We start from the raw sequence: 56,498 nt of genomic DNA on the forward strand, positions 1-56,498 counted from the left end.
CGGCAGCCACCGCGGACTCCCCGTCACCGCGATCATCACCATGACCCTCGATCAACTCGAAGAAGCCGCCGGAGTCGCGACCACCGCGACCGGTGGCCGTATCCCCGTTTCCGACGCGTTGAAGATGGCGGAAAAGACGCGACCGTGGTTGGCGATCTTCGACCACGCCGGCCGACCACTGCACCTCGGCAGAACCAGCCGCCTCGCCAGCGGCGAGCAACGCCTGATCCTGATTCCCTTCGATAGGGGGTGCACCAAACCCCGATGCGACAAGCCACCATCGCTGTGCGCGGTTCATCACGTCAAAGACTGGGTGGAAGGTGGAGAAACCGATATCGACGGCGAAACCTTCGCCTGCGACGGCTGCCACGCCCTCATCACCAAAACCGAGACCGGTTGGCAAACCATCAAAGCCGACGACGATCATGAATTCCCCGGGCGAACTCTGTGGATACCACCGAAACACATCGATCCCGAACAAAAGCCGAGAATCAACCACTGCCACCACCCAGAAGAATTGCTCGACCGAGCAATCGAAGCCGCGAATGGCCGAGAACCTCCTGATGACGATGCCGCATAGTCGGTCGCCCTCTTTGACGTTGCGCCAAGCCACTGACAACGTCGATCCCGACGCGCCATATATTCGAGTAATGGACATCACAGGAGTAAGTGCAATCGTCACCGGCGGCGCGTCGGGCATCGGAGCTGCCGCTGCTCGTCAGCTCGCGGCCAAGGGCGCGAAAGTCGTTGTAGCGGACCTCAATGCAGAAAAAGGCCAGGCGCTCGCGGACGAGATCGGCGGCGCATTCGTGACCGTCGACGTCACCAACACAGAGCAGATCAAGGACGCCATCGCCAAGGCAGAGGAACTCGGTCCGCTGCGCGTGCTGGTCAACTCGGCCGGGATCGGTTGGGCCTCACGCACCATCGGGCGCGATGGCTCCTACGACTCTGCCTTCGACCTCGACGCATTCACCAAGGTCATCAAGATCAACCTCATCGGCTCGTTCGATGCCCTCCGCCTGGCGGCAACGGCCATGAGCCGCACCGAACCGCTTGCCGACGGTGAGCGCGGCGCGATCGTCAACATGGCGTCCGCCGCCGCATTCGACGGCCAGATCGGACAGGCCGCCTATTCCGCGTCCAAAGGCGGCATTGTTGGCATGACCTTGCCGGTCGCCCGTGATCTCTCGGCTGTCGGCATCCGTGTGAACACCATCGCACCAGGACTGATCGACACGCCCATTTACGGCACCGGTGAAGCCTCGGAGGCCTTCAAGGCCAAGCTCGGCGAGAGCGTGCTGTTTCCGAAGCGCCTCGGCGACGGCGACCACATCGCGTCGATGGTCGTCGAGCTGGTCACCAACTCGTACATGAATGCCGAGACGATCCGCGTCGACGGTGGAATCCGGATGCCACCCAAGTAGCACTCACTCCCAAGTAACGCAGCTACTGGCGCACCAACCACCGCCACCGCGGGATCTCGAAAACGATTGTGGCGATCACAAGCACCACGCAGAGGACCGCAACGATCGGATTCCACACGATCCACGGTGCAATCGCCGCCGCGGCGAGGGTGAGCGCCAGAATCGCAATCGTCACGACCCCCGGGACCGGAACCAGCACTTGCTTCTTGTCCTGGGGCGTTGCGAACACAGTCGGCAGGCCGATGAGCACGATTACCGAGAGCACGGCGAGAATGGGAGAAACCGACCACAACGCCCAGGGCGTCGCCACCCACGCGATGATCTCTGTCAGAAATCGCAAGGGCGAGAGGCCATGTGGCGGTGCAGGCTGCTGTTCGATGCGTTCAGATTCGCACGAAAGCTGCTCGCCCGGGACGCCCTGGCGCAATTCTTTCGCTAAATACCCGATGATCGGTACTCTTTATCCGTCGGGCTGGACGCAAGGGGCGGTGGGGGCGAAAGTGATCGCTTCGGACGACGTGGCACGGCTTGCCGGTGCCTGGTGGCGTGCGGTCTCGCCCACCGCGTTCTTTCCGGCGTCGAGCGTCGTCATGATCCGCACACTGAGCGCGTTGCTGATCGAGTGTGCAGACGCGATCGAGGCCGAGTCGCTCGATCGCAGGCTCGGCGAGCGCATCGGTGCCGACTTGATTCGCCTCGGCCTCACCAATCCCGACGGACTCGCACACACGATGGACGTGCTGGCCGGTCTCGCCGACATCATGCCCCGCCCAGAATCGACACTGCGGCTCAACCATTTGCTCGGCTCGATCGCCAAGGGGTACGCCGTCGAACTGCGGAACAGAACGCTCGCTCATCAGGAGGCGATTCATCACGCGATGGCATCGACTCGGCAAGCCGCGGCGGACGCACTTCGCCTCAGCGACGCGAGGTTTCGCGTGGTTTTCGAGAACGCCGCCATCGCAATCCTCATCGGTGACAGCAAAGGCATTCTGCTCGACGCGAATCCGACCATCACGCGCATGTTCGGCCGATCCGTCGACGAGCTGCGCGGGACGTCGATGGTCGACTTCGTCCAAGCCTCCGATCGTGCCGACGTTCTCGCGCGAGTCGCGAGCGACCTTGCGGGCCCGGACGGCGGAAGTGTGCGCTTCGACAGTCGCTATCCCACCCGCGACGGCGTCAGCGGTTGGGTGTCGTTGACCCTCACCAGAATCAACGGTGCTGGCGCGGCTGATTCCTACATTCTGGCCGTCGGGCAGGACGTCACCGAACGACGGCAGCTTCAGGACGAGCTACACCATCAGTCCCGGCACGATCCGCTCACCGGCATCCCCAACCGACTCATGTTGCGCGAGCGACTGATCGAACTGATCGACGCGGCGGGCACCGACGATCGGATCGGACTGTGTTTCCTCGATCTCGACGACTTCAAGGACATCAACGACCGCCACGGCCACAGCACCGGCGACCGCTTGCTCGCCGAAGTGGCGAGCCGATTGCACACGCAGGTGACGCGCGATGGCAATCTGGTCGCTCGAATCGGTGGTGACGAATTCGTCGTCCTGATTCCCTCGCCACCCGACGACGACGCCGTAGTCGACGTTGCCGCAAGCCTTTTCGAGGCGTTGAACGAACCGCTCGAAGCCGACGGTCGGCAATTCTCGATCTCGGCGAGCATCGGTATGTCCGCACCGAGGATCGCGGGCACCGACCCGGACGCGTTGCTCGACGACGCCGATACCGGCATGTACCAGGCGAAGGCGCGCGGCCGCGGGCAGTGGGTGATGCACAACGGTCACAACGGCGTCGAAACCTTCGGCGGATCCGTGCGGCCCGAGCGGGTCGCCGACTGACGCCTGCACCGACAGCTCAGCCGACGCTCACCAGCCTTGCGCCACCATCGGTTTCGATGATGGTGCCGGTCGTGTTCGGATTCGTCGCTGCAAGTACGACGACGTCCGCGACATCGTCCGCGGTGGCAATCCTGCGGGCCGGCAACGACGACGACGCCGCTGTGAAGTATGCGGCCTTCGCTTCGTCGGGAAGTCCACTCCACCATGGGGTGTCGACCAGGCCGGGTGAGACACCGTTGACGCGGATCGGCGCCAACTCGACGGCCAGCGGCTTCACCAACGCTTCGACGGCGCCGTTGATCGACGCAATTCCCGCACTTCCCGGCATCCCGGAGCGTGCTGTCGTCGCACCGATCACCGTGATGGAACCGGTGCCGCTGAGGTACGGCAGCGCAGCCTGGACCGTTGTGATGTGTGCCCAGAACTTGGCGTCGAATGCCCGCCGCAGGACATCGAGGTCCAAGTCGGCCAATGGGCCTACGCCATCGCTTCCGCTGACTGTGACGATCAACCAATCGATGGTTCCGATTGTTCTGCAAAGGTTTTCGATGTCCGCGCGGCTTCCGGCATCGGCCTGATGCACGACCAGTTCGGAGTGCGCCGCGGCCACCGTGTCCAGCCGCTCTCTGCTCCGTCCGGCCACGTGGACCTCTGCGCCGTGCGCGCGTTGCAGCTTCAGCGCCGTCGCGAGACCGATGCCCGATGTGCCTCCGACGATCAATGCTGTGGGGTTCGACATGTCATTCTCCTATTTCTAACCGGACCGTCTCGTATTGCAATAGGCTAGCATGAGAGTCGATGACGAGCACCGATGAAAAACGACCCGGCCGTAAGCGCAGCGAAGACACGCGGCGCTCGATTCTCGGCGCCGCGCTCGAGTTGGTGAGCGAAGGCGGATACGCGAGCCTGTCGATCGAAGGGATCGCAGCGCGGGCCGGCGCGAGCAAGCAGACCGTCTACCGATGGTGGCCGTCGAAGGCAGACGTGCTGCTGGACGCGATCGCAACCAAGGCAGAGCTGGCAATCACCACTGACGACACCGGTTCGTTCGCCGGTGATGTGCGCAGCTTCGTCACCGAGAGCATCGCGGTCGGTGCCCACGATCAGGTGCGACGCGTCTTGCGAATCCTGATGGCGCAGGCGCAGATCGACGAAGAATTCGCCGTCCGATTCCGGGAGGGCTTCCTGGACAGGCGTCGAATCGCACTGAAATCCATCATCGACCGTGCGCGCTCACACGGCGACCTGGATTCGGCGTTGAGCCCGGACACCATGTGCGACATCGTGTTCGGCACCTTCTGGTACCAAATACTCGTTACGGATGGAGATTTCGACGACGACCTTGCCGACCAGTTGGCCTTTGCGGTCACCGGCAGACCCTGATGGCCGCTTCCTCAGTCGAGATCGATCCGCACCGTCAGCAAATTCGAACCGATTATCCCGACGACCGCGCTGTTGAGCCTGGGTAGTTCGCGCAATCGCTCGCGCGGATCGTCGCCGTCGACGATCACCGCGGTACCGGTCCGCCAAACCCCCCGGAGTTGGAGACGGACGTTCGAGTCCGCGATCAGATTCTGTACGTACTGCGACTTACGGCCGAATTCCGACACCATCCAGTACGTGGATCCGACCAGCCTGCCGCCGACCGGCGTCTGCCGCGGCAGGCCACTCTTGCGGCCGGTGGTCTCCAAGACGGCCTGGCTGCTCATCAGCCGCGCTACCCGCCGCCCGATCGGGTTCGCGACTCTGCGCTGTACCGGCGTGCTCACACGGTGCCGAATATCCAACGGCGGCAACGACGGAACGCCCGCTCGTCTCGCTCGCACCAACCCGATCCGATCAACTGTGCCCACGCCCGCGCGCCACGCCAGCTTGCTGGCCGGGATCGAATAGCTCTGCCGAGTGTGCGGCGCGTACAACGCTGTGTCGCCGTCGCTCTCGACCCAGCCGGTCATAACGATCTGACTCGCACCGAGGTTGCCCTCGGTGAAGGCGTGGCCGGTGAGACCGGCTCGGCGCGCGCCCGCCGGAAGCAAACCGTTCGGCAGCGCCACGCGGATGCCCGCGGGTGAATCCTCGACTTTGCCCACCGGCGCGACCACCGGATAGCCGTCGGCACCCACCCAACCCAGCAGCCGATGCGGGAGCCCGCTCAGCGTACGAGTCGCTTTGGCCACATCGATTCGCGGGACGACACCTTTTTCGGGTGGCACCTGTGACGGCGTGAGTTCTGTCGGTTCCGGGCGACCGATAACTGTTGGCATGTCGGTGCATTCGCGATCGGCGAACGCCAGGATGCGCTGCACCCGCACGCGGACGACGACGCGGTCCCACCAGAACGGCCCGTCCCACCAGTTCCAGAACGGTCCACCCAGTGTGCCGGGGCCGAGCGCGAGGCCGGGTCGTTCGAAGAGCGGTTCCAGTTCGGAGCGATCGGGGTGCCACGAGAAGGTGGCATCGCCCTGGGCGATCACGAAGTCGTCGCCTTCCGCGGTGCCGTGCTCGCGCGCATGGAAAACCACTGCGACAGAGGGGTTGTCCGCCAACCGTCGCAGTTTCTTGAATGCGGCGAGATTGCTGGTGAACGTCAATGTCCCAGTCTCGCTGTCCCAGCCGAAGTTGTTCACGGCGGACACGACGACGCCTTGGCGGGGCGTCACGTGTGCAAGTGCGACCGTGAGGTCACCGTCGAGAATGTCGTCGAGTTCGCGCGTTGCGGTCGTCACGCTGCACAAGGCTATTGGTAGTCGGCGCCGCGTGCATCGTGCCGAGAGCGGAGCGACGTCTCCACCCACGGTAGGAGAGCACACCGGGTAACGGACAGGCATCGCTTGTGGATTCCCGCTAACACCGACCCGGTTGTGAACGACACTGCTTACTGAAGGTAATCATCTGAGAGAGGAAGGTCGACGACATGTCAGCGATCAATATGAAGAAGGCCGCCGGTGTTCTCGCGGCAGTCGCCGTCGTTCCCGTGTTCGCGGGCGGTTTCGCACACGCCGAAACGCCTGGCACCGTGTATTTCTCGGCTTCAATCTTCAATTGTTCGATCAACGACGCCGGAGATGTCGGGTGTGACGCCTCCTACCCCCGATCGATGTTCATCGACGTGAACGCCGGCAGCGGCGACGCTTCCATCCCGGTGCCGTTCCCGGTCAGCCAGGTCGTCATCGATGTGCCTTGGGCGCCAGCGCATCCCGGCTTCGCGCCAGGAGCTCATACGTTGCCCGGTGGAAATCCCAACATCAGCGTCGTTGGCCACCCGTCCGGCTCGGGAGCAACGTCCGGCTCCGAGGTGACTCACGCAGGCGCCAGCTGCTCGACCGGATTCCACGGCAGCTTCAGTTGCACATCGAAGGGCCACAACTTCAGTTACTACGAATCGATCATGGCAAACTGACGGCACACCGTGATCAGGTTGGGGATCCGACCTGATCACGGCCCGTGTTTCGCCGGGATGATCTTGTCTCCGTTCGCATCTTGACGCGGGTTCGCCGGGAGGGCTAAGTTCAGCCAACCCTATGACCTAGATCACAATTAGCGAGGCAGCAATGGTCGGGACTCTAGTTCGGCCACACGATCCCGATCATCCACTCAGGACAGAACCGCGCGGCATCAGTCGACTGTGGAGGCGGGAGCTCAACAGCTACCCCGACCCGGCTCGCCGATACTTCTACCTCGGCATCACGGTGTTGGCCACGGTGGTGTCCTACTACGAGCTCTACGTTCAGGGCACCGTCGCAACGAAAATCATCGCGGACTACCAGATCACGTTCTTCCAGTTCGTCATGTTCGCGGCGATCGGCAACCTGCTCGGCGCCTTCGCGTCGGTGGCCGCCGGACTCGCAGACCGTTGGGGCCGTGCGAATTTGGTGGTCGGCGGGCTGGTGCTCACCGCACTCCTGACGGCATTCGCGTTGCCGTACGCCCCGAACGGGCTGACCTACCTGTACCTCTTCGCCGTACTGAACATCGTCGAAGGCGTCACTCTCGTCGCGACTCCTGCACTGATCAGGGACTTTTCGCCGCAGCTGGGGCGGGCGTCGGCCATGGGATTCTGGACGTTGGGTCCGGTGCTCGGCAGCCTCGTCGCGGCCGCGGTATCGACCAACACGCTCGACGACCATCCGGACTGGCGTTTCCAGTTCCACGTCGCAGGCATCGTCGGCATCGTGGTGGCAGTGATTGCGCTGCTGGGGATTCGAGAGTTGTCGCCACGCCTGCGCGATCAGCTGATGGTCAGTGTTCGCGACCGTCAGGTCATCGAGGCGCGCGCGGCAGGCATCGACCCGGAGCAAGCGCTGAAGGGCAGCTGGCGGCAGATGATGAAGTTCGACATCATCGGCTCGGCCTTCGCGATCGCCCTGTTCTTGCTCTTCTACTACATCTTCGTCGGCTTCTTCGTCGTCTACTACGGAACCGTGTTCGGCTACTCCGAGGCACGGGCCAACGGCCTCGCCAATTGGTATTGGGTGAGCAACGCGATCACGTTGGTGATCTGCGGCGTGCTCTCCGACAAGCTACGAGTGCGCAAGCCATTCATGTTGGTGGGGGCCATCATTGCGGTGGTCGGGTCGGGCATCTTCGCAAGCCTTGCGACGAAACCCGATACGTCGTACTACACCTTCGCGATCGCTCTGATGATCATCGCCATCGGTGCCGGGTTGGTGTTCTGCGCCTGGATGGCCGGCTTCACCGAGACGGTCGAGAAGTACAACCCGGCGGCGTCGGCGACCGGGCTCGCGGTGTGGGGCGGCACCCTGCGCACGGTGGTGACGATCGCTCTCATCGTGTTCGTGTTGGTGCTGCCCGCAACGTCGACGCTCGCCGATCACGGCCCGCGGTTGCAGCGCGTCGTTGCTGCGAACTCGGAGAACATCGCGACCGCGCAGGCGCTCTCACCCGAGACTCTCGCTGGGCTGCAAAAGGATCCGCCGGATCTGACCGCGGCGACGTCGGCCTTGGATCAGATCGTCAAGGCCGGTCTGGCCCCGAATCAGGACGCGGCGATTCAGCGACTTCTGAAGCTCGGCAGCAACCCGATTCCCGCCAACGATCAGTGGTATCTGAAGACGTACGGTGCTGATGTTCAGCAAGCCCAGAAGGACAATCCCGGGCAGTGGCAGAACTGGTGGTGGGCGTGCTTCGTCGGCCAAATCCTGTTCATACCATTCATTTTCATCATGTCCGGTCGGTGGAGCCCGAAGAAGGCACGCGAAGACGCCGAGGCACATGCGGCGAAGGTGCGGGACGAGCTGGCGAAGCTGGAGGCCCGCGGTTAGGGCCGCTCCTGGTTCTCCACCATGCGAGCACGGACCGGCACGTAGTGATCGCGGATGGCCGTGCGGAATTGCTCCGCGTCGCCACGCTCGATCGCGTCGAGAATGGCGATGTGCGCGCGTGCTGTCTCGTGCAGGTCGGTGTTCGGGCCGAGTGAGTGCGACGCAACCGCGTGCACATCCCAGAAGGCGCCGGTGAGCTCGACGGCCAGCGCGTTCCCTGTCGTCTGCATGAGGATCAGGTGGAACTGACGATCTTCGGCACGAAAGTCTTCGCCCCGGTCGGCCTTCTCCTCCATCGTCGTGGTGAGGCGCCGCATCGTGAGCGCCGCCTGGGGCGAGAGGCTGTCGATGATGGTTTCCGCGAGGCTGGTTTCGATGAGCTGACGAACATCGATCAGGTCCGCGAGCACGTGATGGTCGGAACCTGCGTTGAGCATCCCGCGGAACGCCAACGACTGGACCATCGCCGTCAGACCCATCTGCCCCACGTAGGTGCCGTACCCGTGACGAACTTCGACGATATCGAGCGCCGAGAGAGTCTTCATCGCCTCGCGGATGCCGGAGCGGCTCACGCTCAACTGCTCGCTCAGCTCCTTCTCCGTCGGCAGCGGACTGCCCGGGGCCAGCTGGTTCAGCAGGATGTATTCCTTGATGCGGTCCACCACCGATAGCGGGCGATCCCTACCGGAAACGTCCAGCTCGGGCATTCCTGCCAGTCCTTGCGGCATTTCCCGCACCCTTCCGTCGTAGACATCCGACATCATATGTCGAGAATCATCCCCAGGGCACCGTAAATCGCAGGTAGATCGACTGTTGCCAACATCACATCGAAGAGTTACCGTACTGGAGGACATCAGACGTCCGACATCCTCAGAAAGATTCGAGCACATGACCTCAACCGCACAGCGCACGCCCAACGGTGGTGCTTGGTATCGGGACCTTTCGCCAAGTCAGTGGAAGGCGTTCGTGGCCGCTTGGCTCGGCTATCTGCTCGACGGATTCGACTTCGTCATCATCACGCTCGTGCTCACCGAGGTGATCGACGAGTTCGATCTGTCGAAGACCGCGGGCGCGACCCTGGTGTCGGCCGCGTTCATCTCGAGATGGTTCGGCGGTCTGGCGTTGGGCGCCTTTGCCGATCGTTTCGGCCGCAAGAGCGCGATGGTACTGAGCATCGTCGTCTTCTCGGTGGGTTCGGTGCTCTGCGCCTTGTCGCCGGCATATTGGACGTTGTTCGTGGCACGTCTGATGATCGGCATCGGTATGGCGGGCGAATACGGTTCGAGTTCCACCTACGTGATCGAGTCCTGGCCAGAGCACATGCGCAACAAGGCATCCGGGTTTCTGATCAGTGGCTTCTCCATCGGTGCTGTCATCTCCGCCCAGATCTACGGCTTGATCGTTCCGCATTTCGGTTGGCGCGCCTTGTTCGCCGTCGGTCTGGTCCCGATCGCATTGGCACTCTGGCTGCGCCGCACGTTGCCGGAATCCGAGGATTGGGAGGCGGCGCAGAAAGCCAAGCAGACGACTGCACGGCGCGTTCCCGACATGTTCACCACTCTGTACAAGACCCGACGCTCGCCGATCAACGTTGCCCTCACCGTGGTGACATTCGCTGCGCTGCTTGCGATCTTCACGCAGTCGGTGACCGGTCCGATCGTCCTGGTCCCGCTCGCGCTGTTGTGCGCCGGCGTGTTCGTCTACTTCATGATTCAGTTCGAGGGCCCGCGATGGCCGACGGGCGTCATGTTGATGATTGTGGTGTTCACTGCGTTTCTGTACTCGTGGCCCATCCAGTCGTTGCTCCCGACGTATCTCAAAACCGACTTGGGACTGGACCCCGCCCACGTCGCGCACATCCTGTTCTTCTCCGGCTTCGGTGCTGCGGCGGGGTGCATCCTCGCCGGCTTCACCGGCGATCGGTTCGGTACCCGCAAGGCGTACTGGATGAGCTTGGTCGTATCGGAGATTCTGATCTTTCCCGTGTTCCTGATCGGCGGACACAACCTGTATGTACTTGCGGCGCTGCTGTTTTTGCAGCAGGTCTTCGGCCAGGGCATCGCCGGCCTGCTGCCCAAGTGGATCGGTGGGTACTTCTCCGTCGACAAGCGGGCGGCCGGACTCGGCTTCGCCTACAACGTCGGTGCGCTGGGCGGTGCGGTCGCTCCCGTCCTCGGCACCAGCCTCGCAAGCAACATGTCTCTCGGCACCGCACTCGCCGTGCTGTCGTTCGGTCTGACCGCCGTGGTCATCGTCCTTATCGCGATCAACGCGCCGATGCGGGCGCAGAAACTGCTGCAGTCCAAGCACGTCTGGACATCCGACAGCACCGATCGCATCCCGCAACCCGTTTCCTGACAAGTGTTATCCCAGAAAGGTTTTCCCATGACCAGCACCGCCAAGCTGACCGGCGTCATTCCGCCTGTCGTGACTCCGCTCGACGACGACAGGAGCCTCGACGTCGCATCCTACGAACGAGTGATCAACAGGCTGATCGATGCGGGCGTCGACGGCATCTTCGTTCTCGGCTCCACCAGCGAAGTTGCGTTCTGCACGGACGAGTTGCGCGCTCAGATCATGCGCGAGGCCGTTCGCATAGTCGGTGGCCGTGTTCCCGTTTTGGCCGGTGTGATCGACATGCAGACACCTCGGGTGCTCGCGCACATCGATACCGCTCGGCGGGCAGGCGTGGACGCCGTCGTGGCGACGGCACCGTTCTACGCCATCACGCACGCGGCGCAGATAAAGAAGCATTTCGAGATTCTCGGTGCGCGATCGGAACTTCCGTTGTACGCCTACGACATTCCCGTGTGCGTACACACGAAGCTCGATCCCGACATGTTGGTGGACCTGGGTCTCAGCGGTGCCATCGCCGGTGTCAAGGACTCGTCGAACGACGATGTCGCGTTCCGTCGCCTGGCATTGAAGAATCGCGACGCGGGGGAACCGCTGACGCTGTTCACCGGCCACGAGTTCGTCGTGGACGGCGCCTATCTATCGGGGGCGCACGGCTCCGTACCGGGCTTGAGTAACGTCGATCCCGAGGGATATGTGCGCCTGCACAAGGCATTCCAGCGGGGCGACTGGGCTGGCCTCCAGCTCGAACAGGATCGGCTGGCACAGCTGATGGAGATCTGCCTTTGCCCGCGCGGCGTTACCGGCTGGGGTGCGGGCGTCGGCGCCTTCAAGACAGCCCTCATGCTGCAGGGCGTCATCAGCACCAACCAGGTGCCGGAACCGTTCGATGCGCTCACCGGTGCCGACGTCGATGCGGTCAAGCTGATCCTCGACAAGTTCGGACCGCAGGCGTGACCGTCGACCCTGATGGCACGGTCGTCGGGGTCGACCTCGGCGGCACGAAAATCACTGCTGGGCTGGTTCTTTCCGGCGGACGCGTTGTCGACGAGGTGACCGTCGCAACCCCCGCGAGGCAGGGTGCGGACGCTGTTGTCAGCGCGGTTGTTGCGGTGGTGCAGCAGGTGATCGACATGAACGACCGACACCCGATCGGTATCGGCATCGGTTCGGCAGGGGTCATCGGCGATCGAGGCGAAGTACTTGCCGCGACCGATCACCTCCTCGGCTGGGCCGGAGCACCGTTGGCAGCCTCCGTCGAAAAGGCCACGGGATTAAGAACTCTCGCGATCAACGACGTCCACGCGCATGCACTCGGCGAAGCCCGCCACGGTGCAGGCCGAGGAATGGGCGTTGTTCTCGTCGTCGCCGCGGGCACCGGCCTTGGCGGCGCCGTGGTGGTCGACGGCAAGACGATGATCGGCTCCAGGCATCTCGCCGGGCATCTCGGCCACGTCCCTGCCGCAGAAGCCGGCGATCTCGAGTGCGCCTGCGGTGGACGAGGTCACCTCGAAACCGTCTCGTCCGGGCCGGGATTGGTCACGGTGTATCGGCGTGCGGGCGGAATCGCCGACGATGCTCGGCAGGTGGTTGCCGCAGCCGAGTCGGGCGACGAGACTGCACGTGCTGCTGTGCACGTGTCCGGTCGTGCGCTCGGCCGCGCCATCGGCGGCTGGATCAACATGATCGATCCCGATGTCGTCGTCGTATCCGGTGGTCTCGCCCAAGCCGGGACAATCTGGTGGGATGCGTTGGACCGTGGCGCACGCGGCGAACTGATTCCTCTTGCGTCCGGGTGCCCGATCCTGAAGTCCCAACTGGGCTCGCGCGCTTCGATTCTCGGCGCCGCCTCGCTGTTCGCCGATACGCACCGATACCAGGAGCAGCATTCGTGAACCCCCTCATCGCATCGCTTCGAGGCGGCCTAATCGTCTCCTGTCAGGCCTATCCCGGTGAGCCGCTGCGGCATCCGGAAACCATGGCGCAGATGGCCGAGGCCGTGGTCGCGGGCGGTGCCGTCGCCGTTCGTGCTCAAGGACTGGCCGACTGTGCGCTCATCAAGCAACGCGTATCGGTACCGGTCATCGGTCTCTGGAAAGACGGCAAGGACGGCGTCTTCATCACGCCGACCCTGCAGCACGCCATAGCTGTTCGCAATTGCGGCGTCGACGTGGTCGCACTCGACGGCACCCGGCGGCAGCGACCCGACGGGTTGACGTTCGCCGACACCGTCGAGAGACTCCGCGCGGCCGGACCTGTCGTTGTGATGGCGGACTGCGGATCTCTTGCTGACGCGCGAGCTGCTCGCGACGCCGGGGTCGATGCCATCGGCACCACCCTCGCTGGATATTCCGGCGATCGACCGAAGTCCGACGGGCCGGACCTCGACCTTCTCGCCGATATCGTGAGCGCCGTGCCCGACGTTCCGATCATTGCCGAAGGCCGCGTCCACACGCCGGAACAGGCCCGCCAGGCTCTGGAGGCCGGCGCGCACGCCGTGGTCGTCGGCACGGCCATCACCCACCCGACCACGATCACCGGCTGGTTCGTCGGCAGACTGTAGAGGAGTATTCGACATGGAGGTCGTCATCACCGAGACCGCGGCGAAAGCTGGGGCGCTCGGCGCCGACGCCATCACCGAACTTGTTGCACGCCAACCGAACGCCGTGCTCGGACTCGCAACCGGTTCCAGCCCGCTCGCCGTGTACGACGAACTCGGGCAGCGGGTCCGAGCAGGCACGTTGTCGCTGGCTGCGACGCAGGCGTTCATGCTTGACGAGTACGTCGGCCTACCTGCCGATCACCCCGAGCGCTATCGAAACGTCATCGAGCGTGAGTTCGTCGGGCGCGTCGACATCGATTCCGCGCGGGTACACGGACCGGACGGTCGTGCAGCCGATCTCGCCGCTGCTGCCGCGGACTACGAGGACCAGATCGCCGCAGCGGGCGGCGTCGACCTGCAGATCCTGGGGATCGGCACGGACGGGCACATTGCGTTCAACGAGCCGGGATCGTCGTTGGCGTCGCGGACACGCGTGAAAACCCTGACGCACCAGACGCGTGCCGACAACGCGCGCTTCTTCGGCGGCGACATCGAGGCGGTGCCGCAGCATTGCCTCACGCAAGGCATCGGAACGATCATGAACGCGCGTCACATCATGTTGCTGGCGTCGGGCCGTGGAAAAGCCGAGGCGGTTCATCAGCTGGTCGAGGGACCGATTTCGGCGATGTGGCCCGGGACCATTCTGCAGATGCATCAGCACGTCACGGTGCTGATCGACACCGCCGCCGCGTCGAGGCTGCAGCTCGCCACCTACTTCACCGAGACCTACACCGCCAAGCCGTGCTGGCAGGGGTTTTAGGTCTTTCCGTCACCCCTTGCCTTATATGTATAAACGTACGTATATTGACCTTGTGCCCAACAAGACGATCTATGTGTCCGACGACGATCTACCGCTGTTCCAGCGCGCGCAGGAACTGGTGGGTGGGAACTTGTCGGGCGCCATCGTCACGGCATTGAATCGCTTCATCGAAATCGAAGAGGGTCGCCAAGCCGGGTACGAGGACGTCGTCGTCCGCGTCGGCCTCGACGGCGCGCGCAAGCAACGCTTCTCGGGGCGTCTACTCGCGGACTGGAATCGCAGCAACAACTCCGGCGAAGTGATGGAGCGCTACAAGATCTACCAGGGGCGCACCGGAAAGTTCGTCGTCCACCTGCAGCGATCCGATTGGAACGAGTGGCAGAAATGGCGAAAGGACGAGTCCGGCAATTGGCTGAAAGACCTCACCGGCTTCACCAGTTTGCGATCGATGCTCGGCGTCAGCAACCCCGATTGGGGTGACTACACAGTGCAGGTGGTCGAGACGCTCGACGAACTGCGAGATCTCCTGCCGGGCAAGCTTTATCGCGTGGTGGTCGATGCGGTGGAAAATCCGCACGTCGAGGAACTCGACGTCTGACCACGCGCTGATCTACCCCGTTCTACTCAACCGATAACGCGATAGCCCAACTCACGCGGCTCGTCGCTCGATGACGCATGCCTACATGCGCACAATTCTATGAGAGGAAATTCCAGTCATGAGACCAGACGAACGACCATCTGCAATCTCGATTGCGGGCCTCCACAAGGCATTCGGCGACAAAGTGGTACTAGACGGCATCGACATCGAAGTGCCTGCGGGAACGGTATTTTCGCTGCTCGGCCCGAATGGGGCGGGCAAGACCACCATGGTCGAAATTCTCTCCACGCTGCTCAGCTTGGATTCCGGGACTGTGCGCGTTGCGGGTCATGACGTGGTCGACGAGTCTGATGCTGTACGCGGACTGATCGGCGTCACCGGACAGTTCGCCGCAGTCGACGACTTGCTGACCGGCGAAGAGAACCTGATGCTGATGGGCGATCTGCATCACCTCGGACGACGCGAAAGTCGTCGGCGGGCAACGGAACTGCTGGACCGGTTCGAATTGGGGGACGCCGCGGGAGCAATGGCGAAGACGTATTCGGGCGGCATGACGCGCAGGCTGGACGTCGCGATGACGTTGATCGGCAACCCGCGGATCATCTTCCTCGACGAACCGACCACCGGTCTCGATCCCCGCAGTCGACGTGCGGTGTGGGACATCGTTCGCGGCTTGGTCGGTGACGGTGTGACCGTCTTTCTCACCACGCAGTATCTGGACGAGGCCGATCAGCTCGCGGACCGTGTCGCCGTACTCGACCGCGGCAAGATCGTTGCCGAGGGCACGCCGGGCGAACTCAAGCGGATGGTTCCCGGTGGGCACGTGAGCATGCAATTCTCCACAATCGTCGACTTAGACGCTGCTGCAAGCCTTCTCGACGATGGAACTCGCAACGACGATGTGCTCACCCTGCAGGTTCCCAGCGACGGCGGCTTGCGATCGTTGCGCGCTCTGCTCGGCCGCCTCGACGATGCGGCCGTCGAGCCCGAAGGCCTTTCGGTGCACACCCCCGATCTGGACGACGTGTTTCTGACCCTCACGGGTCGCCCTTCCGTTGACAAGGAGATTGCGTGATGAGTGCTACCTACGCGTTGACCGATTCGGTAACCATGCTGCGGCGCAACCTCGTTCGGTTTCGCAGATACCCAGCGATGTCGACGATGATCATCCTGATTCCGATCATCCTCATGCTGATGTTCGACTTCTTCTTCGGTGGCGCGCTGAAAGGTGCCATCGGCGGCGACGCAGCCTTGGGCGGAAAGTACGTCAACTACCTTGTGCCAGGGCTGATTCTCATGATTCCGGCCTACATGATCGTGTCCGTTGCGGTGTCCGTCTGCAGCGATATGACCAAGGGCATCGTGAAACGGTTTCGCACGATGCAGGTTTCGCCGTCGTCGATCCTGTTCGGCCACGTGATCGGTGCCATGATTCAAGCGATGCTCAGCGTGACCGCCTTGATCGCGGTGGCACTGCTGATCGGCTTTCGTCCTACTGCCGGCGTTGTCGAATGGTGTGCCGCGGCCGGCCTGTTCGCGATGACGGTGTTCGCATTCGTCTGGCTGGCAGCAGGTTTCGGTCTTGCTGCCAAAACGCCGGAAAGTGCGAGCAACATGCCTTTTCCGATCATGATGTTGCCCTACCTGGGTAGCGGGCTGGTGCCCACCGAGGGGATGCCCGCCGGTGTTCGGCAGTTCGCGCAGTATCAGCCGTTCAGCCCGATTGCCGAGACGCTGCGCGGATTGCTGATGGGTACCGCGATCGGCAACAACGGCGTCATTGCGATTGCCTGGTGCGTCGGCATCGGCGTAATCGGCTATGTCTGGTCGACAACCACCTTCCGCAGGAAGACCACCGCCTGAGGTGCCCTCACGCTCTTACGGTGTCGCTTTCGCCGACGACGGCTCCTGCCGAATCGAGCGCTTGGATTCGGTAGGAGCCTGGAGCGTGCCCCGCAGGAATGGTGGTGTCGATGCCTGCCCATTCAGTCACCGACTGCGGCAGCAGATTTCGTTCGTCGTCACCGTGCAGCAAGCGCCATCGGGCAACTCCTGTCGCGCCGTTCCACACCGCGTGTGCGCTGCCGCCGGTGAATGTCAACCGTGGGCGGTCGACCGGATGCCCGGTCCAGGGATCGAAGAAGGCGCGATAGGTACCCAGCGGCAACGACGCGTCGTAGAGCAGATCGCCGCTGGGTGAGACCTCGGAGATGTGCGGTGCGGTACCCCAACTCGCGAAGGTGTCACCCTTCGGCAGCGCCTGCGCGTTCCCTGTGGCGAACGTGACCAGGCCTGCGGGGTGGGTCTGATTGCGGACCAAGGTCGCGGTATGGCGCCGATAGTCCAAGGAGATCCACTGCAGGCTCGACAACCCCTGCGGTACAACACCTTCGACGTTGTTGTCGAACAGACGAATCGTGCTGGAATCGGCAAATTCCGCATCGTGTTGACCCGCAAAGGCGACGCCGGGGCCCATCGTGAAACTCGAATGCTTTCCGCCGAGCTGCCAATCGACAGTGCCGGTATGTGCGTCGACGTCGTAGATCGTCGAGGTGCCGCGGAACGAGATGAGCAGATTGCCTTGGGGATCAAGGGAAATCGCGTTCATGTGGTACGGATCGTACGTGGTGATCGCCGTGGCGAGAGGTCCGTAGTTCATCACGGTGTCGGTCAGCGGGACATGCTGCATCGCGTCCCACGCGAACAGCACCTTCTTGGTGGCAACGTCGACCACCGAGGCGATGCAGTCGAGCATCTCTCCGTTCTTGGGTCCCCCGACCGGACTCAAATCCGCGGTGACCTCCTTGTACGAGGTGATCAGCGCATGGCCGTCCGGCGTGAGGCGGAACTCGTGCACATCGGACGACAAGCCGCCGCCGGGAGTCAGCGTCTCGATGACGCGGTAATGATCGTCTGCGATGTAGTCGACACCTGATCCGTGCCCGCCGTTGGATGTGCCCTGCCACCAGGTGAGCACAGGCTTGCCCTGATACAGCTGGGTGCGGAAATTGCTCACGCCCTGGCCGGGCGGCGGTGTGTAGCGCCAGACTTCGCGCCCTGATTTGTCGACGATGACGTTGGCCGGTGCGGCGGTCGGCAGCGCGGATACCTGTTCGGGAACGGTGACCGCCGCAGACAGTCCCGTCGTGTAGAAGACGTAACCAGGATTTCCGTCGGGCTCGTCGACATTCACGGTGTAGGCGGCCGCGCCGATCGGGAACGTCGGCAGGAGTGGACCTGCCGCGGCTACGTTCGCCGAATTCATCGCGATGGCGAGCGCGATCGCAATCGGCACGATTGGGAGATTCCACCGAAAACGCTTCTGCATCAGTCCCTCTCCTGGCGACGTCGACGCCGTGTGCAGAATAGTGCCAATCTGGTGGCATGACACACAGCAGTGGATTCGGAGCAACCGACCGTGTACTCGAGCTTCAGCAAGCGGGTGAGCTGAACGGCCTCGGCGAGCCGAAGGGCCTCGAGGTGCTGGTCAATCACATCGCCAGCTTCGTGTTGTTCAACGTGAAATCCAAGACCGATCCGACCGACAAGGGGCACGCCTTCTCGTATTCGGAAGCCAAGGCGTACATCCTGGCGCAGCCGGACCGAGGCTGACTGCTGACTCGTGGACATCACCCAGTTGATCCTCGATGACCATCACGAGCAACGTCGTCTGTTCGCCTTGCTCGAGCAGATCGACAGCAGCGACGTTCCGAGTCTCACGGCCGTGTGGGGCAGGCTCGCCACATTCTTGGATCTCCATGCCGAAGCAGAGGAGGGTGGAGCCCGTCGACAAAGGTCCGGAGGAGTACATCGACGAGCACCTTCGCTCCGGCGACTGATTCGGCGGTCTGACACCGCGATCTGTGTTTAGGTTGCGAACGTGCCCGGATCCCATGCTCGGCTCATCCCGTTGTTCCGTCTCGCCGCGGTGTTGGTCGCTGCGGTCTGCGCGGTGGTCGGATCGGGTGCCGTTTCCGCAGCTGCGCCCGGGGACGCGTCCGCTGTCGTATCGATTCGACCGATAGGTGGACGGCAATTGGCCGTCACCGTGTTTTCGGCGGCGATGAATCGGCAGATCCCGTTGTGGGTGTCGCACCCCGCCGGCTCGGCGCCCGCGCTGTATCTACTCAACGGCGTCGACGGCGGCGAGGACGGTGGTGCGTGGACCGGCCGCACCGATGTCGCGTCGTTCTTCGCGGACAAGAACGTGAACGTGGTGGTGCCGCTGGCGGGGCGTGCGAGCTACTACACGGATTGGCAGAACGACGATCCGGTTCTCGGCCGCAACAAGTGGACTACCTTCCTCACCCGGGAATTGCCGCCGCTCCTGAACGCGACGTTCGGCATGACAGGTCGCAATGCGATCGCCGGACTGTCGATGTCGGCGACGTCAGCGTTGAACCTGGCGATTCACGCCCCGGGCCTGTATCAGGCGGTCGGGTCGTACAGCGGCTGCGCGCGCACCAGCGACCCGATGGCGCAGGCCCTGGTGTACTCGCAGTTGGCTGCGTTCGGTGCCAATGCGGCCAACATGTGGGGTGCGCCCGGCAATCCTGCGTGGGTCGACAACGATCCGACCGTTCAGGCCGCTCGGCTGCGTGGCACCCAGCTCTACATTTCGGCGGGCAACGGCATCCCCGGTCCCCATGAGACGCTGAACTCTCCTGGGATCGACGGGAACGTCGGCGCACTCATGGACCGAGCGATGGTCGGCGGCGGCATGGAGGCAGTGGTCAACCAGTGCACGCGACCGCTGATCGACAGGCTGAATGCTCTGAACGTTCCGGCCACGGTGAACATGCGTCCGACCGGCACACACGGCTGGCCGTACTGGCAGGACGATCTCCACACGTCGTGGCCGATGCTCGCCGGCGCGATTGGTGTATAAGCCGATTCGATGTAGTGTCTGAACCGCAGTGTTTGAATTTGTCACTGTTTGGGTAACGCTATAAAAAGTGTAAATTGGAACTTTTACGTGAGAGGTGACAACGGTTTGTCGGTTGCAACATCTGAATCGAAAGTTCGAAACCCGGAAAAAGGCTTTGTCGCCTTGTTGGGTTGGAGTCTGAATGCGATCGAGGCGGTCGATCGCTTCGATAGACGCTATATCGTGGTTGCCCCGGAGTGGGCCGAAGAGTATTGCACCGCGCACAACATTCCTTATGTTCCGTGGAATTTCGAGCGATTGAACGATCGCTCTCTCGAGATTGCCGAGACGTTGAAGGAAAAGGGCGTCGACGTCGCGATTCCGCTGTTCGAAGAGACCGTCGAATGGGCGGGCGCCATCAACTCGGTGCTGCTGGACAATCCGCGCCTGTTCGGTCAAGCCATGCTGCTTCGCGACAAGGCCCTGATGAAGCGCCGCGCGCAGCTCGGCGGGATCCGTGTCGGCATCTTCGAAGAGGCCCACGAGCGCGACGACGTGATCCGTTTCCTCAAGCGCGTCAATCAAACGCTGCTGAAGTTGGACGGCGATCCGAACGACCCGATCCACCTCAAGGCATTCGACAAGGCCGGCTGCCTGGGACATCGGGTCATTCGCACCCCGGACGAGGTGGACACCATCCCGGACGAGGAGTTTCCGGTGCTCATGGAGTCGCACCTGGACGGGTGGGAGTTCGCTGTCGAGGCGTGGGTGCACAACGGCAAGATCGCGTTCCTCAACATCTCCGAGTACGTGACGCTTGGCTACTCCGTTTTCGTTCCCGCAACGCCGGAGCTGGAGAAGTATCGCCCGGAGATCACCCGGCAGATCGAAAAGCTGATCAAGACTTTCGATATCGAATTCGGATTCATTCACCCGGAATACTTCGTGACCAGCGACGGCGAAATGTACTTCGGCGAGGTTGCGTACCGGCCGCCAGGCTTCAAAGTTTTCGAATTGTTGGAGCGCGCCTACGGATTCAATGCATACCAGGGATTGGTGCTGTCGTTCGATCCGAAAACGACGGCGGAAGAAATCGACGCATTCTTTCCGACCGAAGTTGTCGACGCGAAGGGTCACGCGGGGTGCTTCGGTGTGTATCCGCGTCGCCGCGTCGTCAACAAATTGGAAATGCCGGAAGAGACCGAAGATCACGATTACTTCGAGTCGCATGAATTGACTGCGCCCGTCGAAGAAACGGTGACCAAACGCACGGCATTCGGTACTCATTGGGGTTTGCTCTATTTCTTCGGTGATGATCCCTACCAAATGCGCGATCTGTTGAAACGACAGGAAGACCTCGACTTCTACGTCTGATCGACCCAATTGCAGCGGATACGTGAGGATCGTCGGTTGAACTCGACCAGCAGTAGCAGTACGACGCTGGACAAGCGTCTCTCCGGGCTCGACGAGGCGACGAAATCGCTGGCCGCGAGCAGCGACTTCGGTAAACAGGTCAAATTGCGCCCGGTGTTGGACGCGATCCGCCTCGTCCTGCTGCAGCCGGACGGGTGTGCGGCGATTCGGGAACGGTCGGCCGACCTGGAATCGGCAGGCCTGTTTCTTGGCACGGACTGGGCGTCGCCGCAGATCCTGGTCCCTGCACTGAGCAAGGCATCGTTGCGCAGCCCGAACGCCGACGTCGTGGTGCTCGAAGCGGCGAACGAGCTGCGCTTGCTAGCGGTGACCAAGGGCGACTACGTGCACGAGCTGATCTCCGCCGAGGACGCCGGTCACCATCTGTCGCAGGTGCTGGCGATCAACCTGTCGCTGCTGTTCACCGCGCCCAGTGAGGCGGAGCGTGAGCAGCAGGGTCGTATGGCCAAGGTGACGCGCTCGCTGATGCGGTACCTGGGCGAGGGCGTGGGGTACGAGAACATCCTCGACCACCTGGTGGAGGAGATCTGGCGAATCCTGCGGCAGCGCCCCATCCAGGTGGATCAGGTCAAACAAATGATCACGCAGATCGCGGTCTATCGCAGCAACCCGGACATCGATCTCGGAGCGAACAGCGGTGGCGCGGATCGATTGATCAGCAGCTTGTTCGGCACTACCGATGCGTGTCGGGAGGATCCGGGCGTCGACGTCTACCGCAGTCGACTCGACGCGATGGACAGCAGCGCATTGCAATTCGAGGCGGCCGGGTTCGCGCGTGCGATGCACGACACCGGCCTGGTGTCGCCGTATCACGCTGTGCTGCTGCGGTTCCTGCAGGAGAAGGGCGAGTACCTGCTCGGCGAGGCGTTGGGGCTGTCCAGCACCGGTCGCGACTGCTTGCTGTGCTATCACGACCTGGTGCACCGGCTGATCGACGAAGCCGTGCACCCCGAGACGGCGCAGTGCATCTACGGTCTGGCGCTGATGCTCGAACGCGGCATCCTCTACCAGCCGCCGGTGGCTCCCGCGATCTGGCGTCAGCTGGCACAACCACTTTCGGCCAATTCTCGCGAACGATTGGCGCTTGCGTTCGGTCCTGCGCCGGAACCGCGAGCGTGGCTGCTGTCCGGCATGCTGTCGATTCTCGGCCTGCCGTTCGGTGTCGGGCAGGGTGACAATCCCACCTGCCAATCGGCACGTGCACTGTCCATGTGGGCGTACAACGATCCGGACTACCTGCTGCAGACCTTGGTGTGGGCCGCGCGAGACGACGAGATCGTGATGCATTTCGAAGGGCAGTCGATTTCGTCCAACGAGAGCGAATCCGGTGTCGCGACAACTCTTCCCGTCGATCTCGATCCGGTGTCGCTGCTGGTGGTACCGCACCTCGATCGGATCTACGCAGAAATGATGCGTCGTTGTATCGGCCGTGCGGGCGACCCGCACCGCTGGGTCAATCCCGAGTTCCACGGCTGGTGGGCTGGTCGTGGCTTCGCCATCAACGTCGACGTCGAAACCGGGAAACTTGTTGACCTGGAGGACTTTCTGCGGCACTTCTACGCGAACTACCACCCGTTCTACAACGGCAACCAGCCGATCATCCACCCGCAGCCTGCAGGCATCGCTGTCACCGACAGCGCAGCACGCTTCATCGGCTGGCACGCGATCACCATTCTGCGGGTGAGTCTCGACCCGCAGGAGACCATGCGCGTCTACTTCTACAACCCGAACAACGACAGCGGCCAGGATTGGGGCGACGGCGTGGTCGTCAGTACTGCCGGTTGCGGTGAACGCTTCGGTGAGGCATCACTGCCGTTCGAGCAGTTCGCGTCCCGGCTCTACATCTTCCACTTCGACCCGCTAGAGCCTGGCGAATCGGCCAACGTCACGCAGGCCGAGTTGGACAGCGTCGTCGGCTACAACCACCGCAGTTGGGGAGCCGATCGTTTGCCGACCGAAACGATCGAGGCGTAACGCTGCGGACGGTTTAGTGCGGTGCGGGCGAAATTACCTCCGCGCCATGCGAATTTGTCTGCAGCATAGTCGTCAGTCGGGGTGCGTCTCGGCGTAACTCTTCACTGCGGCCATCGTTCGCAGGTTCTCCTTGTCGAAGGCGCTGATGATGAGGCGACGCAAAGGCCGCAGCGCGATGGGCATGTCGATGTCGAGAACCAGCCAGCGGTTCACCAGTGTCGCGCTCTCGTGAGCTTCGAACGAGTAGTGGATATGTACGTCGACGGTGGCTCTGAGCTGGGCGACCTGGATCGTGTGGTGGAAGTCGAGCGAGCCGGGCGGCGCGAAACCGGTGACGGTTCCCCACCACTCCTTGCCGCGCTCGTCGGGTTTGCCGTCGTGGTAGCGGCTACCGAGCCGCACGGGATACGGGTCGACCTCGGTGGTGGCAGCGTACTGATCGGAGCCAGGCAGCCAGCGGCTGTAATTGGGTAGATCGGACAGCAGATCGAAGAGCCGGCCGGGTGGCGCGGCAACGGGGGCCGTGTAGACCTTGTGCCAATGCGACGTGGCCATGCGTCAGCTTCGCACATTTCGGCCGTGGTGGAATTGACGATATGACGAGGTGGCTCCTGCTGGGTTGCGCGATCGTGTCAGAGGTGACCGGGACGCTGTCGCTGAAGGCTGCGCTGGATCACCCGGGATGGTACGTCTTGGTCGCCGTCGGCTATGCAAGTTCCTTCGTGCTGCTGGACCGGGTCTTGCGCGCGGGGCTACCGCTTGGCGTTGCGTACGGGATCTGGGGTGCGGTCGGAGTCGCACTGACCGCAGGCCTGTCGGCGGTGATCTTCGGTGAAACCCTCACTGGCGTAATGATTGTGGGAATGGCGCTGGTGATTGCCGGTGTGCTGTGCATCGAATTGGGGCACGAGCAGAGCGCGCGGGAATCCTGATGGGTTGGATCTTCCTCGCCGTGGCCGTGTTGTCGGAGGTCTGTGGGACATTGTCGTTGCGCGTCGCCGCAAGCGGCCGAAAAGCGTGGTACGCATGGGTTGCCGTCGGCTACGTTCTTGCATTCGTCTTTCTGTCGCTCACCCTGGAGAACGGTGTCGGGCTCGGCGTTGCCTACGGCATCTGGGCCGCAGCAGGCGTCGCATTGACGTCCCTCGCAAGCAAGTTCCTGTTCAAGGAATCACTCACTCCGGTAATGATGTTCGGCATAGTGCTGGTTATGGCGGGTGTGCTGCTCATCGAGACGGGATCGACGCACTGAACTCGCGAATATCGTCGGCCAACAATTCCGGCCGCTCCAGAGCACCGAAATGGCCGCCGCTGTCGGCGTCGGTCCACCGCACGATGTTGTCGTACTGCTCGGCGACGCGGCGAATCGGGATCGAAAGGTCTCGCGGAAACACGACCACCGCAGTCGGGACGGTCGACGGCTCCGGCTTGCTACCCCACCCTCCGGAATGCGCACGCTCGTAATAGATTCGGGCCGACGAGCCTGCGGTGTTGGTGAACCAGTAGATGCTCACGTTGGTAAGCAAGACATCGCGGTCGACGGCATCCTCGGGTAAGCCGTTGTTGTCGGTCCACCGATGAAACTTTTCGATGATCCAGCACAGCTGTCCGACCGGCGAATCCGCCAGTCCGTAGGCAAGTGTCTGCGGCTTGGTGGACTGAATGAAGCCGTAGCCCATCTCTTCTCGGCGAATCGTTCCGAACCGCTGCAGCGATTCGTGCACCTTGCTGCGTTCGTCGTGGGTGAGCGTGCTGAGGTCCATGTCAGGCGGCGGTGCACCCGAGCTGAGCATTGTCAGATGCGCACCGATGACGGCGTCCGGCGCGACCCGCATCAGTTGGTGCGTGATGGTCGCTCCCCAATCGCCGCCGTGCGCCAGGTAACGCTCGTAGCCGAGGCGCTGCATCAACGCCGCCCATGCCTGAGCGACGCGCGTCGGCCCCCACCCGGGATCGGACGTGTGGCCGGAGAACCCGAAACCGGGGATCGTGGGTACGACGACGTGGAACGCGGGTCGGTCATCGGGTGGCGCGGTGAGCGGACCGATCAGTTCGAGGAACTCGATGAACGAACCGGGCCAGCCGTGCGTCAGCAGCAGCGGCGTCGCATCGTCGCGGGACGACCGGACGTGCAGAAAATGCACCTGCGCGCCGTCGATCGTCGTGATGAATTGCGGAAACGCGTTGATGGCGGACTCGTGTGTGCGCCAGTCGTATTCGTCGCGCCAATAGGCTGCCAGCTCGCGGGCGTACGACAACGGCAACCCGTACGACCAGTCGGCAGCCGGTTGCTCGTCCGGCCAGCGCGTGCGGGTCAGTCGATCGTGCAAGTCGTCGACTGCGGATTGCTCCACCCGGACTGTGAACGGCGCGATCGCATCGTCGGTAGCCATATTTCGACGGTAGCCGCCGGGCTGAACTACCGTCGAGGTCATGAGTCAATTAGGTCCCGATGCGGTCCGCAGCGCCCTGATCTCCGAGAACGACCTGCTCGCAGACCTGGCGCAGACCAGCGATCCGGAGACGCCGATTCCGACGTGCCCGGGATGGACGTTGGCGAACCTCACCACCCACGTCGGGCGCGGACATCGTTGGGCCGCAGCGATGGTCGCCGATCACGCCACCGACTACCTCGATACCAAGGCCGTTCCGGACGGAAGGCCGCCGCGTGATGCGGAGGGCGCCGACCGGTGGTTGCGTGACAGTGCGCAGCTGGTGCTGGACAACGTCGACGGGACCGGTGCCGGTGTCCCGATCTGGACGTTTACCGGTCCGAGGCCCGCGCAGTGGTGGATCAGGCGTCGACTGCACGAGGCCACGGTGCACCGGGCCGATGTACTGCTCGCGCTCGGTCATGAGGTGACGATGGACCACGACATCGCCGCCGACGGGTTGTCGGAATGGCTCACGCTGTGGCAGACACCGGGTCGCGGCCGTTCCGATGCGCTGCTGGCCGAAGGCCACACCGTGCACCTTCACGGAACGGACGGCGGCGAGTGGTCGATTCGGCCGGCAGGCGCGATGATCGACTGGGACGACAACAATTCCGATGCTGCCGTCGAAGTCAGCGGTACCGCACTGGATCTGCTGCTGATGATGACGCGGCGAATCGGCACCGACGATCCGCGGCTGACGACGTCGGGTGACCACGCCGTCCTATCGGATCTGCTCGCGAAAACACCGTTCTGAGCCCTCGAAATATCGTTACCTGAGCGTAAGAGGTGTGCGCCGAGAAAGTTCGGGTATCCGGTCTAGGGTCGAAAGTGGACTCATCCGTTCCGGTACATCGCGACGAGCAGGCGAGGTGGCGCAATGACGCAATCAGCACGCGTCCAACAGGTCTCGAAGTTTCACGCGAGCAAGGTCGTCGCGGTATCGGTGGCCGCCGCGGTGGGAGGCTTCCTTTTCGGCTTCGACAGTTCGGTGATCAACGGCGCCGTCGATTCCATCCAGGGGAAGTTCGCGCTGGGTGACTTCTTCACGGGCTTCGCCGTCGCCATTGCATTGCTGGGGTGTGCCGTCGGCGCCTGGTTCGCAGGCAATCTCGCCGACCGGTGGGGCCGCAAGAAGGTGATGGTGCTCGGCGCCGTCCTGTTCCTGGTCTCCGCGATCGGTGCGTCGCTCGCGGTCACCGTCTACGACCTGATGGTGTGGCGCGTCGTCGGCGGTCTCGGTATCGGCATCGCCTCGGTGATCGCGCCCGCCTACATCGCCGAGATCGCACCCGCGCGGTTTCGCGGCGCCCTCGCGTCGTTGCAACAGTTGGCCATCACAACCGGCATTTTCGCCGCCCTCTCTCCGACGCACTGCTGCAGGGCGCGGCGGGCGATGCGGCGAACACCCTGTGGTGGGGCATGGAGGCATGGCGCTGGATGTTCCTGGTCGGCGTGGTGCCTGCGCTGGTCTACGGCATTCTGGCTTTGCTGATCCCCGAATCGCCGCGTTTTCTGGTCGGCAAGCATCTGGACGAGGAAGCCGCGCAAATCCTCCGCGAAGTGACGGGCGAACTGCATCCTGACGAGCGAGTACACGAGATTCGTTTGACGTTGCGCAAGGAAGCTCGGTCGTCGTTCGCCGATATTCGCGGTCCACGCTTCGGCCTGCATCCGTTGGTGTGGGTCGGCATCATCATGGCCGTACTGCAGCAATTCGTCGGAATCAACGCGATCTTCTACTACTCGACGACGCTGTGGAAGTCGGTCGGGTTCTCCGCCAGCGAGTCGTTTCGGACGTCGGTCATCACCGCCGCGATCAACGTGATCATGACGTTCGTCGCGATCCTCTTCGTCGACAGAATCGGCCGTCGCAAGCTGCTGCTGGCGGGTTCGGTCGGTATGTTCGTCGGACTGGTGCTGGCGGCGGTGTCGTTCTCGCAAGCCACCGGGACTGGGGACGACGTCGCGCTGCCCTCACCCTGGGGTGCTGTTGCGTTGATCGGTGCCAATCTCTTCGTGATCTTCTTCGCTGCGACGTGGGGTCCGATCCTCTGGGTGATGCTGGGCGAAATGTTCCCGAACCGCATGCGCGCGGTGGCTCTGGGAATCGGTACAGCCGCCAACTGGATAGCCAATTTCATTGTCAGCCTGTGGTTCCCGTCGCTGTCTCGCAGCCTGGGCCTCGCGACGGTGTACGGAGCGTTCGCGGTGTTCGCGGCGCTGTCGTTCTGGTTCGTGATGACCAAGATCCCGGAGACCAGCCGTCGCGAACTCGAAGACATGGACAGCTGAGCTCACCGGCAGCGCCGCGTACATTTGCACCTATGGCCAACGCAGCAGTGAGCACAGTGGAAACCGGCAAACGCAAGGTGACTCGACGGGTGACGGTGAATGCGCCTGCAGCACAGGTCTTCGACCTGGTGGCGGACCCGCATCGGCACCCGGAGCTCGACGGCTCCGGCACCGTTCGCGACACACCGGTCACCGGCCCCGACCGGCTCAGCAACGGTGCCAAGTTCAGTGTCGGGATGAAGCAGTACGGCGTCCCGTACAAGATCACGTCGAAGGTGACGGCATTCCAGGACGACAAATTGGTCGAGTGGCAGCACCCGGCTGGGCACCGGTGGCGTTGGGAATTTGCCGAGGTCACTCCCGGAACCACGCAGGTCACCGAGACCTTCGACTACTCCACCACGCCGGCTGCCAAGGTGTTCGAGCTCTTGGGATTTCCAAAGGCCAACGGTGCAGGCATCACCAAGACACTCGAAGCCCTCTCTGCCCGCTTCGACTGAAACTACGCTCGAACCGTGGCGACCAAGAGTGACGAGACACGGCAGGGCGTTCCGCTGACCAATCTCGACCAACCGCTCTTCGACGACGCGGACGCCACCAAGCGCGATCTCGTCGACTACCTCGAGGCGGTGGCGGACCGCATGGTTCCGCAGCTGCAGGATCGGCCGTTGTCGGTGATGCGTGTGCGGCCGGGGCAGCCGCCCTTCATGCAGAAGAACGTTCCCAAGTACACGCCCGAGTGGGTGCCGACCACCAAGGTGTGGGCCGACGCGTCGAAGCGGGAGATCACCTACGCGCTCTGCAACGACGCGAAAACCCTGCTGTGGTTCGGCAACCAGCGTGCGGTCGAGTATCACGTGACGCTGATGCGCGCGGACCGCTGGGATCGCGTCACACATCTGGTGCTCGATCTCGATCCGCCGTCGGGCACAGGCGAATTCGGGCTTGCCGTGCAGGCCGCGCACCTGGTCCGGCAAGCGCTCTCCGATACGGGTCTGACGGGCGCGGTGAAGACCAGCGGAGCCAAAGGTGTGCACGTGTACGTGCCGATCGACGACGCCGTGACGATCGAGGATGCGGCAGCGGCGACCCGGGCGATCGCCGCACGCGCCGAGAAGATCGATCCCCGGCTTGCCACAACCGCTTTCGTGGTCGACGAGCGCGCTGGCAAGGTGTTCATCGACTCCACGCGAGCAGGCGGTGCGACGGTGGCGTCGGTCTACAGCCCCAGGCTGCGCCCAGGGGTCCCGGTGTCCTATCCGATCGGCTGGGCCGATCTGGATCGGGTTGTGCCGTCCGACTTCACCATCCGCTCTGCCGTCGCGGCGCTCGACGGCAAGGACCATTGGGTCGATCAGTTGCCCGCGCCGCAGCGACTGCCCGACGACCTGCTCGCCGAAGGTCGGGAAATTCCCGTCGCGCGAGTGCAGGCGATGCACGAGGGAAAGCGGCGCAAGGCGGCAGCGAAGCGCGCCGCGGCGACCGACTAGGGCGCGCTGGTCGGCCGTTCGATTCAGGGCCAGTACCCATCGACTGGCTCTTTCCGCCGGTCCATATTCGGCGCAATATAGATGTATGGATACATTCCGCCATCGGACGCTGACGACAGCGACAGCTGCTCTTCCGCTCGTGATTGCGGTGTCCTTGGACTGGAACGTTGTGCTGTGCGTTGTGATGGTCATCGCAACACTGTGGGCGGGTCTTCCGCTGTTAGGCCTGAACAACCGCATCGGACCGCGCGATCTCATCTGAGTAAAGGTGCTCCGAAACCCGTCGACTGGCATTCGCAACGCCAGTCCACGGGGATAATCGACAGCATGCCGCCGCCCGCTGATTGGAAGAAGAGAGCCTTCTTCATGCGGGCTCGCTATTCGGCTGCGCTGATTACCGCGTACGGAATCGGTGCCGCGGAGCTGGTCGTGATCGTGGTCCTGCTCGGCCGAAGCGATGCACCCGACGCGCACAGTCTCGTCACGGTCCGCAACGCGCTGGCGATGATTCTCATGTTGCTCGCCGGGCTGGCTATCGCAGCGGTGTTCACCACCAAGTTCGTGATGCCGTCGCTGCGATGGTTCTGCAGAGGTGAAGAGCCGACGCCTGCCCAGCGTCACAACGCGTTGGAGATCACCTCGCGGCAGACAAAAGTGCACGTCTCGATGTGGGTGTGCGCAGGCACCGTGTTCTTCTTCGCGAACGTTCACTCGGGCGGGCGCAACCTGGCGCTGATCGTGCTTGCCGTCATTTTCGGCGGCGCAGCGATGCTGTGCATGGGCACGCTCATCACCGACGCGATTCTGCGACCGATGATCATCGCGTCGATGACGGCGAATCCACCGAGCCGTCGATCGCCGGGAGTGATGGAACGTCTGGTCGTCACCTGGGCGCTGTGTACCGCGATCCCGGTATCAGCGGTCATCGCGATCATGGTGGATCGCTATCTGCTGTGGGTGATTCACTCGGACACCCCGATCGGTGGCCCGATCCTGATCCTCGGCGTCACCGCCATCATCGCCGGTGTCTCCGGCACGGTGCTGGTCAGTCGGACAGTCAGCGTTCCGGTGCGCGAGGTGGGCTTGGCGATGGCCGAGGTGGAGCGCGGCCATACCGATGTCAGTGTGAGCGTGCACGATTCGTCCGAGATCGGCCGGTTGCAGATGGGCTTCAATCGAATGGCCGCCGAGGTTGCCGAACGGGAACGGCTGCGCGACCTGTTCGGCAGGCATGTGGGACACGACGTCGCGAGCCGGGCGATCGAGCAGGAAGAAATGCTCGGTGGCGACGTTCGAACAGTTGCCGTCCTGTTCATCGACCTGGCGGGTTCGACGGCCTTCGCGGCGACCCGTCCACCCGACGAGGTCGCAGCGCTGCTCAACGACTTTTTCCGCATCGTCGTCACCGCCGTCGACGAACACCACGGGCTGATCAACAAGTTCGGTGGCGATGCCGCCCTCGCGATCTTCGGGGCGCCGCTCGCGATCGACGACCCCGCGGGCGCGGCCCTTGCCACCGCCCGAGAATTGCGTTCGGCATTGCGGGAGCTGCGTTCGGTCGACTTCGGTATCGGCGTGTCCTACGGCTCTGTCTTCGCAGGCAACATCGGTGCCGAGGAAAGATACGAGTACACGGTGATCGGCGATCCGGTCAACGAGGCCGCCCGGCTCACGGAGCGAGCCAAGGATCGGCCCGCACGTATTCTGGCGGCCGAGCAGGTACTCGTGAACGCGTCGGACAGCGAGGCGAAACAGTGGCGTTCACGAGGGCGAACGGTGCTGCGCGGACGTACCCGTCGCACGATTTATGCGGAGCCGATCAAGACGCCTTGATGACGTAGGCTCCGAGCGCGTCGAGCCACTCGCCGGTGCCCTGCTCGCGCCATTCCGGCTTTTCGTGATCATCGAGAAAGCTGCCGTGCTCTGTCAGCACCAAGGTGGTTCCGGTTCCCGCAGAGCTCAATTCGACGGTGGTCAGAGACACGGTGGACAGGACGTCGTCGGCGGACAGTGTCGCCGAGTACACAATGCGCTCGTTCTCGACGATGTCGTGGATGGTGGCCTCGAAGCTCACCAGTTGGCCGCTGTCGATGTGACCTCGATTGATCTCGCTACCGCCGACGCTAAAGTCGAGGCGGTATTCGAAGCCCGGCCCCGCGAACCACTGCGATTTCGCCGCCGCGTCGGACCACGCAGCGAAGACGCGATCGGGCGGGGCGTCGTATGTCCGCTCGAGAGTGAAGCTGGAATGGGTGACATTGCGGGCGTTCATGCTGCTGTCCTTCCAATTGCTTAAGTAGTTACTTAACTGTAGACGGTCGAGAAAAATAGTCAAGCGATCGTTTAAGTAACGTGCGAAAGGGCTCGGTGTCGCCGTCGAACGCATAGTGTCTGACAACATGAGCAGCGGGATCCACACGGTGGATACCGAGCGTTTCGTCGGTGAATGGGCCACGGCGATCGAGGGCCACCAGGTACCGATACACGGTTCCGAACTCGCGCGATACCTCGATGCCGCGACCACCCGGCTTGCCTCCGAACTGCATGCCGAGGAACCCGATTCCGCCGTGGCGCAAGGCATCGGCGCCGAATTGGTGGCCGATGGGTTCACCTCCCCACGCGTCCTCGGCACCAGCGTGGAGTTGTTCACCTCACGCTTCGACGAACTGAGCGGCTGTCGTGCGCTCGAGTGTCGGCCGATCGAGGAACGGCGCGCGCATCTTGCTCGACTGGTCGGCGCATTGACCGTGGGGTACTGCGCTGCGTTGCGCGATCTGCTGGTCGAGGTCGAGCGCGGAGTGCACCAGGCCCTCGACGCCAGCGAGGTTCGGGCGCAGAAGATATTCGACGAATCCCCCACCGGCATCTCGATCACCACCATCGGCGGGCAGATCGTCGATACCAACGTCGCGTTGCAGAAGATGTTCCAGGGGGTGACCGCGAAGCCGGACGTGCGAGATTTCAGTACGCCCGACGATCCCCCCGGTGTCTGGACGCGGCACGACGAAGTGATCTCGGGTCGACGCAGCCATGCGCGCGGCGAATGGCGCGTCACTCGTGACGACGGCACCGAACTGTGGACCGATGTCACCGTCTCGCTCATCCGCAACGGCGACGTCGACCCGTTGGTGCTGTACCTGGTCAACGACATCACCGACCAGCATCGCTGGCAGCAGGCTCTGCTGCTGCAAGCGAACTTCGATCAGTTGACGGAGTTGCCCAACAGGGCCCAGTTTCTGCGCAAGCTCACTGGATTTCTCGCCCACGCAGGTCGCGCCGACCGTGTGGGGTTGTGCTATTTCGACTTGGACGGCTTCAAAGAGATCAACGACTCGTTCGGGCATCCGGTGGGCGATCGGGTGCTCGTGGAAATTGCCGATCGCGTTCGGGCGGCCATGAAATCGGAGGGGCACTGCGCGGCTCGACTGGGTGGGGACGAGTTCGCGATCCTGGTCGAGAATCCTGCAGATGCGCACGTGGTGTCCGCAATCGCCGAGCGCATCCTGAAGGCGGTCTCTGCTCCGTTCAGGATCGGTGAGCATCGATTGAGATTGTCGAGCAGTATCGGGGTGGTCGAGCGATCGGCGCTGGGAACGACGGCAGACGAACTGCTCACCGACGCGGACACCACCCTCTATTGGGCCAAGGAGCAGGGCAAGGGGTGCTGGGTCCTGTTCGACGCCTCGATGCGCGCCGAGCGCACCCGCAACGCGACGCTTGCGCGCGATCTCCGGGTTGCCATCGTCGACAAGGGTGCACTGGTCCTGCACTACCAGCCCGAATTCGATCTGCGAACGGGTCGAATACTTGGCGTCGAAGCGTTGATCCGCTGGGCGCATCCACAGCTGGGTCTGCTGCAGCCTGGAGAATTCCTGACAGCAAGTGATACCGCGAATCTCGCTCCTGCGCTGGATCGTTGGGTGCTCGCAACCGCGTTTCGGCAGATCGCAGCCTGGCAGGCGGACTTCGATGCGCCCGATCTGGTTGTCCGCGTGAATGTTTCGGCCGCCCATCTGATCACCGTTGATTTCGTCGACACGGTGATCGCTGCGATCGCCGAGGCAGGCGCGCGCCCCGATTCGGTGTGTCTGGAAGTTCCGGAGCACTCGATTCTCGGCGACGACGCGCGTAGTACCGCGAATCTGTACGCATTGCGGGACAACGGTATTCAGGTTGCAATCGACGATTTCGGAACGGGTTACAGCTCGCTGGCCCGACTCAAAGCCCTTCCGGTCAACGCGCTGAAGATCGACCGCGGCTTCGTTCACGATCTCGGAGCGAGCCAGAACGACCTCGCGATCGTGACGTCCATCATCGGACTCGCGAACTCGTTCGATCTGGAGGTGATTGCGGAAGGTGTCGAAACAGCAGTCGCTGCGGCCACACTCACCGATCTGGGATGCCACCGCGCGCAAGGCTTTCTGTTCAGTAAGCCCATTCCCGCCGACCAGATGGGCGAGCTGTTGCGCGCCGAGCGTGCGAAAGACAAGTGTGGCGGTGCGGATTAGGGCTGCTGACGCTGTACCGGCGCGCCTGTAAGCACAGCGACGACACCATCGACGAACTCGCCTTCGACACTCCAGGCACCGTGCCGCACTGGCCCGCGGAGCGGAGGACGACCACGCTCGGCGTGCTCCTGATCCGAATGGTCGACGAGACAGCCCGTCACGCAGGACACGCTGACATCTGCCGTGAGCTGATCGACGGGGAGGGCCAGGCCGACAAAGACGAGATGTGGGACGCCGAGCATTGGCGCGACTACGTCGACCGGATCCAGCCCGCTGCACAGGCGTTCCGGAACTGACCAACTCGTAAACTGAAATCATGACTGCGCCATTCGAAAACTGAAATCATGACTGCGCCATTCGAACTCGGTGACGTCGTGGTCGTGACACGAGGTCCGTTCGTTTCGTTGTGTGGCGTCGTCTGGGAAGTCGATGTCGATCGGTCTCAGGTTCGACTCGACGTGCGCGTGGAGAATCATCAGCGCACCGTGTACGCGGAATTCGACGAAGTCGAGCTGTTGTAACCGCGACAAACGCATTGTGTGCCTGCATCTCTCGAGCGATCGGCCCCGCGCAGATGTGTGAGCGGTAGCATCGGTTTCGTGACCGATGCGTCCACCAGCCCAGCCCGCTCGCCGTTGGCAGTGCTCGTCTACAGCGACGATGCGAGTACCCGCGAGAAGGTCCGTCTTGCCCTGGGAAAGCGGCCGAATCCGGATCTGCCCGGGATCGAATACGTCGAAGTTGCGACGCCCGCAGTGGTGATCGAGCGCATGGATGCGGGCGGGATCGACCTCGCGATCCTCGATGGCGAGGCTGTGCCGGCAGGCGGCATGGGGATCGCGAAACAGCTCAAGGACGAGATCGACAAGTGCCCGCCGATCCTGGTGCTCACCGGTCGACCGGACGACGCCTGGCTCGCCAACTGGTCGCGTGCCGAGGCGGCTGTGCCGCACCCGATAGACCCGATTCGACTCACCGACGCGGTTGTCAGGTTGCTCCGAACCCGCGTCGCTGTTTAGAACGCGCCACGAAACTTTGCAAGGCTCAAAACCCAGCGAAGTTGGGGCTCCGGCCCGGTAGGCTGTGTTGTAGCTCACAAGGGTACGGACCGAAACTTTTTCGGTGCGAGGACGGGCCACAGCCTGGTTACGTCTGCACAGCGTTGTAAAAGCGCAGCGTCATAGATTCCGTTCCAATGCCCAGCGAGCTGCACAAGCACAGGTCCTGAAGATCAGGAGCGCGGCATGGGACAGCACGGACGCAGCCGATGAACGCCTATGTGCCGATCCTTGTTCTCGGCGTGATCGGGTTCGCCTTCGCGTCGGTCTCGGTGGGCATCTCGATGCTCATCGGACCCAAGCGCTACAACCGAGCCAAACTCGACGCATACGAATGCGGAATCGAGCCGACCGCGGTGCCCACAGGCGGCGGCCGCTATCCGGTGAAGTACTACCTCACCGCGATGCTCTTCATCATCTTCGACATCGAGATCGTCTTCCTGTATCCGTGGGCGGTCCACTTCGACTCGCTCGGATTGTTCGGCCTCGGTGCCATGGCCCTGTTCATCTTCAACGTCTCGGTCGCATATGCGTACGAGTGGCGCCGCGGAGGTCTCAGTTGGGACTGAACCGGAAAGCGAGGGAGTGAGATGGGCCTCGAAGAAAAGCTACCCAGTGGCTTTCTGTTGAGCACGGTCGAGGAAGTCGCCGGTTTCGCGCGCAAGGGTTCGCTGATGCCCGCGACGTTCGGACTTGCCTGCTGCGCAATCGAAATGATGGCGACGGCAGGCGGGCGCTTCGACATCGCGCGCTTCGGCATGGAGACGTTCCGGGCATCGCCACGTCAGGCGGATCTGATGATCGTGGCAGGGCGGGTGAGTCAGAAGATGGCGCCGGTTCTGCGTCAGGTCTACGACCAGATGGCCGAGCCCAAGTGGGTGCTCGCGATGGGTGTCTGCGCGTCGTCAGGCGGCATGTTCAACAACTACGCGATCGTGCAGGGCGTCGACCACGTTGTCCCGGTGGACATCTATCTGCCCGGGTGTCCGCCGCGGCCGGAGATGCTGCTGAACGCAATCATCAAGCTGCACGAAAAGATTCAGCAGACCCCGCTGGGTGTCAATCGTGTCGAGGCGGTCAAGGCGGCAGAGGCCGCGGCGCTGGCATCCACTCCCACCTTCGAGCTGAAGGGTCTGCTGCGGTGACGGTGGATCGCAAACCTCAGCAGGGCATGTTCGGTGTTCGCGGGACCGGTGACACGTCCGGTTACGGACGGCTGGTTCGGCCGGTTACGCACCCGGACAGCGCATCCCGCCCGTACGGCGGATACTTCGACGACGTCGCCGACGCGTTGTCCGCGGCCTTGTCCGACACCGGACTAAGCCTCGACGACGCGATCGAACGGGTCGACGTCGCACATGACGAGCTGACCCTGCACGTTCGACGCGAATTCCTCCAACGCGTCGCCCAGCGGTTGCGCGACGAGCAGGATCTGCGCTTCGAGCTGTGCCTCGGCGTGAACGGTGTGCACTATCCGGCCGACACGGATCGGGAACTGCACGCCGTGTACCCGCTGCTGTCGATCACCCACAACCGACGAATTCGACTGGAAGTGTCTGTGCCGGAAAGTGATCCGCACATCCCGACGTTGGTCGCCGTGTATCCGACCAACGACTGGCACGAAAGGGAAACCTACGACTTCTTCGGCATCGTCTTCGACGGGCATCCGTCGTTGACACGCATCGAAATGCCCGACGACTGGGTGGGGCACCCGCAGCGCAAGGACTATCCGCTGGGCGGAATTCCTGTCGAATACAAGGGTGCGCAGATTCCGCCGCCGGATGAGCGGAGGGCTTACAACTGATGAGTACCGACACCGATCGGCCAGAGACTTCGGTCACCGTCGCCGGGCAGGACTGGGACCAGATCCTCGAAGCGGTCCGCGAATCCGGTGACGAGCGAATCGTCGTGAACATGGGTCCGCAACATCCGTCCACGCACGGCGTCCTGCGGCTGATTCTCGAGATCGAAGGCGAAACGGTCACCGAGGCCCGCTGCGGAATCGGCTACCTGCACACCGGGATCGAGAAGAACCTGGAGTACCGCTACTGGACGCAGGGCGTCACGTTCGTCACTCGGATGGACTATCTGTCGCCGTTCTTCAACGAGACCGCGTACTGCCTGGGTGTCGAGAAGCTTCTGGGGATCACCGAGCATGTTCCCGTGCGCGCCAGCGTGATCCGGGTATTACTGATGGAGCTCAACCGCATCTCGTCGCACCTTGTCGCACTGGCAACGGGCGGCATGGAACTCGGCGCGCTGACGGCGATGCTCTTCGGTTTCCGCGAACGTGAGCTGATTCTCGACCTGTTCGAGAACATCACCGGCCTACGGATGAACCACGCGTACATCCGACCGGGTGGGCTCGCGCAAGACCTGCCCGACGACGCCGTGCCCAAGATTCGCGAAGTGCTCGATCTGATGCCGAAGCGGTTGCGGGAGATGGAGAAGCTGCTCACCGACAATCCGATCTGGAAGGGCCGGACCAAGGGTGTCGGTTACCTCGATCTCAGCGGCTGCATGGCGCTGGGCATCACCGGGCCGGTGTTGCGTTCCACCGGGCTCCCCCACGACCTGCGTAAGACACAGCCGTACTGCGGTTACGAGAACTACGAGTTCGACGTCATGACCGACACCGGCGCCGACTGTTACGGCCGCTACCTGATTCGGGTGAACGAGATGAAGGAGTCGTTGAAGATCGTCGAGCAGTGTTTGGACAAGCTGGAACCGGGTCCGATCATGGTGGACGACAAGAAGATTGCCTGGCCTGCCGATCTGTCGATCGGCAAGGACGGTATGGGCAATTCGCCGGAACACATTCGCAAGATCATGGGTACCTCGATGGAGTCCTTGATTCACCACTTCAAGCTCGTCACCGAGGGCTTCCACGTGCCTGCCGGTCAGGTCTACGTGGCCGTCGAATCGCCGCGCGGCGAACTGGGTGTGCACATGGTCAGCGACGGCGGCACCCGCCCCTATCGCGTGCACTTCCGAGACCCCTCCTTCACCAATCTGCAAGCCGTGGCGGTGATGTGCGAGGGCGGCATGGTGGCCGACGTGATCGCGTCCGTTGCGAGTATCGATCCCGTCATGGGCGGGGTGGATCGTTGACCGACAGCGAATCTCTCGAGAAGAGCAGGATATTTCTGGAACTGGGTCCGAGGCCCGAGGAGCATGGTCGGCTGGTGCGTCCCGACGCCCGCGCGTCGTATCCGGAGGATGTGCTGACGCGCCTGCGCGCCGAGGCCGCAAAGATCATTGCGCGATATCCGGATTCGCGGTCTGCGCTGCTGTCACTGCTGCATCTGGTGCAGTCCGAGGATTCCTGCATCACGCCGGCCGGCCTCGACTTCTGTTCCGACCGGCTGGGACTCAGCGGCGCCGAGGTTGCCGCGGTCGCCACGTTCTACTCGATGTACCGCCGGGAGCCGACAGGCGAATACTTCGTCGGGGTCTGCACCAACGCGCTGTGCGCGGTGATGGGTGGCGACGCCATTCTCGCTGCGTTGAAGGATCACCTGGACGTCGACAACGGCGGCACAACGCCGGACGGCAAGGTGACCCTGGAACACATCGAATGCAACGCCGCCTGCGACTACGCGCCCGTGGTGATGGTGAACTGGGAGTTCTACGACAATCAGACGCCGGAATCGGCTCGCACACTGGTGGATTCGCTCCGCACCGGTGACACCCTCGCGCCGACCCGAGGTGCGCCGCTGTGCACGTTTCGGGAAACCGCCAGGGTGCTGGCGGGGTTTCCCGACGAGCGCCCCGGGGCTTCCGCGGCGGCGGGTAGCGGTGGTGAGGCCACGCTCCGTGGCTTGCGGGTCGCGCACGAGCGTGGGATGAGTGCGCCCGCGGTCCCCGCCGCACCGACCGCTCCGGCACAGCCCGATCAGCCGCCCGCCGATTCGACGAAGGATAAGGCTGCTCCCGCCCCGTCGGCCACTGTGCCTCCCGATTCCACTGCCCCACCCAATTCCGCTGCAGGCAAGGGAGACTGACGTGCCATTGACTCCTGTCCTGAGTAGGTATTGGGACGATCCGCAGTCCTGGACCCTCGATACCTATCGCCGCAACGACGGCTACAAGGCGCTCGACAAAGCGTTGGCGATGGCCCCCGACGACGTCATCGCGACGGTGAAAGATGCCGGACTGCGTGGTCGTGGTGGTGCAGGCTTCCCGACCGGCATGAAGTGGTCGTTCATTCCGCAAGGGCCCGAAAAAGACGGCACTGTGAAGCCTCATTATTTGGTCGTCAACGCCGACGAGTCGGAGCCCGGCACGTGCAAGGACATGCCGCTGATGCTGGCGACACCGCACGCGCTGGTGGAGGGCGTGATCATCGCGGCGTACGCAATCCGGTCGAGCATGGCGTTCATCTACGTTCGCGGCGAAGTGGTTCCGGTGCTGCGGCGCTTGCAAGCCGCGGTTGCGGAGGCGTATGAGGCGGGCTACCTGGGGAAGGACATTCTGGGGAAGGGTTTCGACCTGGACCTCGTCGTCCACGCCGGCGCAGGCGCCTATATCTGCGGCGAAGAAACGGCGTTGCTCGATTCCTTGGAAGGCAGGCGCGGTCAACCTCGGTTGCGCCCGCCGTTTCCCGCGGTGGCGGGTCTATACGCCTGCCCGACGGTGGTCAACAACGTGGAGTCGATCGCAAGCGTGCCTGCCGTGATTCTCAACGGCATCGATTGGTTCCGCTCGATGGGCAGTGAGAAATCGCCTGGCTTCACCCTGTATTCGCTCTCGGGCCACGTCACGAACCCCGGGCAATACGAAGCGCCGCTGGGCATCACGCTCCGCGAACTGTTGGAGTACGCGGGTGGTGTTCGCGAAGGACATCGGCTGAAGTTCTGGACACCGGGCGGATCGTCGACGCCGATGTTCACCGATGAACATCTCGACGTCGCACTCGACTACGAGGGCGTCGGTGCTGCGGGTTCGATGCTCGGCACCAAGGCCTTGCAGATTTTCGACGACACCACCTGCGTTGTCCGAGTCGTGCTGCGGTGGACCGAGTTCTATGCGCACGAATCGTGCGGCAAGTGCACGCCCTGTCGTGAGGGAACGTACTGGCTGGTGCAGATCCTGGAGCGGCTCGAGCGCGGCGACGGCACCGAAGACGACATCGGGAAGTTGCTCGACATCGCCGACGGGATCTTCGGCAAGTCGTTCTGCGCACTCGGTGACGGTGCTGCCAGCCCGATCACGTCCTCTATCAAGTACTTCCGCGACGAATACCTCGCGCATTTCGAGCACGGCGGATGCCCGTTCGATCCGCACCGGTCGACGCTGTTCGCGGGAGTGATGGCCTGATGAGCATCGAAGCAGACAAGACAACGGATGCGGCCGCCGTCGAGATGGTGACCATCACCATCGACGACACCGAGATCAGCGTTCCCAAAGGCACTGTCGTGATCAGGGCCGCAGAGCTGATCGGCGTGCAGATCCCGCGTTTCTGCGATCATCCGCTGCTCGACCCGGTCGGTGCCTGCCGCCAGTGTCTGGTCGAGGTCGAGGGGCAACGTAAGCCCTTGGCGTCCTGCACGACGACGGTTACCGAGGGCATGATCGTCAGGACGCAGATGACGTCGCCCGCAGCCGACAAGGCCCAGCACGGGGTGATGGAGCTGCTGCTGATCAACCACCCGCTCGATTGCCCGGTGTGCGACAAGGGTGGCGAATGCCCGCTGCAGAACCAGGCAATGTCGAACGGACGCACCGAATCACGTTTCGAAGGCGTCAAACGTACTTTCCCCAAACCGATTCCGCTGTCGTCGGAGGTGCTGCTCGATCGCGAGCGGTGCGTACTGTGCGCGCGGTGCACCAGGTTTTCGAATCAGGTTGCAGGCGATCCGCTTATCGAGCTGCAGGAACGTGGCGCCCTGCAACAGGTGGGCATTTATGCCAACAAGCCTTTCGAGTCCTATTTCTCCGGCAACACGGTCCAGATCTGTCCGGTCGGTGCGCTGACCGGCGCGGCGTACCGTTTCCGCGCTCGCCCTTTCGATCTGGTGTCGAGTCCCAGCGTGTGCGAGCACTGTGCCAGCGGCTGCGCGCAGCGCACCGATCACCGTCGCGGGAAGGTGTTGCGGCGCTTGGCGGGTGACGACCCGCAGGTCAACGAGGAGTGGAACTGCGACAAAGGACGGTGGGCATTCACCTACGCCACCGAGCGAGATCGGATCACCACGCCGCAGGTGCGTAACGTCGACGGTGTCCTGGAACCGGTGTCGTGGGCGGAGGCGCTGGACGTCGTCGCGCGCGGGCTGAAAGGTGCGCGCGGGAATGCGGGCGTACTGGTCGGTGGCAGGGTTACCGCGGAAGATGCCTACGCCTACTCGAAGTTTGCGCGGGTGGCATTGGGCACCAACGACATCGACTTCCGCGCTCGCGCGCACTCGGCCGAGGAGGCGGAGTTCCTCGCCGCTCGTGTTGCAGGCCGCGGACTCGCCGTCACCTACGACGATCTCGAGAAGGCGTCGTCGGTTCTGCTCGTCGGGTTCGAGCCGGAGGAAGAGTCGCCGATCGTCTACCTGCGTCTGCGTAAGGCTGCGCGAAAGAAGGGGCTGAAGGTCAGGTCCATCGCGCCCTTCGCGAGCGCGGGTCTTGCGAAGATGTCCGGCACCCTGATTCGGGCGGTGCCGGGTGGCGAGCCGGATGCGTTGAAGGCGTTGATGTTCGACGAGCAGCTACAGAAGCCCGGATCGATTGTCCTGGTCGGCGAACGATTGGCTGCGGTGCCCGGCGGGCTGTCTGCCGCTGTCCGACTTGCCGACGCCACCGGTGCGCGACTGGCGTGGATACCGCGCCGTGCAGGTGAGCGCGGCGCAGTCGAGGCCGGGGCGCTGCCGGGGCTGCTGCCCGGTGGTCGTGCGGTCGGCAATGCGACTGCACGCGGGCAGATCGAGACTGTGTGGGGTGCGATTCCGGATGCGGTCGGCCGCGATACCGCGGGCATCCTCGCTGCCGCGAAGATATTGGGCGCGTTGGTGATCGGTGGTGTGGAAGTCGCCGATCTCCCGGATCCGCAAGCGGCTCTCGACGCGATCGATGCGGCACCGTTCGTGGTCAGCCTCGAGCTTCGGCACAGCGACGTCACGGATCGCGCGGACGTGGTGCTTCCCATCGCGCCCGTCGTCGAGAAGGCGGGCACCTTCGTGGACTGGGAGGGCCGTCCCCGCGCCTTCGATGCCGCACTGCACAACTCGAATGCGATGCCGGATCAGCGGGTGCTCAATGCCATCGCCGACGAGATGGGGATCCAACTCGGTCTGCCGGACGCGGCATCGGCGCGTGCCGAAATGGCCGCGCTGGGGGTAGCGCCCAGCGACACCGCTCCTCCGACTGTGGCAGCGGGACAACCGGCGACGCCCGGCGAGGGCGAAGCCGTGCTGACAACGTGGCGAATGCTGTTGGACTCCGGTCGTTTGCAGGATGGCGAGCCGCACCTGGCCGGCACTGCGCATGCACCCGTGGTTCGGCTCTCCCCTGCCACTGCCGAGGGAATCGGTGCGGCCGTGGGTGATGCGGTCACCGTCAGTACCGATGCCGGATCGATCACGCTGCCGCTGGCCATAGACGACCTGCCGGATCGGGTGGTGTGGCTACCGCAGAATTCGCCGGATTCGGCTGTGAACCGGCAATTCGCCGCGCAGGCCGGTTCGATCGTGCGGATCGCGTCGGCCGCGAAGACTGAAGGGGTTCGATCATGACGACCCTCGCCGTCGACTACCCGAACCTCTCGTCGTTCGGCCACGACCCGCTCTGGCTCATCATCGTCAAGTCGCTGGGCGTCTTCGTATTCTTGCTGATGACGCCGCTGGTAGCTGTCTATGCGGAGCGCAAAGTCGTTGCGTGGATGCAGATGCGGGTCGGACCCAACCGCGTCGGTCCGTGGGGTCTGCTGCAGTCCGTTGCCGACGGCATCAAGATGGCGCTCAAGGAAGGGTTGGTACCGAGCGGCGTCGACAAGCCGATCTACCTGCTCGCACCCATCCTGGCCGCGGTGCCCGCGTTCATGGCGTTTGCGGTCATCCCGCTCGGGCCCGAGGTGTCGATCTTCGGCACCCGAACACCGTTGCAGCTCACGGATCTTCCCGTAGGCGTGCTCTACGTTCTCGCTATCACCTCGATCGGTGTCTACGGAATCGTGTTGGCGGGCTGGGCTTCCGGCTCCACCTACCCACTGCTGGGCGGCCTCCGCTCGACCGCGCAGGTGATCTCGTACGAGATCGCGATGGGACTCTCCTTTGCCGCGGTGTTCCTGCTGTCGCGCACCATGTCGACCTCCGGCATCGTCGAAGCGCAGGACCGGGTGTGGTACGTCTTCCTACTGCTGCCGTCGTTCCTGATCTACGTCACCTCGATGGTCGGCGAGACCAACCGCGCACCGTTCGACCTGCCCGAAGCCGAGGGCGAGTTGGTCGGCGGATTTCACACCGAGTACTCGTCGTTGAAGTTCGCGATGTTCATGCTCGCCGAATACGTCAACATGGCAACGGTTTCGGCTCTCGCCACCACGATGTTTCTCGGCGGCTGGCACGCACCGTGGCCGCTGAGTATCTGGGACGGCGCCAACTCCGGCTGGTGGCCGATGCTGTGGTTCACCGTCAAGGTTTGGACCTTCATGTTCGGCTTCGTATGGTTGCGCAGCACGCTGCCGCGCATGCGCTACGACCAGTTCATGAACATGGGCTGGAAGGTGCTCATCCCGATTTCGCTGGTGTGGATCATGGCGGTAGCGACGTTCCGCGCGCTGCGCAACGAGGGCTACGACGGTTGGGCATGGGCACTGCTGATCGTCGGAACCGTGGTCGTCGTCGCCGTACTGGGGTTGGTGTGGCGCAGGTTGCGCACCGAACCCGCGCGCGATCAGCTGCACCCCGCCCCGCCCGAGGGTTCGTTCGATCCGATGGCCGGCGGCTTCCCTGTTCCCCCGATGCCCGGACAGATTATGCCGGCATTCCAGCGCACGCCCGTTTCCGTCGCGACAACCCAGGAGGGCAGCGATGCCTGAATTCCTCGGCCCCATAGCAGGTTTCGGTGTCACGTTCTCGACCATGTTCAAAAAACCGAACACCGAGTTCTACCCCGACGTCAAAGAGCCCACCGCGCCGCGCTACCACGGGCGGCACCAACTGAATCGGCATCCCGACGGGTTGGAGAAATGCATCGGCTGTGAGCTGTGCGCGTGGGCGTGCCCGGCCGATGCGATCTACGTCGAGGGCGCGGACAATACCGAAGACGAAAGATTCTCGCCCGGCGAGCGATACGGTCAGGTGTATCAGATCAACTACCTGCGTTGCATCGGCTGCGGGTTGTGCATCGAAGCTTGTCCCACAAGGGCTCTCACGATGACCAACGACTACGAGTTGGCCGACGACAACCGTGCCGATCTGATCTACGAGAAGGACAAACTGCTCGCGCCGCTGGAGCCGGGCATGGAAGCGCCGCCCCACGCGATGTATCCGGGAACGACGGACGAAAACTATTACCGCGGTGAGGTAACCGGAGCGGCTCCCAAGGAGGAGTCGCAATGACAGTATTTCTGGCTGACGCGCTGACCCGAACCTCCACGGGTGAAGGGGTCCAGTTCTGGGTGCTCGGTGTGGTTGCGGTACTCGGCGCGCTCGGGGTCGTGTGTGCAACCAAGGCCGTGTACTCGGCGTTGTTTCTGGCCGTCACCATGATCGTGCTCGCCGTCTTCTACATGGCGCAGGGTGCGCTGTTTCTCGGCGTCGTGCAGATCGTCGTCTACACCGGCGCGGTGATGATGCTCTTTCTCTTCGTGCTCATGCTGGTCGGTGTCGACTCCGCGGACTCGCTGGTGGAAACGCTACGTGGGCAACGTGTTGCGGCCATCGCTGCCGGGTTGGGTTTCGGAATCCTGCTGATCGGCGGGATCGGCAACGCATCCGTCTCGGGCTTCGTCGGGCTCGACAAGGCGAACGCCGGTGGCAACGTCGAAGGCTTGGCGGAGCTGATCTTCGTCCAGTACCTCTGGGCCTTCGAACTCACCGGCGCGCTGCTGATCACCGCAACCATCGGAGCGATGATCCTTGCCCATCGGGAGCGGTTCGAGCGTCGCAAGGATCAGCGTGAGCTCTCCGAAGAGCGTGTGCGCCGGGGCGATCGGGTGACGCCGCTCCCGAGTCCCGGCGTCTTCGCCCGCCACAACGGCGTGGACATGCGCGCACTGTTGCCCGACGGCTCCTATGCGGAATCGTCGATCAGCCGAGTGCTGCAACCACGCGATACCTCGGGGGAAACCTCGCTGCCGGTCGACGGGAGCGGACGATGAATCCAGACAACTACCTCTATCTCGCCGCGTTGCTGTTCACGATCGGCGCGGCCGGAGTATTGGTGCGCCGCAACGCTGTGGTGGTGTTCATGTGCATCGAGTTGATGCTCAACGCCGCCAACCTTGCGTTCGTGACCTTCTCGCGGATGCACGGCAACCTCGACGGCCAGGTGTTCGCCTTCTTCACGATGGTGGTCGCCGCCGCCGAAGTGGTTGTCGGACTGGCGATCATCATGACGATCTTCCGTGCTCGACGCTCGGCTTCGGTCGACGACGCCAACCTGCTGAAGTACTGATGGGAGTCACTCGTTGAGCACCCTCGTCGGGCTACTGCCCGCCCTCCCGCTGCTGGGTGCGATCGTGCTGCTGCTCGGTGGGCGCAGCACCAACCCGTGGGGTCACCTACTCGGCTGTGCGATGGCGGTGGCCTCGTTCGTCGTCGCGGTCGTCTTGTTCGTCGACATGCTCGGCAAGGACGGCGCCGACCGACTGCTGCACCACACCCTGTTCAGCTGGGTGCCGGTCGCGGGATTGCAGGTGGACTTCGGTCTCCAACTCGACCAGCTGTCAGTGTGTTTCGCGCTGTTGATCACTGGAGTCGGTTCGCTGATCCACATCTACTCCATCGGCTACATGGAGCACGATCCGGAGCGGCGGCGCTTCTTCGCCTACCTCAACCTGTTCCTCGCGGCGATGCTGTTGCTGGTACTCGCGGACAACTTCCTCGGTCTGTACGTCGGTTGGGAGGGTGTCGGGCTCGCATCGTATCTGTTGATCGGCTTCTGGCAGCACAAGCCGTCCGCCGCCACCGCGGCGAAGAAAGCGTTTGTCGTCAACCGCGTCGGTGACATGGGGCTCGCCATCGCGATGATGGTCATGTTCGCAACATTCGGCTCCGTGTCGTTTGCCGACGTCTTCGGCCGAGCGGACGGAGCGAGCCAAGGTGCCTTGACGGCAATCGGTTTCATGCTGTTGCTCGCCGCGTGTGGCAAGTCGGCGCAGGTTCCGCTGCAGTCGTGGCTCGGCGATGCGATGGAAGGCCCCACACCGGTGTCGGCGCTGATTCACGCCGCCACCATGGTGACGGCCGGCGTGTATCTGATCGTCCGATCCAATCCGATCTTCGACCTCGCGCCGAATGCCCAACTCGCCGTGGTGATCGTGGGCGCCGTGACGCTGCTGTTCGGCGCGATCATCGGTTGCGCGAAGGACGACATCAAGAAGGCGCTCGCCGCGTCGACGATGAGCCAGATCGGCTACATGGTGCTCGCTGCGGGCTTGGGCCCCGCCGGCTACACCTTCGCGATCATGCATCTACTCACCCACGGTTTCTTCAAAGCCGGATTGTTCCTGGGGGCGGGCTCGGTGATGCACGGAATGAACGACGAGACGGACATGCGTCGCTACGGCGGGCTGCGCACGGTCATGCCGATCACGTTCGTCACGTTCGGGCTGGGTTACCTTGCGATCATCGGCATTCCGCCGTTCGCAGGCTTCTTCTCCAAAGACAAGATCATCGAGGTGGCTTTCGACGCGGGTGGCGCGAAGGGCGTGATTCTCGGTGTTGCAGCGTTGCTGGGCGCTGGGCTCACCGCGTTCTACATGACGCGGGTAATGCTGATGACGTTCTTCGGGAAGCGGCGTTGGAAGGACGGGGCGAGCGAAGCGACGGGGGGTGTCACAGCCGTACACCCACATGAATCGCCTGGTTCGATGACGCTGCCGATGATCGTGCTGGCGCTTGGCTCACTCGCTGCCGGTGCGTTGTTCACGATCGGCGGATCGTTGCAGCACTGGTTGGAGCCAGTCGTGGGTGCCCATGAGCGGCACCCCGCGATGCCGGTGTGGGTGACGACGCTTATCACGTTGGTGGTGGTTCTCGCCGGTGTTGCGGTGGCCTATCGCCAGTACGCACTCAACGAAATCCCGGAGCAGGCACCACAATCGGTCAGCCCGTTGACGGTCGCGGCACGGAAGGATCTCTACGGCGATGCGATCAACGAGGGGGCGCTGATGCGGCCCGGTCAACTGCTGACGCGGTCGATGGTGCTGGCCGATACCAAGGGCGTCGACGGTATGGTCGGCGGGTTCGCCGCGGTGATCGGCGGTGCGTCGGCCCAGATGCGCAGACTGCAAACAGGTTTCGTCCGCTCCTACGCCTTGGCGATGTTCACCGGCGCAGTGGTCGTGATCGCCGCGATGATGCTGGTTCGGGTGTGGTCATGACCGAGAACCATTTTCCCTGGTTGACCGTTCTGTGGGTCCTACCTCTGGTCGGTGCCGCGGCGGTGCTGTTACTCCCCGCGACCAGTCGTCGAATCGCGAAGCCGATTGCACTGGTCGTCTCCGTTGCGGTCTTGGTGCTCACGGTGGTGCTGGCATTTCGCTTCGATGCGGGCGGCGCGCAGTATCAGTTCGTCGAATCACATTCCTGGATAGCGGCTTTCGGAACCCGCTACACGCTGGGTCTCGACGGCATTGCGCTTGCGCTGGTGCTGCTGACAGCCGTACTGGTGCCGTTGCTGCTGCTGGCAGGGTGGAACGACGCCGAAAAGAAGGCAGACGTGAGCGGGCGCGGGGCGCCGACGTACGTGGCGCTGATCTTGCTGGTCGAGTCGATGGTGATCGTCTCGTTCACCGCTCTCGACGTGCTGCTGTTCTACATCTTCTTCGAAGCCATGCTGATCCCGATGTACTTCCTGATCGGCGGTTTCGGCGGACCGGGCAAATCGGCGGCAGCAGTGAAGTTCCTGCTGTACAACCTGTTCGGCGGTCTGATCATGCTGGCCGCCGTCATCGGGCTCTACGTGATGACCACCCGCAACGGCCCGGGGACGTTCGATTTCCAGACCATCGTTGCCTCGGCGGCATCGGGGGAACTCGGCGATCCCGGTGTGCTGAAAGCTTTGTTCCTCGGTTTCATGTTCGCATTCGCGGTAAAGGCGCCGCTGTGGCCGTTCCACACCTGGCTGCCGGGTGCGGCTGTGGAGTCGACGCCGGCGACGGCGGTGCTGATGATGGCGGTCGTCGACAAGGTCGGCACCTTCGCGATGCTGCGCTACTGCCTGCAGCTGTTTCCCGACGCGTCGAAATACTTTGCGCCACTGATCATCACGCTTGCCGTTGTCGGAATCGTGTACGGCGCCATCTTGGCGATCGGGCAGACGGATGTCATGCGGCTGATCGCGTACACCTCCATTTCGCACTTCGGCTTCATCATCTTGGGCATCTTCGCGATGACCAGCCAGGGTCAGGCCGGATCGACGTTGTACATGGTGAACCACGGCATTTCGACAGCTGCCCTGTTCCTGATCGCCGGCTTCCTCGTCTCCCGCCGCGGCACCAGAGTGATCGCCGACTTCGGCGGCGTTCAGAAGGTGGCTCCCATCTTGGCGGGCACGTTCCTCGTGGCGGGACTGGCAACGATGTCGCTGCCGGGTCTCGCGCCGTTCGTCAGTGAATTCCTGGTTCTGATCGGCACATACACGCGCTACCACGTTGCGGCGGTCATCGCGACGACCGCGCTGGTGCTGTCTGCCCTCTACATACTGTGGATGTACCAACGGATCATGACGGGCCCGGTCAAGAAGGGCAACGAGCACGTCCGCGACCTGATACCGCGCGAGCTGGCGGTGGTCGCACCGTTGATTGCGGCGTTGATCTTCCTCGGCGTGTATCCGAAGCCGATCCTCGACTTCGTCACGCCGGCTGTCGATCACACGCTCTCCACTATTCACCGGCAAGATCCGGCGCCGACCGACGCACATGGAGAGAAATGAGCACCGCTACCGTCCTTGCGCTCGCATCACCGGCGCCGAGCATCGAGTGGGGCATGTTGTCGCCGATGCTCATCGTGTTCGGCGTCGGCGTGATCGGCGTGCTGGTCGAAGCGTTCCTGCCGCGAGACAGTCGCTACCTATGTCACCTGGTACTCGGGATCGGCGGGCTGGCAGCGGCTTTCGTGGCAGTCGTGCTGTTGCACGGAAGTCGAGGGTTCGCGGTGTCGGGTGCGGTCGCGATCGACGGGCCGACGCTGTTTCTGCAGGGCACGATTCTGCTGGTCGGGATCCTGACGATCATGATCGTGGCCGAGCGTCGAGTCGAGATCACCCGCGGTGAACGCAACGGCATCGACGCCTTCACACCACAGGCGTCGGCGGTGCCGGGTAGCGTCGCGGAACTCGAGGCCACCAAGGCCGGCGCAGTCCAGACCGAAGTCTTCCCGCTCACCATTCTCGCCATCGGCGGCATGCTGATCTTTCCCGCCGCCAACGACCTGCTCACCATGTTCGTTGCCCTCGAAGTCTTTTCGCTCCCGCTGTACCTGCTGTGCGCACTCGCCCGTCGTAATCGGTTGCTCTCCCAGGAGTCGGCGGTCAAATACTTTCTGCTGGGCGCTTTCTCGTCCGCGTTCTTCCTCTTCGGTATCGCGATGCTCTACGGGTATGCGGGAACGGTGCAGTTGTCCGGCATCGGCGACGCGATCAGAAAAGGCAACGACGCAGGCGATCCGCTGTTGCTGATCGGCATCGCGCTGGTCGCCGTCGGATTGTTGTTCAAGGTGGGTGCGGTGCCGTTCCATTCCTGGATCCCCGACGTGTACCAGGGCGCGCCGACACCGATCACCGCGTTCATGGCGTCCGCGACCAAGATCGCTGCGTTCGGGGCGATGCTGCGAATCTTCTACGTCGCACTGCCCGACGCCCGCGCGGATTGGCGGCCGATCCTGTGGGGCGTAGCGATTTTGACGATGCTGGTCGGGGCGATCCTGGCCGTCACCCAGACCGATGTCAAACGGATGCTGGCGTATTCGTCTGTCGCACATGCGGGTTTCATCCTCACCGGCGTGATCGCGCTCAACGACTCCGGGCTGAAGGCCACACTCTTCTATCTGCTGGCGTATGGCTTCAGCACGCTCGGCGCATTCGCCGTCGTCAGCCTGGTCCGCGACAAGACCGGTGAGGCCACCGCGATGTCGCGATGGGCCGGTGTCGGACGGCGTTCTCCCGCAACGGGTGCGGTATTCTCGCTGTTTCTGCTCGCCTTCGCGGGAATCCCGCTGACCAGTGGCTTCGTCAGCAAGTTCGCGGTGTTTCAGGCGGCGGCAGAGGGCGGCGCATCGCCACTGGTGATCGTGGGCGTCATCAGCAGTGCGATCGCAGCGTTCTTCTACGTGCGAGTGATCGTGCTGATGTTCTTCTCGGAGCCGACCGCCGATGCTCCGACCGTCGTCACACCGAGCCTGCTCACGTCCATCGCGATCGCGTTCTGTGCGGGCGCAACGCTGGCGCTGGGAGTCCTGCCGCAGTCGGTGCTCGATCTAGCGTCGCACGCCGGGCAGTTCCTGCACTGACTAACTGCTACCGAAGAACGGGGTGTTCGCCCAACGCGAGAGCGGGCCCATCTCGCCGTTGTAGACGTTGGCGTCGCTCGGCGCCGAGATTCCCGGAATGGTCGCGTGATCGGTGGTCTGCCAAAACACCCAGTTGGTCCAGCCGCCGATCAACTCGGGGGCGGGGCCACCGTTCCAGTCGGCAACCCACAGCGGGTAGTTGCTGAACTCGTTGGTGTTGTTGACAGCGGCCTTCCAGAAACCGGGGCAGGTGTAGACGATCGGCTGGCGACCGGTGAGCACCTGGACGGTGTTGAGCCAACGGTGCATCCAATCGATCAGCACGTTCGCGGGCTGGCCGTTGTTGCGCTCGACGTCGAGGATCGGCGGCAGCGAGCCGAGCACGTTCTCCGTGAACACGTTCTGCACGTAGAAGATGGCCTGCTGCTCCGGCGAGGCGCCGAAGTCGGGGAAGTGGTACGCCCCGCGCAGCACACCGGCCGCGCGCATCTTGGCGGTGTCCTCGTGGAAGTGCGGGTTCAGGTAGTCGGTGCCTTCGGTGGCCTTGACCAGCGCGAAGTCGTGGCCGGCGTTCTTCACGGCCTGCCAGTCGATGGGGCCGCCTCCGGGGTGTTGCCACGCGGAGAGATCGGGCCCGCTGGGGCGATCTGCTGCGGCAACCCCGGGCACGGAGACCACCAGGGCTGCGGTAATCGCCAGCGGAAACAGTGTCAGCAACTTGCGGCTGTTGGGGAGGCGCACCGAAGGACGGTAGCTCGAGCAGGGATTATGCGGCAAGTTCTGGGCAATATGATCCGTTGCGATTACTCCCGGAAAGCGGGGGTGGATGCAACGGATCAGCGTCCCGTGAGTGCCCGACGAATCGACGCGACCACCAAGTCGGGGTCGTTCTTCAGCTGGTGCCACGTGAACCGGAGCACGTGCCAGCCAGCGTTGACCAGAACATTCTGTCGCTCTGCGTCGCTGTTGAACCGTGCGACATCGCGGTGCCACGCCCAGCCGTCCACCTCGATGGCAACACGAGCAGCGAGAAACGCTACGTCAATCTCGAAACCACAGCTGTGTACGTGCTGCTTCCAGCCGGTCAGGCCGGCTTCGCGTAGAAGCCGCTGCAACATTCGCTCGGCCTCGGACGCACCGCCTGCCCCCGCCGCACGCAACAGTCGGGCCGCGGCCGCGCTGCCGGTCCGGCCGCTGTTTCGCTCGTGAACCGCAAGCAGAATCGGCAACGACACGTGCCGCTGCAGTGCCCGGTCCATCATCACTGCACCGTTGGGTAGGACGACGGCAGCTTCGAGAACCGTCAACGGAAGGTCGGTCACCCATAGGCCGCGATGCTCGATGAGGTCTGCCCAGTGCAGGTCGCGTCGGCGGATTCGGATGTCGGGCCTCCGATGGAGCGACCGTTGAGCAGGGACGTTGACCCAGTGCTCGCGCGGTGGTGCATCGATCAGTCCGTGCCACCACGCCGCACTTGGCCCGTAGGCCGCGGCTTTGTCGCCGATGCCGTAGACGGCGGCGCGCATCCGCGCCGCGGGACCGGAGGTTCGATCTGCCCGCAGGTAAACGCCCGACGACAACCGTCGCCACTCCCCGGAGCACAGCCGTCGGCTCACCGAGTTGTGGGTCATTCCGGCGCCGACGGCCTGGTCAAGGGTGATGACGCCGTCCTGCTTCGCCATGATCGCGTTGATCCCTCGCGCCGTCATACCCACTTGGACGCTCGCGAACCCCGCTCTGGTTCCACCAGCCTGATCCGTTGCGCTCACCCCCGGATACCGGGAGCAAATGCAACGGATCGGCCTACGAATTTCGCAGTCGCGCAGCTTGCCTAGTGAGATAGTCGCGCTCGGCTTCGCTGGTCGCGGCTTGGGCGGCCTCGACGTACAACGCTGCCGCTCGGTCGGTATCGCCCGCACGCTCATGCAGATAGGCGGCTACCGCCTTGTGTCGAGGAACGCTCGCAGGCACTTGATCGAGCGCACGTAGACCGGCCAACGGACCGTCGACCTCGCCCACCGCCACCGCTCGGTTCAGCGCGACCACTGGACTTTCGGTGAGACTCGCGAGCTCGTCGTACCACTCCAAGATCTGCGTCCAGTCGGTCTCGTCGGCGGACTGGGCGTCGGCGTGCAACGCGGCGATCGCAGCTTGGGCTTGGTATTCGCCGAGCCGATCCTGCGCCAACGCGCCCTGCAAGGTCGTCACACCTTCCGAGATCAGCTGACTGTCCCACAGCGAGCGGTCCTGATCGGCGAGCGCAACCAGATCGCCGTCGTCGCTCCACCGCGACGCTCGACGCGCCTGGTGCAGCAGCATCAACGCCAGGAGGCCTGCGACCTCGGGATCGGCACTGCTCGCGGCGAGCTGGCGGGTCAGCCGGATTGCCTCTGCTGCCAGGTCGACTTCGCCGGTGTAGCCCTCGTTGAAGATCAGGTACAGGACATGCAGGACCGTGCGTAGATTGCCGAGCGTGGTGAGTCGCTGCCCGTCGATCGACCGCTTCGCTCTGCTGATCCGCTGCGCCATCGTCGATTCGGGCACCAGATAGGCGCGCGCGATCTGGGCGGTCGTCAACCCGCCGACAGCGCGCAGCGTCAACGCGATCGACGACGCCGGGGTGAGATCCGGGTGACAGCACAGGAACAGCACCTGCAGCGTGTCGTCGGCGTTGTTCGGTTCGCCTGGTGGCGGCTCGTCGTGGAAACGCTCTTCGCGGCGCCGACGCGCGGCCTCCGATCGGTAGCCGTCGACGAACTTGCGCCACGCAACCGTCACCAACCATGCGCGTGGCTCGTCGGGCAACGTGCCGTTCCATGTGAGAACAGCTTCGAGAAGAGCGTCCTGTACGGCGTCCTCGGCCGCCGCGAAACCGGCTCCACGGCGGACGAGGACACCGAGTACCTGCGGTGCCAGCTCTTTGAGCAGCGCGTCCGTCACTCGGTGACGACCGGCGTCTCGCCGTAAAAGGGACGGACCTCCAACCACTCCTCCAACGGTCGACCACCCGCGCCGGGAGCCGATGACAGATAGGCGGCGGCCTCGAATGCGCGCTCCTGCGATTCGACGTCGATGATCATCCAGCCCGCGATCAGATCCTTGGTCTCGGCGAACGGTCCGTCGGTGACCGGCGGCTTGCCCTCGCCGTCGTACCGGACGAACGTCCCCGACGGTGCGAGCGCTTGACTGTCGACGAATTCCCCAGTCGCAGTCAACTCGTCCGCGACGCGTTGCATGAACGCCATGTGGTCGGAAATCTCTTGCGGCGTCCACTGATCCATCGAGGTCTGCGCGTTGGGGCGCAGCTCCGGTCCGCCGCGGTAATGCTTGAGCAACAAGTACTTCGCCATGATCTTCTCCTTCGGATCGTGGTGACCATTCTGGCCGCCATCACCTCGGGGACGAAGCCGGCCGACCGTTCTCGACATCGTCGCGGTAGCGCACGAGCCGCGCTTGTAAATCCGGATACGACGCGGCACTCGGCAACGCACGCCCGTCGCGAACCGCGAGCGCAGCATCCGTTGCAGCCTGGATGGCCGCGCGATACGGCAACGATCCGGTGCTGACCCGCCGCACGCCGAGTTCGCCCAGTTCGGTCAGCGACAGCGTCGGGTGCACCAGAACGTTCAGCGGAACGGAAATCCGCGACGTCAGTTCGCGCAACAGGTCGGGATCTGTGGCGCCCGGGACAAAAATGCCATCCGCCCCAGCGTCGACGTAGCGAGCGGCACGATCTAGCGTCGCCGAGGTCGTGGCTTCTTGGTTCAACCAGTAGGTGTCGACGCGGGCATTGACGAACAGGTCGGGGCAACGACGTTTGATCGCGGCAACCTTGGCGGCGTGCGCATCGGGATCGATCAACCGCTCCGACGAACTGTCCTCGATGTTGATGCCTGCCGCGGGCAATTCGGCGGCGTAATCGGCGACGCGCTCGGGATCTTCGTCGTACCCGTCCTCGATGTCGACGCTGACGTGACACGGCAGGTAGGACAGGTCGTTGGCGAGTGCCAGGTTGGCCTCCCGCGTGGAGCGACCGCCATCCGGTTTCCCGATGCTCGATGCGACGCCGAAGCTCGTGGTGCCGACCGCGGTGAACCCGGCTTCGACGAATGCCAGCGCTGACGGCACGTCCCAGGCATTGGGGAGCAGCAACGGCCGCGGGCGGTTGTGCAGATCGCGAAAGGTCATGTTTCGACGCTAACGCCGCGATGGTTCGGTGGCGGCGGAAGAATCTCGCGTTGGCTATTGCGATCGAATATTCACACCTGTAGCTTTATTATTCATGAGTGTAGGAACTTCCGGATCGCGCCCGCGTGCCGCGCATCTCGGGCCCGAGCGGCGACGTCCGCAGATCCTCGACGCGGCACTCGAGATCGCTATAGGCGAGGGCGTTGCCGCTGTGACGATCGGTGCCGTCGCCGACAAGCTGAACGTCACCCGACCTGTCGTGTACTCGTGCTTCGGCGATCGAGTCGAGCTGATCAAAGCGATGCTGCGCCGTGAGGAGCAGTACCTCCTCTTCGGTGCGATAGCCGCGCTCCCGCGGGGTCGGGTGAACGCCGACGAGCAGGTGTTCGTCGATGGGTTTCGCGCGCTGCTGACCACCGTCGCCGAGCGGCCCGAGTCCTGGCGCATCGTCTTCGATGCCGATCCGGATCCCGCTGTTGCCAATCTCTTCGGCCGTGGCCGATCGGTGGTCGCGGACAGCTTCGCCCGGGGCATCAAGCCGACCCTCGAGTTCTGGCAGACCAAGGACATCGAACGAAAGCTGCCTGTTCTCATCGAACATTTCATGTCCGCCAGCGAGGGCGCGGTGCGCTCCCTGTTGAACGAATCCAACGACTGGTCGGCGGTGGAACTCGCCGAATTCATCGGTCCCGCCGTCTATCGCGCCTTCCGGCACGCCTGAACAGGAGAAGATCATGGGTGAAGCACACGCAATTGCCAAGGGCGGCTGGCTGTTCGATCCGCACCGACGCCGAAACGACTTCGGCTTCTTCGGCCCCGATTCGCCGACGTGGAAGGTGTGGACCAATCCCACTGCGCTGATCGGGTTTCAGCGGTCCGTGGTGCTCGAGCATTTCGATCCGTTCCTCACCGCAGCGGTCGCCGACGAGCGCGGGATCTACACCGATCCCCGCGGTCGACTGGACGGCACGCTGTCGTACTTCTTGCTCGCCGCTGTCGGTGACAGTCGGGCGGCGATCGAAGCATCGGAAACGCTGCTGCGGGTACACGCGAAGGCGACCGGAATCGAGCCGATCAGCGGAAAGCGTTACAGTGCAAACGATCCGGCCTCGCAACTGTGGATCCATGTCACCGGCTGGCACTCGGTACTCAAGTGCTACGAGATGTACGGACCCGGCAAGCTGAGCGCGGCGGACGAGGCTCGGTACTGGACCGAGTCGGCCATGGCGGCCGAGCTGCAGACGTGCAAGGCGGCAGACATTCCGAAATCCCGCGACCAGGTGCGCGACTACTTCGCCGCAACCCGCCCCCGACTGTGTTCCTCCGAAAGGGCAGTCGAGGCAATGCATTACCTGTTGCGGACTCCGTACAGCAGTGGCGGACTGCCACTGTGGGGATTGAGTCGGCTGATCGCTCCTGCGACCATCGCGTCGCTGCCGAAGTGGATGCGTCAGCTCGGCGACTTCGACCAAACTCGGTTGCTGGACCGGGCTGTCGTCCCCGCGGTACGACCGGTCGTGGCGGTGACGACCAGTCCGCGGATCGAACTCGCGATCATCAAGGCGGTGTTGCCGATGACTCATGCCGTGCTGGCGCAGCACTATTTCGGCAAGCCGCCGGTCGAGGCGGAGACGTTGACGCCCGCGCAGGCTCGCGAGTTGTACAGCGTGCGTTCGGTCACCGCCTGACCTACCGCTCGGACCCAGTCCGGTG

General features: G+C 63.5%; 58 protein-coding genes and 1 pseudogene. 46 read left to right on the forward strand and 13 right to left on the reverse strand.

Annotated features, from left to right (window positions below; translation table 11 throughout):
* Positions 1-40 precede the first annotated feature (40 nt).
* Together FOY51_RS17030 and FOY51_RS17035 are read left to right on the forward strand one after the other, a co-directional pair.
* Positions 41-580, forward strand: a complete 540-nt coding sequence (locus tag FOY51_RS17030) for a DUF222 domain-containing protein (protein WP_235916463.1) — start codon at positions 41-43, stop codon at positions 578-580.
* Between the two features lie 70 nt (positions 581-650).
* Complete coding sequence (locus FOY51_RS17035; RefSeq protein ID WP_149431467.1) at positions 651-1,427, forward strand: SDR family NAD(P)-dependent oxidoreductase; 777 nt, start codon at positions 651-653, stop codon at positions 1,425-1,427.
* A gap of 22 nt (positions 1,428-1,449) precedes the next feature.
* Here the strand turns inward: FOY51_RS17035 and FOY51_RS17040 are convergent, their stop codons facing one another.
* On the reverse strand, positions 1,450-1,767 hold the full coding sequence (locus tag FOY51_RS17040) for a hypothetical protein (RefSeq protein ID WP_235916428.1): 318 nt from the start codon (positions 1,765-1,767) through the stop codon (positions 1,450-1,452).
* A 160-nt stretch (positions 1,768-1,927) separates the two neighbouring features.
* On the opposite strand from FOY51_RS17040, the gene FOY51_RS17045 reads away from it, so the two are divergent.
* Positions 1,928-3,283 (forward strand): diguanylate cyclase domain-containing protein, encoded by a 1,356-nt coding sequence (locus tag FOY51_RS17045; protein ID WP_187776364.1) that lies wholly within the window; start codon positions 1,928-1,930, stop codon positions 3,281-3,283.
* 16 nt (positions 3,284-3,299) lie between these two features.
* On the opposite strand, the gene FOY51_RS17050 is transcribed toward FOY51_RS17045, so the two are convergent.
* Positions 3,300-4,022 carry an SDR family oxidoreductase gene (locus tag FOY51_RS17050; protein ID WP_149431469.1) on the reverse strand — a complete coding sequence of 241 codons (723 nt, stop codon included), beginning with the start codon at positions 4,020-4,022 and terminating at the stop codon, positions 3,300-3,302.
* Positions 4,023-4,081: 59 nt separating this feature from the next.
* On the opposite strand from FOY51_RS17050, the gene FOY51_RS17055 reads away from it, so the two are divergent.
* Entirely contained in the window at positions 4,082-4,666 is a 585-nt protein-coding gene (locus FOY51_RS17055; protein ID WP_149431470.1) for a TetR/AcrR family transcriptional regulator, read from the forward strand.
* An 11-nt stretch (positions 4,667-4,677) separates the two neighbouring features.
* On the opposite strand, the gene FOY51_RS27635 is transcribed toward FOY51_RS17055, so the two are convergent.
* Positions 4,678-5,079, reverse strand: a complete 402-nt coding sequence (locus tag FOY51_RS27635) for a nitroreductase/quinone reductase family protein (protein WP_235916465.1) — start codon at positions 5,077-5,079, stop codon at positions 4,678-4,680.
* Between the two features lie 1,118 nt (positions 5,080-6,197).
* On the opposite strand from FOY51_RS27635, the gene FOY51_RS17065 reads away from it, so the two are divergent.
* Entirely contained in the window at positions 6,198-6,683 is a 486-nt protein-coding gene (locus FOY51_RS17065) for a hypothetical protein (RefSeq protein ID WP_149431472.1), read from the forward strand.
* A gap of 151 nt (positions 6,684-6,834) precedes the next feature.
* Complete coding sequence (locus tag FOY51_RS17070; protein WP_149431473.1) at positions 6,835-8,565, forward strand: MFS transporter; 1,731 nt, start codon at positions 6,835-6,837, stop codon at positions 8,563-8,565.
* Here the strand turns inward: FOY51_RS17070 and FOY51_RS17075 are convergent.
* Positions 8,562-9,293 carry a FadR/GntR family transcriptional regulator gene (locus FOY51_RS17075; RefSeq protein ID WP_214633112.1) on the reverse strand — a complete coding sequence of 244 codons (732 nt, stop codon included), beginning with the start codon at positions 9,291-9,293 and terminating at the stop codon, positions 8,562-8,564. The genes FOY51_RS17070 and FOY51_RS17075 overlap by 4 nt on opposite strands.
* A 160-nt stretch (positions 9,294-9,453) precedes the next feature.
* Between FOY51_RS17075 and FOY51_RS17080 the strand changes: the two genes are divergently transcribed.
* From FOY51_RS17080 to FOY51_RS17115, 8 genes are all read left to right on the forward strand, one after another.
* Positions 9,454-10,923: an MFS transporter gene (locus FOY51_RS17080; protein ID WP_149431474.1), complete on the forward strand. Its 1,470-nt coding sequence runs from the start codon at positions 9,454-9,456 to the stop codon at positions 10,921-10,923.
* Between the two features lie 27 nt (positions 10,924-10,950).
* Positions 10,951-11,877, forward strand: a complete 927-nt coding sequence (locus FOY51_RS17085) for a dihydrodipicolinate synthase family protein (RefSeq protein WP_149431475.1) — start codon at positions 10,951-10,953, stop codon at positions 11,875-11,877.
* Positions 11,874-12,815, forward strand: a complete 942-nt coding sequence (locus FOY51_RS17090; RefSeq protein WP_149431476.1) for an ROK family protein — start codon at positions 11,874-11,876, stop codon at positions 12,813-12,815. The genes FOY51_RS17085 and FOY51_RS17090 overlap by 4 nt, the downstream gene beginning before the upstream one ends.
* Complete coding sequence (locus FOY51_RS17095) at positions 12,812-13,483, forward strand: N-acetylmannosamine-6-phosphate 2-epimerase (protein WP_149431477.1); 672 nt, start codon at positions 12,812-12,814, stop codon at positions 13,481-13,483. Before FOY51_RS17090 ends, FOY51_RS17095 begins: the two co-directional genes overlap by 4 nt.
* Positions 13,484-13,496: 13 nt before the next feature.
* A complete protein-coding gene (gene nagB / locus FOY51_RS17100) occupies positions 13,497-14,282 on the forward strand; it encodes a glucosamine-6-phosphate deaminase (protein WP_149431478.1) in 786 nt (261 codons plus the stop codon).
* 52 nt (positions 14,283-14,334) lie between these two features.
* On the forward strand, positions 14,335-14,880 hold the full coding sequence (locus tag FOY51_RS17105) for an EXLDI protein (protein ID WP_149431479.1): 546 nt from the start codon (positions 14,335-14,337) through the stop codon (positions 14,878-14,880).
* Between the two features lie 118 nt (positions 14,881-14,998).
* A complete protein-coding gene (locus FOY51_RS17110) occupies positions 14,999-15,955 on the forward strand; it encodes an ATP-binding cassette domain-containing protein (protein WP_149431480.1) in 957 nt (318 codons plus the stop codon).
* Positions 15,955-16,743 carry an ABC transporter permease gene (locus tag FOY51_RS17115; RefSeq protein WP_149431481.1) on the forward strand — a complete coding sequence of 263 codons (789 nt, stop codon included), beginning with the start codon at positions 15,955-15,957 and terminating at the stop codon, positions 16,741-16,743. Before FOY51_RS17110 ends, FOY51_RS17115 begins: the two co-directional genes overlap by 1 nt.
* A 7-nt stretch (positions 16,744-16,750) precedes the next feature.
* On the opposite strand, the gene FOY51_RS17120 is transcribed toward FOY51_RS17115, so the two are convergent.
* The gene (locus tag FOY51_RS17120) at positions 16,751-18,175 is read right to left on the reverse strand and encodes an arylsulfotransferase family protein (RefSeq protein ID WP_235916429.1); all 1,425 of its coding nucleotides are present in this window, start codon (positions 18,173-18,175) and stop codon (positions 16,751-16,753) included.
* Between the two features lie 89 nt (positions 18,176-18,264).
* Between FOY51_RS17120 and FOY51_RS17125 the strand changes: the two genes are divergently transcribed.
* The 4 genes from FOY51_RS17125 to FOY51_RS17145 all read left to right on the forward strand — a co-directional run bounded on the left by FOY51_RS17125 (position 18,265) and on the right by FOY51_RS17145 (position 23,155).
* Positions 18,265-18,492 (forward strand): hypothetical protein, encoded by a 228-nt coding sequence (locus FOY51_RS17125; RefSeq protein WP_149431483.1) that lies wholly within the window; start codon positions 18,265-18,267, stop codon positions 18,490-18,492.
* A gap of 268 nt (positions 18,493-18,760) precedes the next feature.
* Positions 18,761-19,768, forward strand: a complete 1,008-nt coding sequence (locus tag FOY51_RS17135) for an alpha/beta hydrolase (protein WP_235916431.1) — start codon at positions 18,761-18,763, stop codon at positions 19,766-19,768.
* A gap of 105 nt (positions 19,769-19,873) precedes the next feature.
* On the forward strand, positions 19,874-21,121 hold the full coding sequence (locus tag FOY51_RS17140) for an ATP-grasp domain-containing protein (RefSeq protein WP_149431484.1): 1,248 nt from the start codon (positions 19,874-19,876) through the stop codon (positions 21,119-21,121).
* Positions 21,122-21,157: 36 nt separating this feature from the next.
* Positions 21,158-23,155 carry a hypothetical protein gene (locus FOY51_RS17145; RefSeq protein ID WP_149431485.1) on the forward strand — a complete coding sequence of 666 codons (1,998 nt, stop codon included), beginning with the start codon at positions 21,158-21,160 and terminating at the stop codon, positions 23,153-23,155.
* 72 nt (positions 23,156-23,227) lie between these two features.
* Here FOY51_RS17145 and FOY51_RS17150 read toward each other — a convergent pair whose 3' ends face one another.
* Positions 23,228-23,710, reverse strand: coding sequence for an SRPBCC family protein (locus FOY51_RS17150; protein ID WP_149431486.1), 483 nt, complete (start codon positions 23,708-23,710; stop codon positions 23,228-23,230).
* Positions 23,711-23,751: 41 nt separating this feature from the next.
* On the opposite strand from FOY51_RS17150, the gene FOY51_RS17155 reads away from it, so the two are divergent.
* Positions 23,752-24,087, forward strand: coding sequence for a DMT family transporter (locus FOY51_RS17155; RefSeq protein ID WP_149431487.1), 336 nt, complete (start codon positions 23,752-23,754; stop codon positions 24,085-24,087).
* Positions 24,087-24,407, forward strand: a complete 321-nt coding sequence (locus tag FOY51_RS17160) for a DMT family transporter (RefSeq protein ID WP_149431488.1) — start codon at positions 24,087-24,089, stop codon at positions 24,405-24,407. The genes FOY51_RS17155 and FOY51_RS17160 overlap by 1 nt, the downstream gene beginning before the upstream one ends.
* Here FOY51_RS17160 and FOY51_RS17165 read toward each other — a convergent pair.
* A complete protein-coding gene (locus tag FOY51_RS17165) occupies positions 24,382-25,548 on the reverse strand; it encodes an epoxide hydrolase family protein (protein ID WP_149431489.1) in 1,167 nt (388 codons plus the stop codon). The two genes, FOY51_RS17160 and FOY51_RS17165, sit on opposite strands and share 26 nt — an antisense overlap.
* Positions 25,549-25,588: 40 nt before the next feature.
* Here FOY51_RS17165 and FOY51_RS17170 point away from each other — a divergent pair, with 40 nt between their 5' ends.
* The 6 genes and pseudogenes from FOY51_RS17170 to FOY51_RS17190 all read left to right on the forward strand — a co-directional run bounded on the left by FOY51_RS17170 (position 25,589) and on the right by FOY51_RS17190 (position 31,205).
* A complete protein-coding gene (locus tag FOY51_RS17170; protein WP_149431490.1) occupies positions 25,589-26,344 on the forward strand; it encodes a maleylpyruvate isomerase family mycothiol-dependent enzyme in 756 nt (251 codons plus the stop codon).
* Between the two features lie 123 nt (positions 26,345-26,467).
* Positions 26,468-27,882, forward strand: a pseudogene (locus FOY51_RS17175) (sugar porter family MFS transporter).
* Between the two features lie 32 nt (positions 27,883-27,914).
* Positions 27,915-28,382 (forward strand): SRPBCC family protein, encoded by a 468-nt coding sequence (locus tag FOY51_RS17180; RefSeq protein ID WP_149431491.1) that lies wholly within the window; start codon positions 27,915-27,917, stop codon positions 28,380-28,382.
* A 15-nt stretch (positions 28,383-28,397) separates the two neighbouring features.
* Positions 28,398-29,372, forward strand: coding sequence for a DNA polymerase domain-containing protein (locus FOY51_RS17185; RefSeq protein ID WP_149431492.1), 975 nt, complete (start codon positions 28,398-28,400; stop codon positions 29,370-29,372).
* A gap of 85 nt (positions 29,373-29,457) precedes the next feature.
* On the forward strand, positions 29,458-29,634 hold the full coding sequence (locus tag FOY51_RS27265) for a hypothetical protein (protein WP_187776366.1): 177 nt from the start codon (positions 29,458-29,460) through the stop codon (positions 29,632-29,634).
* 65 nt (positions 29,635-29,699) lie between these two features.
* Positions 29,700-31,205 carry an adenylate/guanylate cyclase domain-containing protein gene (locus tag FOY51_RS17190; protein WP_235916433.1) on the forward strand — a complete coding sequence of 502 codons (1,506 nt, stop codon included), beginning with the start codon at positions 29,700-29,702 and terminating at the stop codon, positions 31,203-31,205.
* Here FOY51_RS17190 and FOY51_RS17195 read toward each other — a convergent pair.
* Positions 31,192-31,644: an SRPBCC family protein gene (locus FOY51_RS17195; RefSeq protein ID WP_149431493.1), complete on the reverse strand. Its 453-nt coding sequence runs from the start codon at positions 31,642-31,644 to the stop codon at positions 31,192-31,194. The genes FOY51_RS17190 and FOY51_RS17195 overlap by 14 nt on opposite strands.
* 127 nt (positions 31,645-31,771) lie before the next feature.
* Between FOY51_RS17195 and FOY51_RS17200 the strand changes: the two genes are divergently transcribed.
* The 18 genes from FOY51_RS17200 to nuoN all read left to right on the forward strand — a co-directional run bounded on the left by FOY51_RS17200 (position 31,772) and on the right by nuoN (position 50,597).
* Complete coding sequence (locus FOY51_RS17200; RefSeq protein ID WP_149431494.1) at positions 31,772-33,880, forward strand: putative bifunctional diguanylate cyclase/phosphodiesterase; 2,109 nt, start codon at positions 31,772-31,774, stop codon at positions 33,878-33,880.
* Entirely contained in the window at positions 33,862-34,176 is a 315-nt protein-coding gene (locus FOY51_RS17205; protein WP_149431495.1) for a mycothiol transferase, read from the forward strand. The genes FOY51_RS17200 and FOY51_RS17205 overlap by 19 nt, the downstream gene beginning before the upstream one ends.
* A gap of 48 nt (positions 34,177-34,224) precedes the next feature.
* Positions 34,225-34,401, forward strand: a complete 177-nt coding sequence (locus FOY51_RS27270; protein ID WP_187776367.1) for a transcription termination/antitermination protein NusG — start codon at positions 34,225-34,227, stop codon at positions 34,399-34,401.
* Between the two features lie 78 nt (positions 34,402-34,479).
* Positions 34,480-34,899 (forward strand): Rv3143 family two-component system response regulator, encoded by a 420-nt coding sequence (locus FOY51_RS17210; protein WP_149431496.1) that lies wholly within the window; start codon positions 34,480-34,482, stop codon positions 34,897-34,899.
* 248 nt (positions 34,900-35,147) lie between these two features.
* Positions 35,148-35,507 (forward strand): NADH-quinone oxidoreductase subunit A, encoded by a 360-nt coding sequence (locus FOY51_RS17215; RefSeq protein ID WP_149431497.1) that lies wholly within the window; start codon positions 35,148-35,150, stop codon positions 35,505-35,507.
* Between the two features lie 21 nt (positions 35,508-35,528).
* On the forward strand, positions 35,529-36,083 hold the full coding sequence (locus FOY51_RS17220) for a NuoB/complex I 20 kDa subunit family protein (RefSeq protein WP_149431498.1): 555 nt from the start codon (positions 35,529-35,531) through the stop codon (positions 36,081-36,083).
* The gene (locus FOY51_RS17225) at positions 36,044-36,742 is read left to right on the forward strand and encodes an NADH-quinone oxidoreductase subunit C (RefSeq protein ID WP_371830461.1); all 699 of its coding nucleotides are present in this window, start codon (positions 36,044-36,046) and stop codon (positions 36,740-36,742) included. Before FOY51_RS17220 ends, FOY51_RS17225 begins: the two co-directional genes overlap by 40 nt.
* Positions 36,742-38,049: an NADH dehydrogenase (quinone) subunit D gene (gene nuoD / locus FOY51_RS17230; RefSeq protein WP_149431499.1), complete on the forward strand. Its 1,308-nt coding sequence runs from the start codon at positions 36,742-36,744 to the stop codon at positions 38,047-38,049. Before FOY51_RS17225 ends, nuoD begins: the two co-directional genes overlap by 1 nt.
* Entirely contained in the window at positions 38,046-38,942 is an 897-nt protein-coding gene (gene nuoE / locus FOY51_RS17235) for an NADH-quinone oxidoreductase subunit NuoE (protein WP_149431500.1), read from the forward strand. Before nuoD ends, nuoE begins: the two co-directional genes overlap by 4 nt.
* Position 38,943: 1 nt before the next feature.
* Positions 38,944-40,257, forward strand: coding sequence for an NADH-quinone oxidoreductase subunit NuoF (nuoF, locus tag FOY51_RS17240; protein ID WP_149431501.1), 1,314 nt, complete (start codon positions 38,944-38,946; stop codon positions 40,255-40,257).
* A complete protein-coding gene (locus tag FOY51_RS17245) occupies positions 40,257-42,656 on the forward strand; it encodes an NADH-quinone oxidoreductase subunit G (RefSeq protein WP_149431502.1) in 2,400 nt (799 codons plus the stop codon). Before nuoF ends, FOY51_RS17245 begins: the two co-directional genes overlap by 1 nt.
* The gene (nuoH, locus tag FOY51_RS17250) at positions 42,653-43,960 is read left to right on the forward strand and encodes an NADH-quinone oxidoreductase subunit NuoH (protein ID WP_149431503.1); all 1,308 of its coding nucleotides are present in this window, start codon (positions 42,653-42,655) and stop codon (positions 43,958-43,960) included. The genes FOY51_RS17245 and nuoH overlap by 4 nt, the downstream gene beginning before the upstream one ends.
* On the forward strand, positions 43,953-44,483 hold the full coding sequence (gene nuoI / locus FOY51_RS17255) for an NADH-quinone oxidoreductase subunit NuoI (protein ID WP_149431504.1): 531 nt from the start codon (positions 43,953-43,955) through the stop codon (positions 44,481-44,483). The genes nuoH and nuoI overlap by 8 nt, the downstream gene beginning before the upstream one ends.
* Positions 44,480-45,244: an NADH-quinone oxidoreductase subunit J gene (locus FOY51_RS17260; protein ID WP_149431505.1), complete on the forward strand. Its 765-nt coding sequence runs from the start codon at positions 44,480-44,482 to the stop codon at positions 45,242-45,244. Before nuoI ends, FOY51_RS17260 begins: the two co-directional genes overlap by 4 nt.
* A complete protein-coding gene (nuoK, locus tag FOY51_RS17265; protein WP_149431506.1) occupies positions 45,241-45,540 on the forward strand; it encodes an NADH-quinone oxidoreductase subunit NuoK in 300 nt (99 codons plus the stop codon). The genes FOY51_RS17260 and nuoK overlap by 4 nt, the downstream gene beginning before the upstream one ends.
* A gap of 13 nt (positions 45,541-45,553) precedes the next feature.
* Positions 45,554-47,470, forward strand: a complete 1,917-nt coding sequence (gene nuoL, locus FOY51_RS17270) for an NADH-quinone oxidoreductase subunit L (RefSeq protein WP_149431507.1) — start codon at positions 45,554-45,556, stop codon at positions 47,468-47,470.
* The gene (locus FOY51_RS17275; protein ID WP_149431508.1) at positions 47,467-49,023 is read left to right on the forward strand and encodes an NADH-quinone oxidoreductase subunit M; all 1,557 of its coding nucleotides are present in this window, start codon (positions 47,467-47,469) and stop codon (positions 49,021-49,023) included. Before nuoL ends, FOY51_RS17275 begins: the two co-directional genes overlap by 4 nt.
* Entirely contained in the window at positions 49,020-50,597 is a 1,578-nt protein-coding gene (gene nuoN / locus FOY51_RS17280) for an NADH-quinone oxidoreductase subunit NuoN (RefSeq protein ID WP_149431509.1), read from the forward strand. The genes FOY51_RS17275 and nuoN overlap by 4 nt, the downstream gene beginning before the upstream one ends.
* Here the strand turns inward: nuoN and FOY51_RS17285 are convergent, their stop codons facing one another.
* The 5 genes from FOY51_RS17285 to FOY51_RS17305 form a co-directional block, all read right to left on the reverse strand.
* Positions 50,598-51,338: a glycoside hydrolase family 25 protein gene (locus FOY51_RS17285; protein WP_235916435.1), complete on the reverse strand. Its 741-nt coding sequence runs from the start codon at positions 51,336-51,338 to the stop codon at positions 50,598-50,600.
* Positions 51,339-51,433: 95 nt separating this feature from the next.
* Positions 51,434-52,366, reverse strand: a complete 933-nt coding sequence (locus tag FOY51_RS17290) for a PDDEXK-like endonuclease domain-containing protein (protein WP_353961375.1) — start codon at positions 52,364-52,366, stop codon at positions 51,434-51,436.
* A gap of 34 nt (positions 52,367-52,400) precedes the next feature.
* Positions 52,401-53,537 (reverse strand): RNA polymerase sigma factor, encoded by a 1,137-nt coding sequence (locus tag FOY51_RS17295; RefSeq protein WP_149431510.1) that lies wholly within the window; start codon positions 53,535-53,537, stop codon positions 52,401-52,403.
* Complete coding sequence (locus FOY51_RS17300; protein WP_149431511.1) at positions 53,534-53,947, reverse strand: YciI family protein; 414 nt, start codon at positions 53,945-53,947, stop codon at positions 53,534-53,536. The genes FOY51_RS17295 and FOY51_RS17300 overlap by 4 nt, the downstream gene beginning before the upstream one ends.
* A gap of 40 nt (positions 53,948-53,987) precedes the next feature.
* A complete protein-coding gene (locus FOY51_RS17305) occupies positions 53,988-54,785 on the reverse strand; it encodes an isocitrate lyase/PEP mutase family protein (RefSeq protein ID WP_149431512.1) in 798 nt (265 codons plus the stop codon).
* 94 nt (positions 54,786-54,879) lie between these two features.
* On the opposite strand from FOY51_RS17305, the gene FOY51_RS17310 reads away from it, so the two are divergent.
* Together FOY51_RS17310 and FOY51_RS17315 are read left to right on the forward strand one after the other, a co-directional pair.
* Positions 54,880-55,506, forward strand: a complete 627-nt coding sequence (locus FOY51_RS17310; protein ID WP_149431513.1) for a TetR/AcrR family transcriptional regulator — start codon at positions 54,880-54,882, stop codon at positions 55,504-55,506.
* Between the two features lie 13 nt (positions 55,507-55,519).
* A complete protein-coding gene (locus tag FOY51_RS17315; protein WP_149431514.1) occupies positions 55,520-56,473 on the forward strand; it encodes an oxygenase MpaB family protein in 954 nt (317 codons plus the stop codon).
* Positions 56,474-56,498: the final 25 nt, after the last annotated feature.

The sequence above is a fragment of the Antrihabitans cavernicola genome (assembly GCF_008297975.1).
In the GTDB taxonomy this organism is placed as follows: Bacteria; Actinomycetota; Actinomycetes; order Mycobacteriales; family Mycobacteriaceae; genus Antrihabitans; species Antrihabitans cavernicola.

What these genes read in the sequence shown, in the direction of transcription:
- FOY51_RS17305 (WP_149431512.1), bottom strand. Translation starts at nt 54,785, where the DNA reads ATGACCTTTCGCGATCTGCACAACCGCCCGCGGCCGTTGCTGCTCCCC.
- FOY51_RS17030 (WP_235916463.1), top strand. Translation starts at nt 41, where the DNA reads ATGACCCTCGATCAACTCGAAGAAGCCGCCGGAGTCGCGACCACCGCG.
- nuoH (WP_149431503.1), top strand. Translation starts at nt 42,653, where the DNA reads ATGACGACCCTCGCCGTCGACTACCCGAACCTCTCGTCGTTCGGCCAC.
- nuoI (WP_149431504.1), top strand. Translation starts at nt 43,953, where the DNA reads ATGCCTGAATTCCTCGGCCCCATAGCAGGTTTCGGTGTCACGTTCTCG.
- FOY51_RS17195 (WP_149431493.1), bottom strand. Translation starts at nt 31,644, where the DNA reads ATGAACGCCCGCAATGTCACCCATTCCAGCTTCACTCTCGAGCGGACA.
- FOY51_RS17300 (WP_149431511.1), bottom strand. Translation starts at nt 53,947, where the DNA reads ATGGCGAAGTACTTGTTGCTCAAGCATTACCGCGGCGGACCGGAGCTG.
- FOY51_RS17125 (WP_149431483.1), top strand. Translation starts at nt 18,265, where the DNA reads ATGACACACAGCAGTGGATTCGGAGCAACCGACCGTGTACTCGAGCTT.
- FOY51_RS17245 (WP_149431502.1), top strand. Translation starts at nt 40,257, where the DNA reads ATGAGCATCGAAGCAGACAAGACAACGGATGCGGCCGCCGTCGAGATG.
- FOY51_RS17065 (WP_149431472.1), top strand. Translation starts at nt 6,198, where the DNA reads ATGTCAGCGATCAATATGAAGAAGGCCGCCGGTGTTCTCGCGGCAGTC.
- FOY51_RS17215 (WP_149431497.1), top strand. Translation starts at nt 35,148, where the DNA reads ATGAACGCCTATGTGCCGATCCTTGTTCTCGGCGTGATCGGGTTCGCC.
- FOY51_RS17275 (WP_149431508.1), top strand. Translation starts at nt 47,467, where the DNA reads ATGACCGAGAACCATTTTCCCTGGTTGACCGTTCTGTGGGTCCTACCT.
- FOY51_RS17315 (WP_149431514.1), top strand. Translation starts at nt 55,520, where the DNA reads ATGGGTGAAGCACACGCAATTGCCAAGGGCGGCTGGCTGTTCGATCCG.
- FOY51_RS17190 (WP_235916433.1), top strand. Translation starts at nt 29,700, where the DNA reads ATGCCGCCGCCCGCTGATTGGAAGAAGAGAGCCTTCTTCATGCGGGCT.
- nuoK (WP_149431506.1), top strand. Translation starts at nt 45,241, where the DNA reads ATGAATCCAGACAACTACCTCTATCTCGCCGCGTTGCTGTTCACGATC.
- FOY51_RS17260 (WP_149431505.1), top strand. Translation starts at nt 44,480, where the DNA reads ATGACAGTATTTCTGGCTGACGCGCTGACCCGAACCTCCACGGGTGAA.
- FOY51_RS17070 (WP_149431473.1), top strand. Translation starts at nt 6,835, where the DNA reads ATGGTCGGGACTCTAGTTCGGCCACACGATCCCGATCATCCACTCAGG.
- FOY51_RS17080 (WP_149431474.1), top strand. Translation starts at nt 9,454, where the DNA reads ATGACCTCAACCGCACAGCGCACGCCCAACGGTGGTGCTTGGTATCGG.
- FOY51_RS17310 (WP_149431513.1), top strand. Translation starts at nt 54,880, where the DNA reads ATGAGTGTAGGAACTTCCGGATCGCGCCCGCGTGCCGCGCATCTCGGG.
- FOY51_RS27270 (WP_187776367.1), top strand. Translation starts at nt 34,225, where the DNA reads ATGACTGCGCCATTCGAACTCGGTGACGTCGTGGTCGTGACACGAGGT.
- FOY51_RS17035 (WP_149431467.1), top strand. Translation starts at nt 651, where the DNA reads ATGGACATCACAGGAGTAAGTGCAATCGTCACCGGCGGCGCGTCGGGC.
- FOY51_RS17085 (WP_149431475.1), top strand. Translation starts at nt 10,951, where the DNA reads ATGACCAGCACCGCCAAGCTGACCGGCGTCATTCCGCCTGTCGTGACT.
- nuoN (WP_149431509.1), top strand. Translation starts at nt 49,020, where the DNA reads ATGAGCACCGCTACCGTCCTTGCGCTCGCATCACCGGCGCCGAGCATC.
- nuoD (WP_149431499.1), top strand. Translation starts at nt 36,742, where the DNA reads ATGAGTACCGACACCGATCGGCCAGAGACTTCGGTCACCGTCGCCGGG.
- FOY51_RS17115 (WP_149431481.1), top strand. Translation starts at nt 15,955, where the DNA reads ATGAGTGCTACCTACGCGTTGACCGATTCGGTAACCATGCTGCGGCGC.
- FOY51_RS27265 (WP_187776366.1), top strand. Translation starts at nt 29,458, where the DNA reads ATGGATACATTCCGCCATCGGACGCTGACGACAGCGACAGCTGCTCTT.
- nagB (WP_149431478.1), top strand. Translation starts at nt 13,497, where the DNA reads ATGGAGGTCGTCATCACCGAGACCGCGGCGAAAGCTGGGGCGCTCGGC.
- FOY51_RS17220 (WP_149431498.1), top strand. Translation starts at nt 35,529, where the DNA reads ATGGGCCTCGAAGAAAAGCTACCCAGTGGCTTTCTGTTGAGCACGGTC.
- FOY51_RS17110 (WP_149431480.1), top strand. Translation starts at nt 14,999, where the DNA reads ATGAGACCAGACGAACGACCATCTGCAATCTCGATTGCGGGCCTCCAC.
- FOY51_RS17160 (WP_149431488.1), top strand. Translation starts at nt 24,087, where the DNA reads ATGGGTTGGATCTTCCTCGCCGTGGCCGTGTTGTCGGAGGTCTGTGGG.
- FOY51_RS17075 (WP_214633112.1), bottom strand. Translation starts at nt 9,293, where the DNA reads ATGCCGCAAGGACTGGCAGGAATGCCCGAGCTGGACGTTTCCGGTAGG.
- FOY51_RS17155 (WP_149431487.1), top strand. Translation starts at nt 23,752, where the DNA reads ATGACGAGGTGGCTCCTGCTGGGTTGCGCGATCGTGTCAGAGGTGACC.
- FOY51_RS17200 (WP_149431494.1), top strand. Translation starts at nt 31,772, where the DNA reads ATGAGCAGCGGGATCCACACGGTGGATACCGAGCGTTTCGTCGGTGAA.
- FOY51_RS17170 (WP_149431490.1), top strand. Translation starts at nt 25,589, where the DNA reads ATGAGTCAATTAGGTCCCGATGCGGTCCGCAGCGCCCTGATCTCCGAG.
- FOY51_RS17150 (WP_149431486.1), bottom strand. Translation starts at nt 23,710, where the DNA reads ATGGCCACGTCGCATTGGCACAAGGTCTACACGGCCCCCGTTGCCGCG.
- FOY51_RS17180 (WP_149431491.1), top strand. Translation starts at nt 27,915, where the DNA reads ATGGCCAACGCAGCAGTGAGCACAGTGGAAACCGGCAAACGCAAGGTG.
- FOY51_RS17055 (WP_149431470.1), top strand. Translation starts at nt 4,082, where the DNA reads ATGACGAGCACCGATGAAAAACGACCCGGCCGTAAGCGCAGCGAAGAC.
- FOY51_RS17050 (WP_149431469.1), bottom strand. Translation starts at nt 4,022, where the DNA reads ATGTCGAACCCCACAGCATTGATCGTCGGAGGCACATCGGGCATCGGT.
- FOY51_RS17165 (WP_149431489.1), bottom strand. Translation starts at nt 25,548, where the DNA reads ATGGCTACCGACGATGCGATCGCGCCGTTCACAGTCCGGGTGGAGCAA.